A 55,682-nucleotide genomic window follows, 5' to 3' on the forward strand; every position below is an offset into this window, starting at 1 on the left:
GGACCGGGACAACCCGGTCCGTGCCGCCCGGTCGAGCAAGGCGCGGGCGCGGATCAGTGCGCCTGGGCTCCCTGGGGCGTCGCCGGAGTGATGCCGAGCGCCGTCGCGTACATCGAGAGCACGAGCTTGCCGATGGCCGGGTAGGCGCCGAGCGGCTCGGCGGTCGCGCAGCCGGCCTCCTTCGCGGCGGCTTCCAGCAGGCCGGCGTCGACCTCCGGGCCCACCAGGTACGGCGCGAGCGCGAGCTGCGCCGAACCGGAGTTCTGGAGCTGTGCGGCGATCGAGGCGACCGAACCCTCCACATCCAGCGCGGCGGCCATCACCGGAACCGCGAGGCGTGCGGCCAGCAGCATTCCGGTGATCCCGGCGGCCTGCACGGCTTCGTCGCCGCCCACCGTGGCCAGCACGATGCCGTCGGCCGCGGTCGCCACGGTGAACAGCCTGGCGCGGTCGGCGCGCGCCAGTCCGGCCTCCGAAAGGCGCACGTGGAGCGCCTCGGCGAGGAGCGGGTGCGGGCCCAGCACATCGGTCAGCTCGGTCTGGGTACCGCTCTCCATGACGGCCTGCCGTATGCGCCGGAGCAGGGCGCTGTCCGGCCCCGCGAGCAGCGGCACCACGACGGCGGACGGACCCTGCGGTTCGGAGACCTCACGACCCGCGGCGATCGCCTGCTCGTAGCGCGCGGTGCGCTCGGCGGCGGAATGCGCGAGTACGGAAACCAGCGTGGGGTACTCGGCGTCGTCACCGTCGAGATAGCCGATCTGTGCATTCAGACCGGGAAGCTCGGACCGGGCAATGCTGATCACCTCTTCGGCCAGGCTGCGCGTGGCCGAAGAAGGGGTACCGGGAACGGCAAGAACGAGCGCGGCAGCGCCCTCAGGTGCGACCACAGGCTCCGGGCGGCGGTGCCGTCCGGACTGGCGAGGTCGCGGCATTCGTACAGGCAGGCCGGAAGCGGGCCCAGTGGGGGTGCTCATGGCGCCGCATGCTACTGGTTTTGGGTGCCCCTCTGTTCGGGGAGGGGGTGGTCGGGCGTTATCTGTCCGGTTATGTCTGCGGAGTGGCATACCGGCTGACTGCCCTGTTCTGTCCGGGCGGCATGCGTGCTCGGACTGCTTACGTTACCTCCGGTACGAACAGCAGTGCCGGGTGGGCGGGCAGCCGCAGTTCGGACAGGGCGAGAGCCCGGGCGATTGTCAGCGAACCGTGCAGCGGATCACCCGCGGCGGGCACCACCCGGGCGTGCGGCACCTGTCGCGCAAGCTCCTCGCGCAACGGCCGGACGAGCGGATCGCCCAACCGGAACAGGCCGCCGGTCAGGGCGACTTCGTACCGGCCGTCCCCGACCCCCGCGGCCGGTGGACACACAGCCGCTGCCGCCTCGGCGACATGGACGGCAGCCTCCCGCAGGATGCCGGCCGCAACCTCGTCCTCAGCGGCGCAGGCCGCGACTTCGGGGGCGAAGGAAGCGAGCAGCGCCGGCCGGTCGGTTCGCGGGTAGAGGAGCCCGGGAAGATCGGGAGCAGGACCGAAAAGTGTCCGCAGCCGCGCGAGGAGGGCAGGGGAGCCACCGGCCCGGCCGTCGTGGGCACGCATCGCCGCATCGAGTCCGGCACGGCCGATCCAGGCGCCGCCGCCGCTGTCGCCGAGCAGATGGCCCCAGCCGTCCGCCCTGCGCCATGTCGTGAGATCGGTGCCCAGCGCGATCATGCCCGTGCCGCCCGCGACGACCGCACCCGCCCGCTGCCCGAGCGCTCCCGCGTACGCGGTCACCGCATCGGCGGCCAGCGCCACCCGCCGTACGGCCAGCGCCTCCGCGAGCGCTGCCGGCAGCTCGGCGCGCAGTTGCCCGCCGAGCGTCGCCATTCCGGCCGCCCCGATCGTCACCGCGGCGACCGTAGCCCGCGGCCCGGCCTGTTCCAGCAGCTTCCGGGCCGCGGGCAGAAGCTGCTCCAGCATGTGCCCGGCATCGATGCCTGCTGGTCCCGTCCGCACCGGTTCGGCACCGACGGTGGTGGAAACGGGATGTTCCGTGCCGACCGTCCCGAGCGCCACACGCAGCCCGGAACCACCGGAGTCCACGCCGATGACGAACGGGTCCGAGGCCGTCGTCACGGCAGCTGCCAGTCGACCGGCTGCGCCCCTTGGCGCTGCAGCAGCTCATTGGCCTGGCTGAACGGCCGTGAGCCGAAGAAGCCGCGGTCGGCCGACATGGGGGAGGGGTGTGAGGACTCGATCGCCGGGAAGCTGCCGAGCAGCGGCCGCAGATTGCGGGCGTCACGACCCCACAGCACCGACACGAGCGGAGTGCCGCGGGCGACCAGCGCCCGGATGGCCTGCTCGGTGACCTCCTCCCAGCCTTTGCCCCGGTGCGCCGCAGGCCGCCTGGGAGCCGTGGTCAGCGCCCTGTTGAGCAGGAGCACCCCCTGCTGCGCCCACGGCGTCAGATCGCCGTTGGAGGGCCGCGGAAGGCCCAGATCCGCGTGCAGCTCCCGGAAGATGTTCTCCAGACTCCCGGGCAGCGGACTGACCTCGGGTGCCACCGCGAAACTCAGGCCGATCGCATGCCCCGGAGTCGGGTACGGATCCTGACCGACGATCAGGACTCTCACGTCGTCGAAGGGTTGCTGAAACGCCCTCAATACGTTCGGCCCCGCGGGCAGGTAGGTGCGCCCCGCGGCGATCTCCGCGCGGAGGAAGTCGCCCATAGCGGCGATGCGTTCGGCCACGGGCTCAAGGGCCTGCGCCCACCCCGGCTCGACGATTTCTTTCAACGGTCGTGCTGCCACGGGCCGCACTCTACTGGTGCTTCACCGGTGCTACGACCACACCGGTCGGCTGCGGGTCAGCCGAGCACCACCGCCCGCACGCACAGCACGTCGGGCAGATGCGAGGCGAGCTGCTGCCAGCTGTCCCCGTCGTCCGCGCTCGCGTACACCTCGCCGTTGCGATTGCCGAAGTAGACGCCCGCCGGGTCGGCGTCGTCCGTGCAGAGCGCATCGCGCAGCACCGTGCCGTAGTGGGCGCCGTCCGGCAGGCCCTGGGTCAGCGGCTCCCAGGTCGCTCCCGCGTCCCGCGTACGGAACACCCGGCATCGGTGGCCGGCCGGGACGCGGTCGGCGTCCGCGTTGATCGGGAAGACGTACACCGTGTCCGCGCGGTGCGGATGCGCGGCAGCGGCGAAGCCGAAGTCCGAAGGCAGGCCCGCGCCGATGTCGGTCCAGCTGTCCCCGGAGTCGTCACTGCGGAAGACCCCCCAGTGGTTCTGCAGATAGAGCCGGTCGGGATCGGCCGCGTCCCGGGTGACCTTGTGCACGCACTGGCCGAACTCGGGGTCGGGGTCCGGCAGGAAGACCGCGGAGACGCCCTTGTTGGCAGGAGCCCACTGCGCGCCGCCGTCCTTGGTCCGGAACACGCCCGCGGTGGAGACTGCGACGGTCACCGCGCGGGCGTCCCTCGGGTCGGTCAGGATGGTGTGGAGTCCCTCGCCGCCTCCGCCGGGCACCCACTTCGACCTCGTCGGGTGCTCCCACAGCGGGCGGACCAGCTCGAAGGACTCGCCGCCGTCCTCGGACCGGAAGAGCGCCGCCGGCTCCGTTCCTGCGTACACCACGCCGGGTGCCTCGGGTCCGGCAGGCTGCAGCTGCCAGACCCGCTCCAGGGACGCCTCGGTGAACTGCGGGAACTTCACCGCCGGCAGCTTCGGCTCGACCCATGTCGCGCCGAGGTCGTCGGAGTGGAAGACCGAGGGGCCCCAGTGTGCGCTGTCGCCGCCGACCAGCAGCCGGGGTGTCTGTCCGCGGGTGTCGATCGCGATCGAGTAGACCGCCTGCGCGTTGAAATGGGGATCGCCGAACTCCCACACACTGCCGCGCCTACGGCCGATGAAGAGCCCTTTGCGGGTGCCCACGGTGAGCAGTACATCGGTCATGACAGAGACCTCCCGAAACGCCGTTGTTGCCGGATACGGCACAGTCTGCACCGGGCCACTGACAGTGGCCCGCACATACCGTCGCCGCCCGCCCCGGGGCGGCTGCGGGCAGGGGCCCTTGACCCCCGCCCGTACGGCAGGTTGTCTTGGTTCGGAAAGCGCTTGCCGTCGGGTGCGGTCACGGACCCGAGGACGGACGTGAGAACGGGCGTCGCGGCGGACCGGAGCGGACCCGGCAGCGGACGGCGACACCCGACCGAGGAGCACCTGTGACGACCTTCGAAGGACTGCCGGGCGCCGTCGCCGTCTCCCACCTCAGGGTCTACGACTGGCCCACGGAGGACGGCCTGCGCGGTGGCACGCCGCACCTGCACCTGACGTGTTCCGAGGGGTACGTGGTCGTCGCCGGCAGCGGTTGCGTACAGACCCTCACCTCATCGGGTTTCCAGGAGACCCCGCTCGCTCCCGGAGCCCTCGTCTGGTTCACTCCGGGCACCATCCACCGGCTGGTCAACGAGGACGGGCTGCGCATCGTCGTGCTCATGCAGAACAGTGGGCTGCCGGAAGCGGGTGATGCCGTGCTCACGTTCGCGCCCCGCTTCCTCGCCGATCCTGGGCTCTACCGCGAAGCCGCCACCCTTCCCGCCGACGGCACCGAGGACGAGCAGGCATGCGCCGCACGCACCCGCCGCGACCTTGCCGTCCAGGGTTTCCTCGCACTGCGCCGCGCCACCGAGGCGGGCGACCCCGGGCCGCTGGCCGCGTTCCACAAGGCCGCAGCAGAGCTTGTGCGCCCCCGGACCGCAGACTGGCGGGCCCGCTGGCAGCAGGGCGCGGCAGCCGCGTCCCGGGCGACCGGCCGGCACCTCGACGCACTCGCACGCGGCGAGGACACGCACCTGGCAGACGCCCGGGTGCACGCCGAACAGCCCTCCTCGCGCGCGAGGTTCGGCATGTGCGGCCGACTCGACGTGTACCCGGGCTGACCCGCCCGGGCAGGGGAAAGCTCACGGGTGCGGGTCAGCAGCCGGGTGGTGCTCCGTCGTCCTTCGCGAGGTCACGGACGTGCCGGAAGCCGATTCCGGGACACCCGCACGTCCTGGAACAGCGCCACGAAACCGTCCTCGTCCGCAGGCGTGCACGGAACCAGCAGCAGGCACCCGGTGCGCAGAGCGGGAGTCCCGGCGCGCGACAGTACGCAGGCCAACCCTGCCCCGCCGACAGGGTTTCGCTTGATCGTCAGCGGGACGGCGGAGCCGTGCTGCTGCGGACCACCAGGCTGGTCGCCAGGTCGACCCGGGTGGTGGCGGGCTGTCGGCCCCGGCCGAGGTCGAGCACCAGCCGGGCGGCGGTCTCGGCCATTTCGATCAGTGGCTGGCGCACGGTGGTGAGCGGCGGGCCGATCCACCGGGTGAGCGGCAGGTCGTCGAACCCGACCACGCTGAGATCCTCCGGAATCCGCAGCCCCAGCTCGCGCGCGGCCTCGTACACGCCGAGTGCCTGCAGGTCGTTGCCGGCGAAGATGGCGGTGGGAGGGTTCGGCAGACGCAGCAGCTCCAAGGCCGCCGTGTAGCCGTCCTCGTGGTGGAATTCGCCCTCGCGGACGAGCTCGGGGTCCATCGGCAGGCCAGAGGTCTCCAGCGCGGCCCGGTAGCCGTCGATGCGGGCGCGGCTGCACATCATGCGGGTCGGCCCCCCGATGACGCCGATCCGTCGGTGGCCCAGACCCGTCAGATGGCGTGTGGCGGCGAGGCCGCCCTGCCAGTTGGCTGCGCCGACGGAGGGGATGTCGTCGCCGGGATCGCCGGCCGGGTCGACCACGACGAAGGGGATGCTGCGGCTGGTCAGCTGGGCGCGCTGGGCGGCGTCGAGGTCCGAGAGCACCAGGATGACGCCGGCCGGGCGGCGTGCCAGGACGCCGTCCACCCAGGTCTGGCCCGGGGTCAGCCGGCCGGCGCTCTCCGAGAGCACGAGGCTGAGGCCTTCCTCCCGGGCGACGTTCTCGACTCCCCGGACGACTTCCATCGCCCAGGCGCTGTCCAGTTCGTGGAAGACCAGATCGATGAGCTGGGACTGTTGCGAGGCGCCGCGCCTCCGGCGGTAGCCGTGGCGCAGCAGCAGCTCCTCCACCCTGGTGCGCGTGCCGGGGGCGACATCGGCTCGCCCGTTCAGCACTTTCGAAACTGTCGGAGCCGAGACTCCGGCCGCTCGGGCGATTTCTGCCAGCGTGGCGGTGCTCTCCGACGACTCGTCGACGGACACCTTCTCCTGTTGGGGCTGGACCTTTGCAGGGCTCATGCACGAATCGTAGCTCCCCGAAGCCCCGAACAGTTGGCTGGGCAGGGTTCGTAAATCCTTGCTCCTACCCTCTTGACGGGCCCGAAACACGACCGTACGGTTCCGGCAACATTCGAAAGGCACGCCGAAACATTCGACAGAGGTGCGGTCATGCGGTCGGGTATCTTCACTCAGGGCACACGTACGACGAGATGGGTCGCAGTCGGTGCGGCGATGGCCATGGCCGGGCTCCTGGCCGGTTGTGGTTCGGGAGACAAGGGCAGTGACGGTGGCACCATCACCGCCTATGTCTACGGCGATGACGCGGTCAAGGTACAGCAGGCCGCGGTCGACACGTTCAACAAGACCTCCAAGGTCAAGGTGAAGCTGGTGTCGGTCCCCGGGACCGACTACGTGAACAAGCTCCGCAGCGCCATGGGCTCGCCCAGCGCCCCGGACGTCTTCTTCAACTGGGGCGGCGGTTCCATCAAGCCGTACGTCGACTCCAAGAACCTGGTCGACCTCACCTCGACCGTCAAGAACGACGCCACGCTCAAGGACGGATTCCTTCCGTCGATCATGACTGCGGGCAGCCTCGACGGGAAGATCTACGGGGTGCCGATGCGCGGCATGCAGCCCGTGATGGTCTTCTACAACAAGAGCCTCTTCGCCGAGCACAAGGTCGAGGTCCCCAAGACGTGGGAGGACCTCCAGAAGGCCATCGCCACCTTCAAGGCCGCCGGCATCACGCCCTTCGCCCTGGGCGGCTCGGACAAGTGGCCCGAGCTGATGTGGATGGAGTACCTGCTGGACCGGATCGGCGGACCCGAGGTCTTCCGGAAGATCCAGAACGGCGACACCAACGGCTGGGGCGACCCCGCGGTGCTCAAGACGGCGCAGACGGTCAAGGAACTGATCGACCAGGGCGCCTTCGGCAAGAACTTCAACTCGGTCGACTACGGCCAGGGCGGAGCCCCGACCCTGCTCAACAAGGGCAAGGCCGCCATGCACCTCATGGGCTCGTGGGAGTACTCGACCCAGCTGGGCAAGGCACCCGAATTCGCCAAGAAGGACCTCGGCTGGACCGCGTTCCCGACGGTGGCGGGCGGTGTGGGCGACCCGGCGAACGTGGTGGGCAACCCGACCAACTACTGGTCCGTCAACGCCCGTAGCAAGCACAAGGACACCGCCGTCGAGTTCCTGAAGACGATGGCGTCGAAGACCTACGCGCAGGCCCTCGTGGACAACGGTGACATTCCCACCACCTCCAACGCCGCCTCGATGCTGAGCACCTCGCCCAACCCCGAGTTCGCGAACGACCAGTACAACTTGGTCCAGAAGGCGCCCAGCTTCACCCTCTCGTGGGACCAGGCGCTGGCGGCCGAATTCGCCACCCCGCTGCTCACCGAGATCAGCAAGCTGTTCGCCGGCAAGACCACTCCTGAGCAGTTCGTCGCAGCAATGAAGGCCGCAAACTAACGATGTCCCACCACACTCCGCATGCGAAGAGGCGCGGAGACAGGAAGGCGGCCGTCGGCAACGTCGGTCGCCCCCCGGTCGCCTGGGCCCTGCCCGGCATCCTCTTCTTCGCTGTCTTCGCGATCATCCCTCTGGCGATCGCCGTCTACCTCTCCTTCTGTGAATGGGACGGGCTCAACTCACCGACCCCGACAGGCCTGGACAACTGGACCCGGTTGTTCAAGGACTCCGAGTTCGGCCAGGCAGCCTGGCTGAGCCTCCTGCTCACCACGATCAGCTGGGCCTTCCAGACCCCTGTGGCACTGCTGTTGGGCGTCTGGGCGGCGGGCCGCCAGCGCAGCCGGGCCGTGCTGTCCGCGGTGTTCTTCATTCCGCTGCTGCTCTCCACCACCGCGATCGCCATGCTCTTCCACGCCCTGCTGGACCCGAACTTCGGTGTGATCAAGGAGATCGGTCCCTGGTTCGGAATCGATCCCAACATCATGGGTTCGTCCACGGGCGCGCTGCTCATGGTGGCGTTCGTCGGCGGCTGGCAGTTCATGCCCTTCCACACGCTGATCTACCAGGGCGGTGCACGGCAGATCCCGGAGGTCCTCTACCAGGCGGCCTCCATCGACGGCGCAGGCATGCTGCGGCAGTTCTTCCACATCACCCTGCCGCAATTGCGCCACACCATGACGACCTCGTCGGTCCTGATGATCGTCGGCTCGCTGACGTACTTCGACACCGTGCTCATCATGACCAAGGGCGGTCCCGGCACGGACACGACGATCCTGCCCTATCTGATGTACCGGACCGGCTTCCAGACCTACGACCTGGGCTATGCCGCAGCCATCGCCACCGCACTGGTCGTCGTGGCCACCAGTCTCTCGCTGATCCTGGTCCGCTTCAGCGGCTTCGGATCCATGCGGTCAACCCGGGAAGGTATGTGACGAGATGTCGATCGACACCCGCCCCGTTGCCCCGCAGCAGATCTCGCCGGCACTGAAGCGCCATCAGGCCTCCGCCCGCCGCCGGAAACTGCTGGGCAACCCGCTGGCAGGCCTGGGCTCGCTGGTCTGGCTCGTGATTGTCCTGGTGCCGCTCTACACGCTGGTCTCCGCGTCGCTCATGCACCAGGACGAGGCGCTGAACGGCGACCCGCTGGCGTTCCCGACGGATCCGACGTTCGACAACTACAACACCGTGCTGAACAGCGGGTTCCTCACACTGCTCGGCAATACCGCAATCGTCGCGGTGTCCACCGTTGCCATCGTGCTGGTCCTGTCCATCCCGGTGGCGTACGTGGCGGTGCGCACCCGCAGCCGCCTGTCCTCGCTCGCGTTCCGGACCTTCCTGCTCGGTGTGGCGATTCCGGCGCAGGCGGTGATCGTGCCGCTGTACCTGCTGATCGGCAAGATGGGTCTCTACGACACCCTCTACGCGATCATCCTGCCCACCGCCGCCTTCGCGATGCCGGTTGCCGTCCTGGTGCTCAGCGGCACCATGCGAGATGTCTCGGAAGAGATGTACGAGGCGATGTCCCTCGACGGCGCCTCGCCCGTGCGCATGCTGTGGCAGCTGGCGATCCCGCTCTCCAAGGCCGGCATCAGCACGGTGGCGATCTTCTCCGCACTGCAGGCGTGGAACGGCTTCCTCTTCCCCCTGATTCTGACGCAGTCGGAGGAGAACCGGGTGCTGACGCTGGGTCTGTTCAACTTCATGACCCAGTTCGGGGTGAACATCCCGGCCGTGCTGGCAGCGATCGTGCTCTCCGTCGTGCCCATCTTCGCCGTGTACCTCGTAGCCCGGCGGGCGCTGGTCAACGGACTGATGGGGGTGGGCGGCAAGTAGCGACACCTCTGCCGCCCCGCATCACCGCACTCTTGAGAGGAACCCCTGCCGCCATGGCAATCCACCCCACCCCCCAAGCCCCTGAGGCCGACCCGATACCCGAGGTCGACGGCCCGTGGCGCGACCCTTCGCTCACCCCCGAGGTGCGGGTGGCCGACCTCATCACCCGGATGACCCTCGAGGAGAAGGCCGCACAGCTCTACGGGATCTGGGTGGGCGCCGACTCCGAGGGCGACGGGGTCGCACCCCACCAGAACGACATGATCGACCCGGTCGACTTCGAGGACCTCACCACCCGCGGACTCGGCCAGCTCACCCGGCCGTTCGGCACCGCCCCGGTGGACCCGGGTGTCGGCGCCGTCGCGCTGGCCCGGGCCCAGGCCCGGATCGCCGAAGCCGGCAGGTTCGGCATCCCGGCGCTCGCCCACGAGGAGTGCCTGGCCGGCTTCACCGCGTGGGGCGCCACGGCCTACCCCGTGCCGCTCGCCTGGGGTGCGGCCTGGGACCCCGAGCTCGTCGCGGACATGGCGCGCCGGATCGGCGACGACATGCGGTCGGTCGGTGTCCACCAGGGGCTCGCCCCCGTCCTGGACGTCGTGCGGGACCTTCGCTGGGGCCGCGTGGAGGAGACCATCGGCGAGGACCCGTATCTGGTCGCGACGATCGGTACGGCCTATGTCCGGGGTCTCGAGTCCTCCGGGATCGTCGCCACGCTCAAGCACTTCGCGGGCTACTCCGCGTCCGCAGGGGCGCGGAACCTCTCGCCGGTCCGGGCGGGCGCCCGGGAGATGGCCGATGTGATCCTGCCGCCCTTCGAGATGGCGCTCCGCGAGGGCGGTGCCCGTTCGGTGATGCACTCGTACGCCGAGATCGACGGGGTGCCGGCCGCCGCGGACCCGGCACTGCTCACCGAGCTGCTCAGAGACACCTGGGGGTTCGGCGGGACCGTCGTCGCCGACTACTTCGGCATCGGATTCCTGGAGACCCTGCACAAGGTCGCCGCCGATCGCGCCGATGCCGCCCGGCTCGCGCTCACCGCCGGGGTCGATGTGGAACTGCCCACCGTACGCAGTTACGGCGACGAGCTCATCGCCGCCGTACGCGACGGAGCCGTGGCCGAGGAACTGGTGGACCGGGCCCTGCGCCGCGTTCTGCTGCAGAAGTGCGAGCTCGGGCTGCTCGATCCGAAACGACCGGTCCTGCCCGCCGCGCTCGACGGTGCGGACCCGGACCGGGCGCGCGGCACCGTGGACCTCGACCCGCCGCAGAACCGGGCCCTGGCCCGGCTCCTTGCCGAGCGGTCCTGCGTCCTGCTCGCCAACCCCGGCGATGTGCTGCCGCTCGGCGGCACCGGACGGATCGCGGTCGTGGGGCCGCGTGCCGACGACCCGCTGGCCATGCTCGGCTGCTACTCCTTCCCCAGCCATGTGGGCGTCCTGCATCCCGAGATGCCCATGGGTATCGCCGTTCCGACGGTGCTCGAGTCGTTGCGCGAGGAGTTCCCGGGTGCGGGCATCGACTTCGCGGAGGGCTGTGACGTCGACGGAGCGGATGCTTCCGGAATCGCGCAGGCCGTGGGGCTCGCCAGTGGCGCAGATGTCTGCGTGGCTGTGCTCGGTGACCGGGCCGGGCTGTTCGGCCGTGGAACCTCGGGCGAGGGCTGCGACGCGGCCGACCTGTCCCTGCCGGGCATCCAGGCCGAACTGCTCGACGCGCTGCTGGATACGGGAACCCCGGTGGTCCTCGTGCTGCTGACGGGCCGTACGTACGCGCTCGGCGGCCGGGCGGACCGGCTGGCCGGATGCGTCCAGGCCTTCTTCCCGGGCGAGGAGGGCGGACCGGCGCTGGCGGGCGTGCTGTCGGGGCGGGTCAACCCCTCCGGACGGCTGCCCATCGGTGTCCCCAACGGTCCCGGCGGCCAGCCGTGGACGTACCTGCAGCCGCCGCTGGGGCGGGTCAACGGGGTCAGCAACCTGGACCCGACCCCGCTCTACCCGTTCGGCCACGGACTCTCGTACACCTCCTTCGACTGGGAAGCCGGAGCTCCTGTCCCGTCCGAGCTGCCTACCGACGGAGCCACCGACCTCGAGCTCACGGTCCGCAACAACGGCGACCGCGACGGCGCCGAAGTCGTGCAGCTCTACGTCCATGACCCGGTCGCCCAGACCACCCGCCCCGAGTCGCGGTTGATCGGTTACGCCCGGGTGCCGCTCGCCGCGGGGGAGGCCCGGCGCGTCCGCTTCCGCTTCCACGCGGACCTGGTGTCCTTCACCGGGACGGGCGGGCACCGGATCGTCGAGCCCGGCGACATCGAGCTGCGCTTCGCCGCATCCAGCGATTACGCCGACGTCCGGCACACGGTACGGCTGCGCCTCACCGGGCCAGAGCGCACCGTGGATCACCGCCGCCGGCTCGTCTGCACCACGTCGCACGAGCCGGTGCTCCCGGGGAACTGACGGGCAGGGGGCAGCAGTTCCCTGCCCGCCCGCTCCGCACGCCCCCGGGGGCGTGCGGAGGTGATGTCGAAACTTTCGAAGGCCGCCCCGGAGCCCTCGGCGTGAGCCGAGGGCTCCGCATCAAGGCGCCACTGTGGAAAGGCATCTGTCATGCTCAAAGCAACCCGCTCGCTCGCAGTCGGCACCGCCGCTGCCGCGCTCCTCGTCTCCTCCTTCACTCTGACCAGTGCGTCCGCCGCCACCGACAGCGCCGGTCACCACAGGCCGAAGCCCCACGCGGCTCCGCAGACGCTCGCCACCCTCGGCCAGAAGGCCGGACTGCGCATCGGTACGGCCGTCAACACGGACGCCCTGGCCGACGACGCCCCCTACCGGGCCAAGGTCGCGTCGGAGTTCTCCACCGTCACCCCCGAGAACGTCATGAAGTGGGAGGCGGTCGAGCCGCAGCGCGGCACGTACAACTGGGCGGCCGCCGATGAACTCGTGGACTTCGCCAAGAAGAACGGACAGCTCGTCCGGGGCCACACCCTCGTCTGGCACAGCCAGCTGCCGGCCTGGCTCAACAACGGTGACTTCACCCCCGAGGAACTGCGGGAGATCCTGCACCAGCACATCACCGACCAGGTCACGCACTTCAAGGGCAAGATCTGGCAGTGGGACGTCGTCAACGAGGCCTTCAACGACGACGGCACCATGCGGGACAGCATCTGGCTGCAGAAGCTCGGCCCGGGCTACATCGCCGACGCCTTCCGCTGGGCCCACGAGGCCGACCCCAAGGCCAAGCTGTTCATCAACGACTACAACGTCGAGGGCGTCAACGCGAAGAGTACGGCCCTCTACGACCTGGTCACCGATCTGCGCAAGCAGCACGTCCCGGTCCACGGCGTAGGAATCCAGGGCCACCTGGGCGTCCAGTACAGCGCACCGCACGACATCGCCGACAACATGCTGCGCTTCGACCGCCTCGGCCTCGAGACCGCGATCACCGAGGCCGACGTACGGATGCCGATGCCCGCCGACAGTACGAAGCTCGAGGCGCAGGCCGAGGGGTATGGCGTGCTGCTGCGAGGCTGCCTGCTCACCCCGCGCTGCAACGTCTTCACGGTGTGGGGCTTCAGCGACAAGTACTCCTGGGTGCCCGGCACGTTCCCCGGCCAGGGGGCGGCCAACATCCTCGACGAGAACAACATGGCCAAGCCCGCCTACGGCACGTTGCGCCAGACCCTGACGCTCGCCGCCGGCCGGCACTGAACGCGCACCATGCTCATGGGTACGGAAGAGGCGACGGAATGACGGAAAGCCTCCGGATCACCGGAGTGAGAATCACGCCTGTTGCCTTCCGGGACCCGGCTCTGCTGAACGCGGTCGGTGTGCACGAACCCTTCGCGCTGCGTGCGATTGTCGAGGTCGACACGGCCGAAGGCCTTGTCGGCCTCGGCGAGACCTACGCGGACGAGGGGCATCTGCGCCGGCTGCGGGCAGCTGCGGAGGTTGTCACCGGCATGGACGTGTACGCGCTCGGTGCCATGCACCGCAGGGTGGCCGACGTCCTGGCCGACGACAGCGGAACCGGCGGATCCGGGCTCACCGGAATGATCACCACAAGCAGTGCCGTCGACCGGGTGTTCTCCCCGTTCGAGGTGGCCTGCCTGGACATTCAGGGCAAGGCGGCCGGGCGCCCGGTGAGTGACCTTCTCGGAGGTGCGGTACGGGACTCCGTTCCGTTCAGCGCCTACCTCTTCTACAAGTGGGCCGCGCATCCGGGGGCCGAGCCGGACGGCTGGGGCGAGGCCCTGGACCCGGACGCGATCGTCGCCCAGGCCCGACGCATGATCACCGAGTACGGCTTCTCGGCGGTCAAGCTGAAGGGCGGGGTACGGCCGCCCGAGGAGGAGATCCAGGCGATCCTGGCCCTGCGCGAGGCATTTCCCGCGCTGCCGCTGCGGCTCGACCCCAACGCGGCCTGGAGCGTGGCCACTTCGATCGAGGTGGCACGCCGTCTCGAGGGCGTCCTTGAGTATCTGGAGGATCCGACACCCGACCTCGACGGTATGGCACGGGTGGCACGGGAGACATCGATACCTCTCGCCACCAACATGTGCGTCGTCGCCTTCGACCATCTGGCGCCCGCCGTCGAGCAGGGATCGGTCCAGGTGGTGCTCTCCGACCACCACTACTGGGGCGGTCTGAACCGTTCCCGCCTCCTGTCCGGGATCTGCGACACCTTCGGCCTGGGTCTGTCCATGCACTCCAACTCGCACCTCGGAATCAGCCTGGCAGCGATGACCCATCTGGCGGCCGCCACGCCGAACCTCACCTACGCCTGTGACACCCACTGGCCGTGGAAGACCGAGGAGGTCGTGGTCCCCGGCACGCTGGCCTTCGCCGACGGGGCCGTGAAGGTCCCCCAAGGGCCGGGGCTCGGTATCGAACTCGACCGTGACGCGCTCGCCCGTCTGCACGAGCAGTACATCGCGTGCGGACTGCGCAACCGGGACGACACCGGCTACATGCAGCGGATCGACCCGTACTACGAGAAGAAAACCCCCCGTTGGTGATCCGCCGCGGCCGGCAGTTCCTGGCCGGCCGCGGTGCGATCCGACGCAGATCAAGGAGTTTTCATGGCCCCGCTCGACTGGGCCGCCCTGGGCGGCTATTTCCTGGTGATGCTGCTCATCGGCCTGTGGTCGCACCGCCGTGTAGGCAGTGTGAGTGACTACTTCACCGGTGGCGGCCGGATGCCCTGGTGGCTCTCCGGCATCTCCCACCACATGTCCGGGTACAGCGCGGCCGTGTTCGTCGCCTACGCCGCCATCGCGTACAGCTACGGCATCACGGTCTACGTCTGGGCCTTCCTGCCGCTCGCGCTCGGAACCGCCGTGGGCGCCTGGCTGTTCGCCCCGCGCTGGCAGCGGCTGAGGCAGCGTTACGCGGTCGCCTCGCCGCTGGAGTACCTGGCCAAGCGGTACAACGTGCCCACCCAGCAGGCGCTCGCCTGGAGCGGTGCCCTGCTCAAGGTGTTCGACGTGGCTGCCAAGTGGGCCTCGGTGGCGGTGCTGCTCAACGTGTTCACCGGCATGTCGATGACGGTGGGCATCCTGATCACCGGCATCGTCACCCTGCTCTACTGCACCGTGGGCGGACTGTGGGCCGACGCGCTCACCGACTTCGGGCAGTTCATCATCCAGGGCGCCGCGGCGCTCGCCATGGTCTGGGTCGTGCTGGACCGGCTGGGCGACGGCATAGCGGGCCTCGGAACCATCTGGACCAAGCTGCCGGAGGGGCACGGGCAGCCGCTCGTCGGCCCGTACACGGCGACCTTCCTCGGCGCCTACGTCGTCGTGAAGCTCTTCGAGTACAACGGCGGTATGTGGAACCTGGCCCAGCGGTACATGGCCACGGACTCCCCGAAGGCCGCACGCCGTTCGGCCGGGCTCTCGGCGCTCCTGTACGTCGTGTGGCCTGCCGTGCTGCTGTTCCCGCCCGTTGCCGCGGCCGTGCTGCTGCCCGGCATCGCCGACCCGCAGAAGGTCTACGCGCTGATGGCGGAGTCGTATCTGCCCGCCGGGCTCATCGGTCTGACCCTGGCGGGAATGTTCTCCCACACCATGGCGATGGCCTCGTCGGACGCCAACGCGGTCTCCGCGGTCGTCACCCGCGACATCATTCCCGTAGTGGTCCGCCGTGCCAGGGACCTGTCCCCGGCGACCGGACTCCTCGTCGCCCGGGTGTGCACCGTCGTGTTCATCACCATCAGCATGATCGTCGCCATCGAGGCGGACCACTTCGGTGGTGTCCTGGGCATCATCGTCGGACTCGTCGCGGCCGTGATGGGGCCCATCTCCATCCCGATGCTGCTGGGGCTGCTGCCCGCCTTCCGCAGGTTCGGGCCTCGCGCGGCCCTCTCCTCCTGGGCGTTGGGGCTCCTGGGCTACGTCCTCGTGAAGTTCGTACTCGAGAGCACGGACCAGACCCTCGTGATCGTCACCCCGCTGGTCACCTCGCTGGTGGTGTACATCGCTGTCGGTCTGATCAGCCCGGAGCCCGACGACACCGCCGATTCGATCGTGGCGGCCCTGTCGCCGGCTTCCGACGGCGGCGGCGAATCGGTGACGGCCACGGCTGCCAGGCCCGCGGCGACGTCCGGCGCCATCGACTGACGACGCGTCCGGTCCCGTTCCACCCCTCCACCCGAACACACGTCAAGGACTCACACCCGTCCAATTTGTCAAGGGTGTGAACAAAACTGGGAGAGCAGTATGGACGAGAATGTCCCACAACACACCAGTCGCCGCTCGATCCTGGGGGCAGGCCTGGGGCTGACCGCGCTCACGGCCACGCCGCTCGGGTCCCTGCTGGGGCTCACCGGCGAGGCCGCAGCGACGGCGCCGATGTCCGGCGGCCCCGCCCGTCTCCGTCCCACGGACCCGGGTGCCTACATTTCCTTCACCCCGCGCTCCGGTGCCTTCCCGCTGGTGAAGGCCGGCAGGGCGGCCCCGATCGTGGTCAGCGACAGCGACTACGCGGGCGTCGTGCGGGTGGCCGGTGACCTCCAGTCCGACATCGAGCGCGTCACCGGGCTCCGCCCGGTGCTCTCGCACAACGCAGTGCCCAAGGGCAGCCGCGAGATCGTCCTCGTGGGAACCCTCGGCCGCAGCCCGCTGATCGACGGTCTGGTCGCCGCGCGCAAGCTGAAGGTCTCCGCCGTCGCGGGAAAGTGGGAGACCAGCCTGCAGGCCGTGGTGGAGAAGCCACTGCCGGGCGTGGACCGTGCCTTCGTGATCGCGGGCAGCGACCAGCGCGGCACGATCTTCGGCGCGTACGACGTCTCCCGGGGCATCGGTGTCTCGCCCTGGTACTGGTGGGACGACGTCGCACCCGTACACCGTGACGCGCTGTACGTTCTGCCGGGCCTGCACAGCCAGGGCACCCCCGCCGTGAAGTACCGCGGATTCTTCATCAACGACGAGAACCCGGCACTCGGGACCTGGGCCCCCGCCTTCTTCGGCCCCGGCAAGGCACCCGGCTTCGAGGGCGGCTTCAACGCCGGCTTCTACGCCAAGATCTTCGAAGTGATGCTGCGGCTCAAGGCCAACTACCTGTGGCCCGCCGTCTGGGGCCGCGCCTTCGCCGAGGACGACCCGCAGAACCACGCCACCGCGAAGGCCTACGGAGTCGTCATGGGCACCTCGCACGAGGCACCCATGATGCGGGGCATCGAGGAGTGGAACCGGCACGCCGTCGCCGCCGTCCGCGACAGCGCCGGAAACATCACCAAGCCCGGCCACGACCCCTTCGGCGGCACCGGCGAATGGTCCTTCCGCCGCAACGCCGAGGCCATCAAGGCCTACTGGAGGCAGGGCATCCGCCGCATGGCGGACGAGGACTTCGAGGGCGTGGTCACCCTCGGGATGCGTGGCAACGGCGATGTCAGCCTGCCGGACGGTGACGGCATCGAGCTGATGACCGAGATCATCGCCACCCAGCGCCAGATCCTCGCCGAGGAACTCGGCCCCGACGCCGGCGTTCCGCAGGTATGGACGCTCTACAAGGAGGTCCAGCGCTACTGGGACCGCGGGCTGCGGGTCCCCGACGACGTCACCGTCGTCCTCACCGACGACAACTGGGCCAACGTCCGCAAGCTGCCCGACCTGAAGAACGACGCCCGCAGCGGCGGATACGGCCTCTACTACCACTTCGACTACGTCGGGGTGGGTCGCAACTACAAGTGGGTCGACACCGCCTCGCTCCCCAACATGTGGGACCAGCTGCACCAGAGCGCGGCCTACGGCAACCACGGCCTGTGGATCACCAACGTCGGAGACCTCAAGGGCAACGAACTGCCCACGCAGTTCTTCCTGGAATACGCCTGGAACCCCGAGCGCTGGTCCCTGGACCGGATCCCGGAGTGGGAAGAGCGGTACGCCCGGCAGAACTTCGGCGAGAAGCAGGCCGAGGACGTGGCCGCCGTACTGCGTACCTACGCCCAGCTGCAGTCCCGCCGCAAGCCCGAACTGCTCAACCGGAAGATCACCCTCGACCCCGCCAAGGATCCGGTCAAGGACTCGTCCGCCATCGTCTACGACGACCGGGCCACCCCCTTCAGCCTGACCGACTACCGGGAGCTGGAACGGGTCACGGACGACTGGCAGCGCCTGGACACCGCGGCCGCGCGCATCGGGCGCAAGCTCCCCGCCTCGGCCCAGGACGCCTGGTACCAGCTGGTCGGCTACGAGGTCCGGGCGACCGCCAACCTGTACGCCCTGCGGGAGGCCGAGTTCACCAACCTCCACTACGCGCCCCAGGGCCGGGCCCTCACCAATCAGCTCGCGGCCACCGCCGAGGCCAGGCTCGCCGACGACTTCGCGCTGGCGCGCCGCTTCAACACCGAGGTGGCCGACGGGAAGTGGAAGGGCTTCCAGACCCAGCCGCATATCGGCTACGGCGATGTGGACCGCTACGGGCCCAACGCCCCCTGGCAGCAGCCCGAGCTCAACAACGTGGCTCTCGCCGACGAGATCTTCCCCGCCGTCCGGCGCATCGAACTCCCGCGCACGGCCGAGATGGGCGTGGCCATCGACGGCTCGGCCGCGTGGTGGCCGGGCGCAGGCCAGGGCGCCGCCGATCCCGTACTGCCGCTCTTCAGCCCGTACCAGAGTCAGCCGGCGCAGTACATCGAGGTGTTCAACCGCGGCTCCGAGCCCTTCGACTACCGCATCCGCACGGGCGCGCCCTGGCTGGTCGCCGACCGGACCCGGGGGCGCGTGGACGCCCAGACCCGGGTCACCTTCCGGGTCGACTGGTCGCGGGCACCCAAGGGCGTCACCCGGGTTCCGGTCACCGTTTCCGGTCCCGGGGGCAGTGAGGTGGTCGTCCAGGCCGTGATCGACCGCCCCCAGGCGGAGCGCGCACAGCTCGCCGGCTTCGTCGAGGCCAACGGCTACGTCTCCATCGAGGCCGATCACTTCCACCGGGCGCTGGGCCGAGACGAAATCTCCTGGCAGCGCATCCCCGGCATCGGCCGCACCGGTTCGGGCATGGAGCCCTTCCCCGTCACCGCCGCACGCCAGACGCCGGGCGGGAAGGGGCCGAGGCTGGAGTACAAGGTCAGCCTGTTCACCACCGGACCGGTCACGGTCTGGGCGTACCTCTCGCCCCGTAACAACGCACGGGCGGCCGATGGGCTCACGTACGCCGTCTCCTTCGACGACGACGCCCCGCAGTCCGTCAATGTCACCGCGGTCACCGGGGCCGACGACGGCACCATGAACCCGCAGTGGGCCCGCAACACCTCGGACAACGTCAACCGCACCAGTACCGCACACCACATCGGCCGGGCCGGCGTACATGTGCTGAAATTCTGGATGGTCGACCCGACGGTGGTGCTGCAGAACCTCGTGGTGGACACCGGCGGCCTCAAGCCCAGCTATCTGGGCCCGCCGGAGAGTCTCCGGCTGAGCTGAGCTGAGCTGACCGGAGCGGGACGAGGAGGCGACAGGGATGAGCATCGAGATCGAGGACACCGAAGGACGCGGTGCGGCGCTGGAGGTGATCCCCGGCCCGGCCGAGGGCACCCCCAGGGTCGGGATCCTGATCGAGAGCCCGTCGGCCGGAGCCTCCTGGTCCTGCTCCCCGGCCGCGGCCAGAAAACTGGCCGCGGCGCTCGTCAGGGCGGCCGAGGAGGTGGAGAACGCGCGTTCGGCTGATCCGGTCACCGTCAAGGCCCGCGAGCTGCTCCGCGGCGATGTACGCGACAGCGACCGGGTCATGACGGTGGAGGGCGTCAGGATGGACGGGGCGAACGTCCAGGTGACATGGACGTCGGGCGGTGGGCGCAGCTGGAGCCAGACGTACGCGGCCGAGGTCGACATCAGGCTCAGGCGGAGGCTGCGGCCGGGGAAGTGAAGGGCCGGACGGCGACATGAAGGGCGGACCGGCCGGGTCGGGCCGTTTCCGGGAAGGACCAGTTGTACGAGAGACTTCGTAATTCGATGACTGCCGTAGTACGGTAAATCTCGTAGTACGGTGAATCTCGTACGAGGTGCGGCCCGGCATGTTCGCCCGCCTGCCCTGCCCGTCGCATCAGAGGAAGCGGAGCCCCCCGTGAGTGCACTCTTCGAGCCCTACACCCTGCGGTCGCTGTCCATTCCCAACCGCATCTGGATGGCCCCGATGTGCCAGTACAGCGCGGAGACGTCCGGGCCTGACACGGGCACGGCGAACGACTGGCACTTCGCCCACTACGCCGCCCGTGCGACGGGTGGCACGGGCCTGATCCTGGTGGAGGCCACGGCCGTCGGTCCGGAGGGCCGGATCAGCCCCGCCGACCTCGGCATCTGGAACGACCGGCAGGTTGACGCCTTTCGCCGTATCACCGACTTCCTCGCCCGGCACGGAACCGTTGCCGGCATCCAGCTCGCCCACGCGGGCCGCAAGGCATCGACCGACCGGCCCTGGCGTGGTGGCGGTCCGCTCGAGGCGGGCGCCCCGGACGGCGAGGGCTGGCAGCCGGTCGCCCCGAGTCCCGTCGCGTACGACGAGGGTCACCCGGTGCCCACCGAGCTGACCACCGACGCCATTCAGCAGGTCGTAGCCCAGTTCGCTGCTGCCGCCCGCCGGGCGCTCGCGGCCGGCTTCCGTGTCGCCGAGGTCCACGGCGCACACGGATATCTGATCGGTGAGTTCCTCTCCCCGCACAGCAACCACCGGACCGACGCCTACGGCGGCTCCTTCGAGAACCGCACCCGCTTCGCACTGGAGGTCGTGGACGCGGTCCGGGCCGTGTGGCCCGAAGAACTTCCGGTGTTCTTCCGTATCTCCGCAACCGACTGGCTGACCGAGAACGCGGACGACGAGCGGGAGGGCTGGACGGCGGACGACACCGTCCGCTTCGCACGCGAGCTGCGGGCACACGGTGTCGACCTGCTGGACGTCTCCAGCGGTGGGCTCGCGCCGCGGGCGCAGATCCCCGTAGGGCCGGGCTACCAGGTGCCGTTCGCCGAACGGGTCCGCACCGAGGCGGGCCTCCCGGTGGCGGCCGTCGGCCTGATCACCGACCCCGTTCAAGCCGAGAAGATCCTCTCGGAGGAGCGCGCGGACGCCGTTCTGCTCGGCCGGGAGTTGCTGCGCGACCCCTACTTCGCCCGCAATGCCTCGCGCGCACTCGGCGGCGATGTGCCGGCACCCGAGCAGTACCACCGGGCGGTCTGACACGAGGCTGTGCCCGGGTCGGAGGTGCTCGGGACCTTCTCGGTACGCTGGTCCGCGATGTTCACTCCACAGGGCCCGACCCTTTGCGAACTGGCCGTTCAGGCGCTCTCGTCGACGATGCGCGGATACGACCTGCTCGCCCCGAAGTTCGACCGAACGCCCTACCGGACCCCGGACCGGGTGCTCGACGCCGTCGCTCGGGCGGTGCGGCCCCTCGGGCCGTTCGACAGAGGGCTCGATGTCTGCTGCGGTACCGGAGCAGGCGTGGGCGTCCTGAGCGGGCTGTGCCGGGAGCGGGTCACCGGAGTCGACTTCAGCGCCGGGATGCTCGCCGTGGCGCAGGCTGCGCAGGCCGGGGCCCACGGCGGTCCGGCCGTGGGCTGGGTGCGTGCCGACGCGCTGGCGCTGCCCTTCGCGCCGGTCTTCGATCTGGCCCTCAGCCTCGGGGCGTTCGGTCACTTCCTGCCGAAGGAGCGGCCCCGGCTGTTCGGGCAGGTGCATGCCACGCTGCGGCCGGGGGGCCGGTTCGTCTTCCCGGTCGGTGCACCGCCTCCGGTGGGTTCACGCGCCTACTGGTCGCTGCTCGGCTTCGATGTGGCCATGCGCGTGCGCAACGCACTGTGGCGCCCACCGTTCGTCATGTACTACCGCACGTTCCGGCTTCCCGATGTGCTGGAGGATCTGGTGCGCACCGGATTCTCCGTGCGCCTGCTTCCCCTCACGGACCTCGGCCAAAGGCCGGACGGCAGCCCCCGCGCCCGCCTGGTGGTCGCCACCCGTCGGTGAAACGTGGTCGCCACCCGTTGCCGGAACGTGGTCGCCACCCGCCCGTAGAACTACGACAGATCTCGTACAATGGACACCCCGGACGAAGTGGAGCCACCGTGACGTCGAATGCCGCCCGTGCGCTCGCCCACCCCTCGCGGGACGAGATCCGCCTCGAGGGCGTGCTCCATGCGCTCTCCGACCCGGTACGACTGCGCATCGTGCGCCAACTGGCAGGAGCCGCAGATGAACTGGCCTGCTCCCGCTTCGAGCTCCCGGTCTCCAAGTCCACCACCACGCATCACTTCCGGGTGCTGCGCGAGAGCGGTGTGATCCGGCAGACCTACCGTGGCACCGCCAAGCTGAGCGGCCTGCGGACAGTGGACCTGGACGTCCTTTTCCCAGGCCTTCTCGACAGTGTTCTCGGTGCGGCGGACCGGCAGGCGAAGCGCCTCGGACAGGACTGACCCCGCCGGCGGCCGGCCCTGCCTACCGGAGACCGTCGCCCCGTGCCGCGTCGAGCAGCCCTGGCCAGTCCGGGATCTTCACCTGTCCACGTCCGAGCGAGTGGCCCAGCGCGGCCTCCGCTCGCTCGATCGACAGCCAGCCGTTCCACTCCACCGGCCGCACCCCCCAGTTCCGCAGGGCGCCCAGCGGGTCGGCCGTCACCGCCCTTTCCGCGAGCAGCGGCGCATCGTCGATCAGCGAGGCGACCGTCTCCTTGGCGCACGACCTGTTCGAACCGATCACTCCCGTCGGCCCTCGCTTGATCCACCCGGCGACATACTCCCCGGGCGACGCAACCCCGTTCCGCACCACCCGGCCGGCCAGATGCGGCACTGTGCCCTGCGCCGGGTCGAACGGCAGCCCGGGCAGCGGAGTTCCCCTGTATCCCACGGCCCGCAGCACGAGCTGGGCCTCGATGTCCTCGTAGGCGCCGGTGTCCCGCACGCCGCCGGCACCGTCCGGAGCCGTCCGCGCGAACCGCACCCCGGCCACCCGCCCGCCCCTCTCGAGCAGCTCGGCCGGGCGCAGGAAGAAGCGCAGCCGGATACGGCGCTCACGGCTCCGCGCAGGCGGCGGCGGCTCCGCCGACCACCCACGCAGCACCTCCAGATTCCGCCGCACCACGGCGGGCAGCGGCGGCGTCCCGGGCGCGCCCGCGGGGGATGCGTAAGCCGGGTCGAGGGCAAGCTCCGCACCGTCCACGATCATCCGTGCGCGCGGCAGCGCACCGAGCTCGCGCAGTTCCTTCGTGGTGAACCTCGCCTGTGAGGGGCCCCGTCTGCCCGCGATGTGGACCTCGCGGACCCGGCTCGCCGCGAGGGCGTCCAGCGCCGCCGGGGGCACATCGGTGGACCGCAGCTCTGCCGCGCCGCGGGCGAGGATCCGGGCCACGTCGACCGCGACATTGCCGACCCCGATCACCACGGCCGAGCGTGCCCCGAGCGTGAAGCCGTCGGCAGCCGTGTCCGGATGGGCGCTGTACCAGGAGACGAACTCGGTCGCCGAGAAACTCCCCGGCAGATCCTCGCCGGGAACGGCGAGCGGACGGTCGGCCGCCGCTCCGACGCAGTAGACCACCGCGTGGTACAGCTCCTTCAGCCGGGCGGGTGACAGCCCGCCCGCCCCGCCCACCTCGACGTGCCCGACAAAGGTGATCCGGTCGTCCTCCAGGACCGCCCGGAGACTGTTCTGGAGCGACTTGATCTTCTCGTGGTCGGGGGCGACCCCGTAGCGGACCAAGCCGTACGGGGTGGGCAGCCGGTCCAGTACGTGCACCTGCACATCCGGCAGCTGCAGCAGGGCCTGGGCCGTGTAGACCCCACTGGGGCCCGAACCGACGACGGCGACACGGAGCACGGCGCACCTCTTCCCGCAGGATGCCTCCAGCATTGCACCGCAGTGCGCAACGGGGGAGAGGCACGCGGGGGCCGGTTTGCCCGGGGCCGTCAGGTCATCAGGTTGCGCATCCGGTCGATCTCCACTGTCTGCTGGGCGACGACATCGGTGGCCATCTCCTCGACCGTGACGTTGTTCCCGTCCGCGAGGGCCTCGGTCGCCATGGTGATCGCCCCCTGGTGATGGGTGATCATCAGATCGAGGAACAGCGCGTCGAAGGCCTTGCCCCGTGCCGCGCGCAGCTGCCGCAACTGGTCCTCGGTCGCCATGCCGGGCATACCGGAGTGGTCGTGGGACTCCTTGCGCTTGTCTCCGCCGTTGATTTTCAGCCAGCCCTCCATCGCACCGATCTCCGGCTTCTGACCTGCCGATATGCGTTCGGAGAGCCGTTGAACAGATGTGGAGGCGCCTCGTCCGGGGACCAGCGCGGTGAGGGCCAGGGCCTGCTCATGGTGCTCGATCATCATCTGGGCGTAGCGGAAGTCCGCAGAGTTGGGGGTGTCGTTCCCGGCGGCCTTCACGGCTTCCTCCGCGGACAGAGTCCTTGCCGGCTCGCCCGGTTTTCCGGGTGCCACCACCGCGGGTCCCTTGCCCGACGCGGTTTTCGTGCCCTCGTCATCGCTTCCGGAATCGCAGGCCCCCAGGGCGAGTACGGCAGCCGCGAGCGTCGCCGCGAGGGCGGCTGCGCGCACGCGCGGGGTCTGACAGCGGATCAACACGGCGACCTCCATTGCCACATGGGTGTGTTGCAGACCGTCCTAACACCTTCCAGAGGGCAATGATCAAAAACTTTTATTACGTCTCTGTTGCCATCTGTTGGTGTGTACATGCGAGGGACGATACTGCCGGGGTCCGTGAACCGTTCAACTACGAACGGAAACAAGGGAGGACGCAGTGACCTCGTTGCACACCACCAGAGTGCGGCGCAGACGTCTGGGTGTGGCAGCAGCCGCGGCCGGACTGATCGCCACGCTGCTGACGGCCGGACCCGCGGCCGCGACACCCGACCCCGGTGACACCCCTGCCACCAGCAGCGGTGTTTCCGTGAGCCAGAAGGCCGAAGCCACGGCCGCCATCAAGAGTGGCGAGATACCCGGCGTGGACGAGATCGTCCACAGCGACAACATCACGCACCTCGCCAATGTCCCGAAGGATGCTCTCAAGGGTACGAACTCGGACCTGGTGTTCCAGGGGAAGTACGCCTTCTCCGGCAACTACGACGGCTTCCGGATCTTCGACATCAGCAACCCGAAGAGGCCGAGGACCGTCGCGCAGGTCCTCTGCCCCGGTTCGCAGAACGACATCTCGGTCTCCGGGGACCTGCTCTTCCTCTCCACCGACTCCTCGCGCAGCGACAACTCGTGCGCCAGCACCACCCAGCCCGCCACGGAGAAGACCTCCTGGGAGGGTATGAAGGTCTTCGACATAAGCGACAAGCGCAACCCGAAGTACGTCGCCGCCGTCGAGACCGCGTGTGGTTCGCACACTCACACGATCATTCCCGAGCGCAAGAACATCTACGTGTACGTCTCCTCGTACTCGCCGAATGAGACGTTCCCGGACTGCCAGCCGCCGCATGACGGGATCTCCGTCATCAAGGTGCCGCGCAGCGCTCCCGAGGAGGCCCGGATCGTCAACTTCCCGGTGCTCTTCCCGGACGGCGGCAACCCGGGCGCTCCGGCCAACCCGGGCGTCTCCAAGACCACCGGCTGCCACGACATCACCGTGCTTCCGTCGAAGGACCTGGCGGCCGGGGCATGCATGGGCGACGGTCTGCTGTTTTCCATCGAGGACCCCGAGAACCCGAAGATCATCGACCGGGTCCAGGACAACGTGAACTTCGCGTTCTGGCACTCCGCGACCTTCAACCAGGGTGCCGACAAGGTCGTCTTCACCGATGAGCTCGGCGGTGGCGGTGCGGCCACCTGCAACGACGAGGTCGGTCCGAAGCGTGGAGCCGACGGCATCTACGACATCATCGGCAGGGGCGATCACCGCAAGCTGGTCTTCCGCAGCTACTTCAAGATCGACCGCCCGCAGGCCGACACCGAGGTCTGCGTCGCCCACAACGGTTCGATCATCCCGGTCAAGGGCCGCGACCTGATGGTCCAGGCCTGGTACCAAGGTGGCGTCTCCGTGTGGGACTTCACCAACTCCTCGAAGCCGAAGGAGATCGCGTTCTTCGAGCGCGGTCCCGTCTCGACCGAGGCGGTCACCACGGCCGGTCCCTGGTCGGCCTACTACTACAACGGCTACATCTACTCCAATGACATCGCCAAGGGCTTCGACGTGCTGAGGCTCGACGACCGGCGGACGGACCCGGCGAAGAAGGTGCGCATGCAGGAGCTCAACGTGCAGACGCAGCCGGACTACTTCGACCGCTGATCCGGCCGTATCTCCCGTAGGAAACGCCGTGCCCCGCCGGGTGGCTTCCGCCCGGCGGGGCACGCTTAATTCATTGACCCATGGGCCACGCGGGGACATGCTGTACCCCTGGATCCGGCGACGCGGGGGATCGCCGGAATCAGAGGACCCACCGGCATCAGCGGGAGCCGGGTGGCATCAGCCGGTCTGCGGGGGTATCGGCCCGCGCGGCCGTGTCGCGCCGGACACTCTCAGGCTGCCGACCGCACGCTCGTACCCGCCGCGGCAGCCCACTCCACCAGCAGGCTCTGGTACTCCGTCTCGTCGTCCGGGGTCAGCAATCCGCCCGAGCGCTGCCACAGGTCGCGAATCTCTTCGTTGACCACGGAGGCGGAACGCACGGAACCGGACGTGTTCGGATACGGGGACATGCGTCCAGGCTAAGGCCCGGTCCGACAATCAGCCCCATCGGCGAACAGGATATCCCTCACACCATCTCCAGGAATCCTTCACGATCCGTGCGGATCGGGCCGCCCCTCCGTGAGCGTCACCAGCCCGAGCGCACGGAGCCCGTCCGGTCGCTCGGTCACGGGCAGGTGGTCGACGAAACGCACCTCGCAGCCCACTGCCGCCGCGCCCCCGTCCGCGCGCCGGTCGTCGCCGACCATGACCACGTCCGACGGATCGCGCCCCAGCAGCGTGCAGGCGGTCCGGAACAGACGCGGGTCCGGTTTCTGGATGCCGTGCTCGAAGGACAGGACGTATGCGTCGATCAGGTCGTCCAGGCCGTGCGCCCGGAACACGGGCCGCAGATCCCAGCCGATGTTGCTGACCACACCGACCGCGACGCCGTTGGCCCGCAGCTCGCGGAGCACCTCCACGGCATCGGGGTACGGGTGCCATGCCGCCGGTGTCATCTGGCGCGCGTACAACGCGTCGTACAGGCTGGGATCCGGGAGTTCCGCCCGCCGGGCCAGGCCGATGTACGCCTGCCTGTGCAGCTCCGCGCTCCTGTCGCGTACGGCCCAGGCCGCCGCGAGGTGCGGCGGGATCCGTCGAGGGGCCGGACCGCCGGGCAGGGCGCCGACAGCTGTCAGCCGCTGTACGTACCGTCCGAAATCGGCCCGGCCCACAGCCGCGCCCCGTGCGTCGAGGACGGCGCGCAGCCAGGAGTCGACCGACTCGATACGAAAGAGCGTCCCGGAGAAGTCGAAGAGCACACCTGTGACTGACATGGTCCTGATCATCGCTGTCTCACGGGCGGCGCGACAAGGTCGCACCCCGGCCGACGGGCAGCCGGCGCGCCGTGCAGCCGGCTGCCGAGAACGCCACCGCGGCGGCGCCCAGCAGCAGACCGCCCAGGACATCGGTCATCCAGTGCACCCCCAGATAGAGGCGCGTGACGGCCACGCCCACCACCGAGACACACGCCAGCGTCAGTGCGGTACGCCACACCCACGGCCCCGCGCCGTAGAGGCGCAGCAGCCACAACAGCAGTCCGCAACTCACGATGGCGGTCATCGCGTGGCCGGACGGGAATGCCGCGTAGTTCGCCGAATCCACCGGGTCGGGCCACTTGGGACGCTCCCGGCCCACGGCGGCCTTGAGTCCCTGCTGAACCGCGGTGGCGAGCGCGCTGGTCGCGGCCACCCACACGGCGAGCAACCGCGCCCCGTGCCACCACAGGGCGATCACGGCGACGGCGATCAGGGCGCGCATCGTCCAGGGGTCCCACACCCAGTCCGTCAGCACCCGGTTGACCTGGACCAGCCCGGGCTCGGTGACCGCTCTGCGGTGCAGGGCCTCGGCAACCGTTCCGTCCAGCGACATCAGTGGTGACCAGCGCACTGCGACCAGGGTCAGCAGCACAGCGGCCAGGGCCGCGCAGATGATTCCTGCTGCCAGGAGAGTGACTGCCGTGCGCGGGGGCCGGGAAGGGGAGTGCATGGGGATGATCCTCGCGGACGATGTGCGGAACCCGTTATCCCAGGGCGCTGAGTCCCGGAACGAAGGCCACCAGCAGCGGTACGACCGGTACCAGGGCCGCGGCTGCCGTCAGGCGCAGCCGGCGGCCCGCGGTGAGCCGTTCCACCGGGGCGAGCAACCGGTTCACCCGGAGCGGCACTTGTGCGTCCGGGGTCGGGCACGGGCCGAACACCCCGCGGTCCTCGTTGAGTTCGACCAGGGCGAGGGCGATCGTGAGGCGCCCGAAGCGTCGCGACGCCACATCGTCGGCGGCCAGTTCGACGAGGCGGTGCATCTCGTCGCGGAACGCGGCGAACACCGGCACCTGCGGAAATCCGGTCGCGAGCGCGGCCGAGCAGTGCAGGAGCCAGTCGTGGCGGGCCTGCGCGTGTCCCTGCTCATGGGCCAGTACGGCATCGAGCTGACGGCCTTTCAGCCGGCCGAGAGCAGCCGTGGTGATGACCAGTTGAGGCGCCGCACCGGGCAGCCACCAGGCATCCGGACGCTCGCCCTCCAGTACCACCAGAGGGCCGCTGCCGGGCTCCTCGCCGGGCATCAGCGGGGAACGGACCAGCAATTCGGTCCGGCGTCGCCTGCGCCGCTGCTGTGCCCGGTGGATCTCCCGTACGAGCATGGCCGCGGTCCAGAGACCGCCGAGCGCCAGGAGCACCGCGATGACGGCCGACCACGGCCCGTACGCGGCCAGTGCGTAGGCCTCCACCACCGCGCGGGGGGCAGGAGCGAAGACCTGCCCGCGTACCGCCTGCCAGGCGGCGGCGGCGCTGAACGTCATGGAGAGCCCGAAGGACAGCAGGACCCCGGCCACCACGCACTGCCAGACCCACAGCGCCACGACCGGCTCGCGCTCCGGCCACTGAGCCCGGGCCATCAGGCGCGGGGTCACCACGGCGGTCAGTGCACCGAGGACCAGCAGCACGAGGGAGACCAGCATGGGCGTCACCCTATGAGGGCCACCGCACTCGCGGGTATGGCCGCGCACGCCAAGTGACGCATGACACGGCGCAGCGGGCCCGCTGTCTCACAGGGTGAGCAGCATCGCGAACATCCCTATCCCCATGGTCAGCCTGCAGGCCGATGCCAGCTCGGGGTGTGCTCCCCGGCCGAGGCCCGCCCCGCCACCCGACCCGCCCGGACCGGCAACTGCGGCGGTCACCGGGACCAGCCGTCCGGCCGAGCGCAGCACGTACAGCGCGTAATACGCCAGCAGCACCCCGGTCAGCAGGGGTATGCCTCCGGCGGAGGCCGCGGATCCGGCGGCCCCGTGATCCATGTGCCCGCCGCGCGCGCCCTCGCCGGGTGCCATCGTCACCGCCATGTAGACCATCGCCAGCGAACCGACCAGATGGTGCAGATGGTGGGCGCGATGCCGGGCGGCCAGGAGGGCGCGCAGAGCCGCACCGCCGAACAGCGCCGCGTACACCGCCCAGGTCCAGCCGGGCAGTGTGAACACGGCCGCGGGCACAGCCATCGCTGCCATCCCGAAACCCATCACCGCCTCCGCGCGTGCCGTCCTGCGCTCCTCCTCCGTTCCGCTGCGCGTACGCAGCAGGCAGTACGCGGCCGTGGCCCCGCACAGCACCATCAACAGCCAGCCGGACAGCGCCGGTCCGTGCACGGTGCATCTCCCCCTACGGTGAACGCCGATGTCGCCTAGTCGATGCCCAGCGCCGGGTCGTCCTACCGGGGCGCATTGGGGTACTGGGGGAGCGCGCCGGGTCCCACAGGGGGCGGGCCACGGCCGGGTTAGTCTCGGACCGCATCGTCGACAGCAGACAAACGGAGAACGCCACCATGGACATCGCACCGTCCCCCGACCGGACACAGCTGACCTTCCGCGACGCGACCGAGGACGACGTGCCGGTCCTCGTGCAGCTCATCCAGTCCGCCTACCGCGGCGATGCGAGCCGGACCGGATGGACCACGGAGGCGGACATCCTCCAAGGGCAGCGGACCGATGCGGACGGAGTGCGCGAGGTGGTCACGGCACCCTCGGGGCGGCTCCTGGTGGCCGAGCGGGACGGCGAGCCCGTCGCCTGCTGCCAGCTCGAGCACCGGGGCAGGGCTGCTTACTTCGGCATGTTCGCGGTCAGGCCCGGGCTCCAGGGCGCCGGCCTCGGCAAGGTCATCATCGCCGAGGCGGAGCGCATGGTCCGCGAGAGCTGGGGTGTGACCGAGATGCACATGACGGTGATCTCGGTCCGCGAGGAGCTGATCGCCTGGTACGAGCGCCGGGGCTACCGCCGTACGGGAGAGCTGACCCCCTTCCCGTACGGCGACGAGCGCTTCGGTATCCCGCAGCGTGACGATCTCGCGTTCGAGCTGCTGGTCAAGGAGCTCTAGGGGGTGACCGCAAGGTCTCGCCCGGCCCCGCAGAGGGCTCAGGCGGTGAAGCGGCCCGCACGACGGATCTCCGGATAGTCGGTCGTCGCTCCGTCCAGGCCCAGCCCGCGCACCAGACGCAGATGGTCCTGGGTGTTCACCACCCAGCCGATGACCTTCAGACCCTCCCCGTGTGCCTGCTCGACCACCTCCAGCGTGGCGCGGCGGATGTTCAGGGCCAGTGTGGACGCGCCCACCGCCCGGGCGCGTTCGACCACGTCGCCGCCCCAGCGGCTCGCGATGAGCACCGTCCGCACCCCTGGTACCAGCTGCGCGATCTCGGCGACCGCCTCGTCGTGGAACGACGACACCTCGACGCGGCCGGCGAGATCGCGCCGCAGTATCACCTCGGCGAGCGCCCGCGCAGCGGCCACGTCCTTGATCTCCGCCTGCAGGGGTGAGCCGACCGCATCGAGGACCTCCTCGAAGACGGGTACCCGCTCGCCCTGCCCGGCATCGAGCTCGCGGAGCTCTGCCAGCGTCTTCTCGGCGATCAGCCCCCTGCCGTCCGTCGTACGGTCCACGGCGGCGTCGTGCATGACGGCGAGTGCGCCGTCCTTGCTCAGATGAAGATCCAGTTCGATGGCGTCCATGCCGGCCTGCTCCGCGTGCACGAACGAGCGCAGCGTGTTCTCCGGTTCGACACCCATGACTCCACGATGACCGATGGTGAGAAAAGTCAAGGCAATCCTGCTTCCGTCGTCGGCCCCCGCCTGCTGGTCCTACCCCAGGGAACCAGGTCTCGCGCGCAGGGGGGGGTGAATGTCCTGCCTGTCCGTCTGAAGAAGTTGTCCTGCGCGTGCGTGGCAGGAAAAATAGCGGTGATGTTGAACAATCACAGGATAATTTTCTGGATCCGACTTGTTTGAAGGAACCGCGCACGGTTACGGTTGCTTGACGCGAGGTTCTCCTCTGAAGGAAGTGCTATGACGGAAATTCTTGAGCATGACGCCGCTGCCGGCGTAATAGCTGCTGCCCAGCGCGTGGTTGAGCACCCGGCCTGGCCCACACTCAAGAGTGCCGTGGAAGAGATCCGTCCCTGGCAGTCGAAGGACGGCTCCATCGACTTCGCGGCCGCGGACGCGCCCTCCACGCAGACGGCCGACGCCACGCTCGAGCGCGTGGTCACCGCCATCGAGGAGCTCTCCCCCCTGCTCCCGCACGACGCCGCGTACCACCGCGCCCTCGTCCAGGACCTGCACCGCTGGTCCGCCGACGGGTTCGGTGTTCCGGACTTCCTCGACTCGCTGCTCGCCTTCCAGCCCGCCAAGAACCGGGCCGACGGACTCCAGCACCTGGTCGTCTTCGCGATGTACACGCAGAACGGCAACCCGGACCGCAATCTCGAAGCGGTCGTGCTGCGGATGGTCTGGCCCGAGTGGCTCGCCGACCTCGAGGCCACCCGCTACGACAACCCGCTGTTCTGCGGCATCACCTTCGAGGACTTCACCTCGGGGTACGACACCAATTCCGCCGTGCTCTTCCCCGAGACCATCGCCGTGCGCGAGGCGCCCGAGCGGTTCAGCTGGGGAGGCATCTTCTGCGACCGCGAGGCGGCCCGCTTCCGCCGCGTCACCGAGGCCTCCGTCGAGCTCCTGGGCGTCGAGCTGCCCGACGACATCCGCGAGATGCTCGGCGACCAGAAGCGCTGCGAGCAGGCGTTCGTGCTCTGGGACATGGTCCACGACCGCACCCACAGCCACGGCGACCTGCCGTTCGACCCCTTCATGATCAAGCAGCGCCAGCCCTTCTGGATGTACGGGCTCGAGGAGCTGCGCTGTGACCTCACCGCCTTCAGGGAGGCCGTGCAGCTGGAGGCCGACGGCTTCGGCCAGGGCCGTGACGTGCAGTTCGCGGTGCTGTTCGACCGGATGTTCCGCTTCCCCGTCACGGGCGAGCGCGTCCGCAACTACGACGGCCTGGGCGGCCAGCTCCTCTTCGCGTATCTCCACAAGCACGACGTGGTCCGCTGGACCGACAACACTCTGAAGATCGACTGGGCCCGCGCCCCGCAGGTCACCAACCAGCTCTGCGGTGAGATCGAGAAGCTCTACCGTGACGGCATCGACCGCCCCAAACTGGTGCACTGGTTCGCCGCGTACGAGCTTGTCGCGGGCTATCTCGCCCCGCACCCCGGCTCCCGCTGGGCCAAGGGCCCGGACGCCCTGGACCTGACCCAGCCGCCGCGTAGGCTCGTCGACGACGTGCTTCCGGACGAGTTTCCCCTGAGCATGTTCTATGAGGCGCTTTCCAAGAAGCTGAAGCATGTGATCGCCTCCACCAAGGGGATCACCGCGGCGGATGCCGAGCGGGTAGCTGCGTGAGCGCGCGTTCTGAGGAGTCGGTGGCCATGAACGGAACAGGTAAGAACGAGGGAAGCGGTGCGCTCGAAGGCGCGGTGATCGCGGTGGCCGGAGCGGCGGGACCGGCCGGCCGGGCCACACTGCTCAGGCTCGCCGAGGCGGGCGCGATCGTGGTGGCGTCCGACTCCCATCCGGAGCGGCTCGCCGAGGCGGTCGACGCCGCACGGTACGCGCACGGGGGGGCGACCGTTACGGGAGACACCGTCGATCTGCTCGACGTGGGTGCCGCGCGGGAGTGGGTGGTCAAGACGGAGAAGGAGTTCGGCCGTGTCGACGGCCTCGTCCATCTCGTCGGGGGCTGGCGCGGCGGTGCCACCTTTGCCGAAACGTCGCTCGCCGACTGGGACCTTCTTGAGAAACTGCTGATCCGTACGGTCCAGTCGACCTCTCTCGCGTTCCAGGACGCCCTGCAGCGCAGCGACCGTGGTCGCTATGTGCTGGTCAGTGCGGCGGGAGCCAGCAAGCCCACGGAGGGGAACGCGGCCTACGCGGCAGCCAAGGCGGCGGCCGAGGCATGGACGCTCGCCCTGGGCGACGCCTTCCGCAAGGCGGGGGGCGACGCGGGTCCGACCTCGGCTGCTGCGATCCTGGTCATCAAGGCACTGGTGCACGACGCGATGCGCGCCGAGCGCCCGAATGCGAAGTTTGCGGGCTTCACCGATGTCAAGGAGCTGGCCGAGGCCATCGCCGGCGTCTGGGACATGCCCGCCGGAGAAGTGAATGGAAAGCGTCTGTGGCTGACCCCGCAACCGTAAGGACCGATGCGCGACGTCACCACGATCCGCAGGTACGCGGTTTCGCCAGTGACAACTACGCGGGCGCGCACCCGGAAATTCTCGCCGCCCTCGCCCTCGCCAACGGCGGCCATCAGGTCGCCTACGGCGAGGACGACTACACCGGGCATCTCCAGCGGGTGGTACACAGCCACTTCGGCGCGACCGCCGAAGCCTTCCCGGTGTTCAACGGCACCGGCGCCAACGTCGTCGCGCTGCAGGCGATGACCGATCGCTGGGGTGCGGTGATCTGCGCCGAGTCCGCCCACATCAATGTGGACGAGGGCGGAGCGCCGGAGCGGATGGGCGGACTGAAGCTGCTCACCGTCCCGACCCCGGACGGCAAGCTGACACCGGAGCTCGTCGACCGCCAGGCCTACGGCTGGGACGACGAGCACAGGGCGATGCCGCAGGTCGTGTCGATCACCCAGAACACCGAGCTCGGTACCGTCTACACCCCGGACGAGATCCGGGCCATCTGCGATCACGCCCACGAGCGGGGCATGAAGGTGCACCTCGACGGAGCCCGGATAGCCAACGCCGCCGCGTCGCTGGATGTGCCGATGCGTACGTTCACCAACACGGTCGGCGTCGACGTCCTCTCCTTCGGGGGCACGAAGAACGGCGCGCTCTTCGGCGAGGCGGTCATCGTCCTCGATCCGGACTCCGTCCGTGCGATGAAGCACCTGCGCAAGCTGTCGATGCAGCTGGCGTCCAAGATGCGCTTCGTCTCCGTCCAGCTCGAGGCGCTGCTGGCGCGCGACCTCTGGCTGCGTAACGCCCGGCACGCCAACGCCATGGCGCAGCGCCTCGCCGAGGGGGTCCGCTCGGTCGACGGCGTGGAGATCCTCTACCCCGTCCAGGCCAACGCCGTCTTCGCCCGGCTGCCGCACGAGGTGAGCGAACGCCTGCAGAAGCGTTTCCGGTTCTACTTCTGGGACGAGACGGCCGGAGACGTCCGCTGGATGTGTGCCTTCGACACCCGGGAAGAGGACGTCGACGCGTTCGTGCTGGCGCTCAAGGACGAGATGGCAAAGTAGTCGCAGACGTGTGCGGCCGACCGGAGTGCCAGGGGGCATCCGGTCGGCCGCTTCGCTGTGCTCGGGGCGCACGCGACAAGTCCATCGATCACGGTCACCGACGAAGTGCGCAGCCTTGCCCGGGCTTCACCCACCTCGCCGTGGAGGCGCACGGGCTGGTCAACGGGCCCAGCAGCGAGGACAGTTCGGCGCTGCTCGACGATGCGGCCCGCAGGCTCATCGAGCGGCTCGGCGGCCGGGCGCCGCACGAGGACCCGCACATCGCTGCCTGGCGCGAGACCTACGCGTCCTTCGGTGCCGAGCCCTCCCGTACCCGCAACTCTGCCGAGGCTCTCGCCGGACGCGCGCTCACCGAGGCCGGACCGCCCCCGATCAATCTGCTGGTCGACCTCTACAACGCGATCGGCGTCGCCCGTCTGATGCCCGTCGGCGGCGAGGACGCGGACCGCATCAGCGGTGCCGTGCGGCTCGTGCGCGCCACGGGTCAGGAGCCCTTCCCCACCGTCGCAGGCGGCGAGGACGCCGTGGAACACCCCGAGCCCGGCGAGGTGGTCCGGTGCGACGACGAGGCCGTCACCTGCCGCCGCTGGAACTGGCGGCAGGGCGTACGTACGCGTCCTGCCGAGGAATCGGTGAACGCCCTCTTCCTGCTGGAGGGCCTCGCCCCCGTGACGCCCGGCGAGCTCGGAGCCGCAGCCACCGAACTCGCCGAGTCCCTCGAGAAGCCGAGTCCCGGGGCACGGATCACCGTCCGCGAACCGGCGTGATGTTCCCGCCGGCGTCCGGCCGGTCAGCCGAGCTCGCGGACCTCGGCGGGCGTCGGAGCCGTACCGCCGAGGTGCGCCGGAACCCACCAGGTGTCGCTCGCGTCCTTGGGGCGCACCGGATAGGCGCGCTGCGCCGCCTCCAGGAGCTCCTGCACGTGCTCCCGCAGCCGGCGGGTGATCGCGCCCGCATACTGGTCGGCGGGTGCCTCCACGGGCTCGCCCACCCGGATGGTGACAGGGATGTGGCTGCGCCGGAAGTTGCGCGGGCGGCCCTTGGTCCACAGCCGCTGCGTACCCCACAGCGCCATCGGGATCAGCGGTACGCCGGCCTCCTGGGCCAGCCGCGCGGCACCCGACTTGAAGCTCTTCAGGGTGAAGGACTGGGAGATCGTCGCCTCGGGGAACACGCCGACGATCTCCCCGGACCGCAGCGAGGCGAGCGCGTGTGCGTAGGCGTCCTCACCCTGCTTGCGGTCGACGGGAATGTGCTTCATGCCGCGCATCAGCGGTCCGGAGATCTTGTGCCGGAAGACCGATTCCTTCGCCATGAAGCGGACGAGCCGCTTCTGCGGCAGTGCACCGAGTCCGGTGAAGATGAAGTCCAGATAGCTGATGTGGTTGCTGACCAGTACCGCGCCACCGGTCTTCGGGATGTGCTCCGAACCCTGTGTGTCGATCTTCAGGTCGAGCGCCTTGAACAGCGTGCGAGCGGCGCCGACGACCGGCCGATAGACGAGTTCTGCCATCTGGATGAAGACCCTTCTTCAGTGCCTGGGGTGGGTTCTCCCGGCGGAAGTTACGCAGCCGTAGGTAATCGGCATTGTGGCGATCGTGCCCCATGTGCGACGCCGTGGCCAGCCCCAAAGTGCCCGGCGCGCGAGATTCTCGTCACGTGAAACCTCCGGGAATGTAATGGGGCCATCCGGCGCTGACCCTTTGCGCAGAGCTCTGAGAAGGAGGCCACGGATGGACGGGCAGACGGCTGCCGAGACCTTGGACGCCGCCCAACTCGGCGCGGAACTGGGGGATCGGGCGACCCTCGTGCAGTTCTCCAGCGCGTTCTGTCAGCCCTGCCGGGCCACGCGGCGCACGCTTGCCGAGGTGGCGGGGATGGTCGACGGCGTGGCGCACATCGAGATCGACGCCGAGGCGCATCTCACGCTCGTACGCAGGCTCGGCATCGGTCGGACGCCCACCGTGCTGGTGCTCGACGCGGCGGGCAGGATCGTCCGCCGGGCGGCGGGGCAGCCGAGGACCGCCGACGTCGTTGCGGCGCTGGGGCGGGCGATGTGACGGGCCGTGATGCATCTCCCACATGGCGGGACGCACTTGACTGCACACGCCACGCATCGTCAGTCTGACGTTATGCCGCCAGCACTCCTTCTCTACGGCCGAGTCCACGTGGACCTCGTACGTCATGCCAGTGCGCGCTGTCCGGGTGCCTGAGAACCCACGGCCCCGTACATCCCCTCGCAGAAGGACATCCCCATGACGGCCTCGCCCGCTCTCGGCACTCCCCGCACGGCCTCGCCCGAACTTCTCCGCTCGGTCTTCCGGCAGCATGCCGCCGGTGTCGCCGTGATCACCGCGGCCGGCGAAGGCCCGGTCGGCTTCACCGCCACCTCGCTCAACTCCGTTGCCGCCGAGCCGCCGCTCATCTCCTTCGGTGTGGGTACCGGGTCCTCCAGCTGGCCCGTGGTGGCCGAGGCCGAGCACATCGGCGTGCACATACTCTGCGAGGACCAGCGGGAGCTGGCCGCCACGTTCGCGCGCAGCGGCGCCGACCGGTTCGGGCCGTCCACCGGCTGGCGCAGCGGGCCGGAAGGGGTGCCCCTGCTCGACGGTGTGGTCGCCTGGCTCGTATGCCGAGTGGTGGCCCGGATCCCGGCCGGGGATCATCGCATCGTGATAGCCCGGGCGGAAGTCGGAGATCCGTCCGGGGGCGGCCGTCCGCTGGTCTACCACCAGGGCCGTTTCACCGCTCTGCGAGACTGAGAACCCGCATGCGGCACATGAGCGGACCGCGTTGGCAACGTCACAGTTCCAAGCGCTTGCTTATGGGCAAACTACTGGGTGTACTGGCGAGTAATATTTCCATCGGAGCATCGGTCGCCCCGACCGGAAACCGCCCCATAAGGCGCCTATGCTGCGTGCAACAAGGCAGCCCAGAAAAGACGATGCAGTAGGAGAGCCGGCGTGAGCTTGAGGATCGTTGTCTGTGTGAAGTACGTGCCCGACGCCACCGGCGACCGGCACTTCGCCGATGACCTGACCCTGGACCGTGACGACGTCGACGGTCTGCTGTCGGAGCTGGACGAGTACGCGGTCGAGCAGGCACTGCAGATCGCCGACGAGGCGGACGACGCGGAGATCACCGTGCTGACGGTGGGCCCCGAGGACGCCAAGGACGCGCTGCGCAAGGCGCTGTCGATGGGCGCCGACAAGGCCGTCCACGTCGAGGACGACGACCTGCACGGCACCGACGTCATCGGCACCTCGCTGGTGCTCGCCAAGGCCATCGAGAAGACCGGCTACGACCTGGTCATCTGCGGCATGGCGTCGACGGACGGCACCATGGGCGTGCTCCCGGCGCTGCTCGCGGAGCGCCTCGGCGTCCCGCAGGTCACGCTGCTCTCCGAGGTCTCGGTCCAGGACGGCACGGTCAAGGGCCGCCGCGACGGCGACACCGCGTCCGAGCAGCTGGAGGCTTCCCTCCCGGCCGTGGTCTCGGTGACCGACCAGTCGGGTGAGGCCCGCTACCCGTCCTTCAAGGGCATCATGGCGGCGAAGAAGAAGCCGGTTCAGTCCCTGGACCTCGAGGACCTGGAGATCGAGGCGGACGAGGTCGGCCTGGAGGGCTCCTGGACCGCGGTCGACTCCGCTGCCGAGCGTCCGGCCCGCACCGCGGGCACGATCGTCAAGGACGAGGGCGAGGGCGGCAAGCAGCTGGCCGAGTTCCTTGCGGGCCAGAAGTTCATCTGAGCCCCGGCCGTTTCCTCCACCGCCCCGCCTACTTCGCACGCAGGAGATTGAAGTCCCATGGCTGAAGTTCTCGTCTATGTCGACCACGTGGACGGTGCCGTCCGCAAGCCCACCCTGGAGCTGCTGACGCTCGCCCGCCGCATCGGCGAGCCCGTAGCCGTCGCCCTCGGCAACGGTGCCGCGGACACCGCTGCCGTGCTCGCCGAGCACGGCGCGGTCAAGGTCCTCACGGCCGACGCGCCGGAGTTCGCCGACTACCTCGTCGTACCGAAGGTGGACGCGCTCCAGGCCGCCTACGACGCGGTGTCCCCGGCCGCCGTGCTGCTGCCCTCCTCCGCGGAGAACAAGGAGATCGCGGCCCGCCTCGCGGTCCGTATCGGCTCCGGCATCATCACCGACGCCGTCGACATCGAGGCCGGCGACGAGGGCCCGGTCGCGACGCAGGCCGCGTTCGCCGCCTCGTACACCACCAAGTCGCGCGTCTCCAAGGGCACTCCGGTCATCACGGTCAAGCCGAACTCGGCCCCGGTCGAGGCCGCTGCCGCCGCCGGCGCCGTCGAGGCCCTCACGGTCTCCTTCTCGGAGAAGGCCACCGGCACCAAGGTCCTCTCCCGCACGCCGCGCGAGTCGACCGGCCGCCCCGAGCTGACCGAGGCCGCGATCGTCGTCTCCGGCGGCCGTGGCGTCAACGGTGCGGAGAACTTCGCGATCATCGAGGCGCTCGCCGACTCGCTCGGTGCCGCCGTCGGCGCCTCCCGCGCCGCGGTCGACGCCGGCTGGTACCCGCACTCCAACCAGGTCGGCCAGACCGGCAAGTCGGTCTCCCCGCAGCTGTACATCGCCTCGGGCATCTCCGGCGCGATCCAGCACCGGGCCGGCATGCAGACCTCGAAGACGATCGTCGCGATCAACAAGGACGCCGAGGCTCCGATCTTCGACCTCGTCGACTACGGCGTCGTCGGCGACCTGTTCGCCGTCGTCCCGCAGCTGACCGACGAGGTCAAGTCCCGCAAGGGCTGATCCGCGAAGAGCAGTACCTGTTCGACGGCCCGGGGCCGCGTGGTGTTCTTCACCGCGCGGCCCCGGGCCGTTTCCGATCACCATTGACGCAAGGGCAGACGGACTTATAACTTCACTATGCGGATGAGTGTTTCCGGGAAGCGGAAATAACGAGAGTGTGGAGGGTACGGTCATGGGCCAGCAGGAGAAGGTGGCAACGAGCCTCGCCGGTTCGGTGGGTGAGGAGATCAGCGCCTCCCTCGCGGCGGTGGACGCCGAACTTGCCCGCCGCTACCCGGGAGACCCCGGGACGCGCCAGCCCGTCCACACCGTGTACGTCCCTGCCGACACCTTCACCGCCGGCACCATCCGTTCCTGGGGTGACCAGGCGCTGAAGGCCCTTGACGAACACGCCCCCGACGCCGCCGCACTCGCCGGGGTCCTGGGCATCCCGCAGGAGCTCGCAGGGCCCGTCCACGACCGCGTACGCGCCAAGTTGGAGCGCGAGCCCGTGGAGGACCTGCGCATCGACTTCGAGGACGGCTACGGGCCCCGCCCGGACGTGGAGGAGGACGAGGCCGCCGCCCGCGCGGCCCGGCTGGTGTCCGAGGCGTACCGGAACGGGACCGCAGCCCCGTACATGGGCATCCGCATGAAGTGCATGGAAGCCGGAGTGCGCGACCGCGGTATCCGCACCACGGATATCTTCCTCACCGGTCTGATGCGGGCAGGGGGCCTACCCGACGGCCTCGTGCTGACGCTGCCCAAGGTGACGTACCCCGAGCAGGTCACTGCCTTCGTCCGGCTGCTCGAGGCGTTCGAGCAGGCTCATGGGCTGCCCGCAGGCCGTCTCGGTTTCGAGATCCAGATCGAGACCAGTCAGTCCATCCTCGCCGCGGACGGCACCGCAGCCGTGGCCCGAATGATCGACGCCGCGCGGGGCCGTGCGACGGGCCTGCACTACGGGACGTTCGACTACAGCGCCTGTGTCGGTGTCAGCCCCGCCTACCAGGCCAGTGACCACCCCGCCGCCGACCACGCCAAGGCCGTCATGCAGGTCGCCGCCGCGGGCACCGGCGTACGCGTCTGCGACGGCTCCACCAATGTGCTGCCCGTCGGTCCCACCGAGCAGGTCCACGACGCCTGGCGTCTCCACTACGGCCTCACCCGCCGTGCCCTGGCCCGCGCCTACTACCAGGGCTGGGACATGCACCCCGGACACCTGCCCACCCGCTACGCGGCCGTCTACGCCTTCTACCGCGAAGGCCTGGGCCAGGCCGCGTCCAGGCTCGCCGCGTACGTGGCCAAGGCCGGCGGCGACGTCATGGACGAGCCGGCCACCGCGAAGGCGCTCAGCGGCTATCTGCTGCGCGGCATCGACTGCGGCGCCCTGGACACCACGGAGGTGGCCCGCCTCACCGGACTCACCCGCGCGGACCTGGACACGTTCGCCTCGCCCCGGCGGGGCGGGCTGACCGTGACGAAGCCGTAGCCGCGCAATCCCGTACGGAGGTCTCAGGCGGGCGGCAGTTCGCCCGAGCCGCGGGGGATGAGCTTCGTCGGGAGCTCCACTCTCACCGGAGGGTGGTCGGCGCCGTCGAGGCGGCGGAAGAGGTGCTCCGCGGCGGTGCGGCCGACCGCCGCGGCGTCCTGGGAGATCACCGTGATGCCGAGCAGGTCGGCCAGCTCGATGTCGTCGAAGCCGACCAGGGCGATCCGGCGGTCGCACTCCGCGAGGACGCGCACGGCAGTGACCGTCACACGGTTGTTGCCGGCGAAGAGGGCGGTGACCGGCTCGGGACCCGAGAGCATGGTCCGGGCCGCTGTCCCGACCCGCTCCGGATCGGTCGATCCGAGGGAGACCCAGGAATCCTCGACCGTGATTCCGGCATCGGACATGGCCGCGTGGTAACCGCGCAGTCGTTCTGTCGCGGTGTGGATGCGCGGCTGGTCGCCGATGAAGCCGACCCTGCGGTGGCCGTGCGCGAGCAGGTGGGCGACGCCTTCGCGTGCGCCGCCGAAGCTGTCCGAGAGGACCATGTCGGCATCGACCCGGCCCGCCGGGCGGTCCACGAACACGGTGGCGATACCCGCCTGTATCTCGGGCTCCAGATAGCGGTGGTCGTCACCTGCCGGAATCACGATGAGGCCGTCGACGCGACGGGCGCAGAGGGCGAGCACCAGCTCCTGCTCGCGCTCGGGGTCCTCGGCGCTGGAGCCGTTGATCAGCAGTGCGCCGTGGGCGCGAGCCACTTCCTCCACCGCGCGGCTCAGCGGGCCGTAGAAGGGGTCGGCGAGATCCTCCAGGACGAGGCCGATCGATGCCGTGCGGCCCTTGCGCAGCACGCGCGCACTGTCGTTGCGCCGGAAGCCCAGGGCGTCGATCGCCTCCTGGACGCGGCGCTCGGTGTCGGGGGTGACGCCGGGTTCGCTGTTCACCACCCGGGAGACCGTCTTGAGGCCCACTCCGGCACGGGCCGCCACGTCCTTCATCGTGGGCCGGTTGCCGTAGCGGGACTCGGAATGACGGGTGGTCTCGGCCACGGTGCGCTGTCCTGTCGTCGGGTGCGGGCGGTTCCGGCGGCGCCCCACAGGCGGTGCTGGAGAGAGCTCGGAGTCTGTGGCGTCGAGCATAGGCCCTGGACAACGTTGTCAACAGAATGGAGACTATGCAGACCACCTACTGAAGTCGCAGGTCCCGCCCTCTCGCCCGCTCCTCACTCATTCGGAGAGACCACGCCGATGCATACCGACCTCGTCGCAGCGCTCGACATCGGCGGCACCAAGATCGCCGGCGCGTTGGTGGACGGTGGCGGAACCCTTCTCCATCGGGCACAGCGGCCGACGCCCGCACATGAGGACGCCGAGACGGTGATGGCGGCGGTGAGCGGTGTCCTGTCCGAGCTCAAGGCGTCCACGCTGTGGAGCAGGGTGAGCGCGGTCGGCATCGGCAGCGCGGGGCCGGTCGACGCCTCGGCCGGTACGGTCAGCCCCGTCAACGTCCCGGGCTGGCGGGGCTTCCCGCTGGTGGAGCGGGTCGGTGCGGCAACGGGGGGACTCGCTGTCGCACTGGTCGGCGACGGCGTCGCGATGACAGCAGCCGAGCACTGGCTGGGCGCGGCCCGCGGTTATGACAACGCGCTCTGCATGGTCGTCTCCACGGGCGTCGGCGGCGGCCTCGTGCTCGGCGGAAAGCTGCACCCGGGTCCTTCGGGCAACGCCGGCCACATCGGCCACATCAGCGTCGACCTGGACGGCGATCTCTGCCCGTGCGGTGCTCGCGGCTGTGTCGAGCGCCTCGCCAGCGGGCCGAACATCGCGCGCCGCGCCCTGGAGAACGGCTGGCTCCCCGGTCCGGACGGCGATGCCACGGCAGCCGCGGTGGCCGCTGCCGCAAGGGCAGGCGACCCGGTCGCCGTCGCTTCGTACGAGCGGGCAGCCCAGGCTCTGGCCGCCGGGATCGCCGCCACGGCCACGCTGGCCGAGATCGACATCGCGGTGATCGGCGGGGGAGTGGCCGGCGCGGGCGATGTGCTCTTCGCGCCGCTGCGCCGGTTCCTGCGCGACTACGCCACGCTCTCCTTCGTCCAGCAACTGACGGTCGCCCCCGCGGTGATGGGCACCGACGCAGGACTGGTGGGTGCGGCAGCCGCCGCGTCGGCGGTCCGTCCCGGAAGGGCGAACGGGGTACGGGCCGTCGCCGCCCCGTAACGGCGTGCCGGAACGGGCGCCCCGCGCCCGGTTCAGCGGCCCCGGTCCGTCGCCTGCTGCGGCACGACCACGAGGAACGCGTCCTGCTCCAGATCCATCACGACCTCTGCGGCCATGCCCTCACCGCGGCGGGCGGCCGCGAACTCCTCCGCGGGCCAGCTGCCCCGCGGTCCTCCTGCGGGAAACTGCTCAAGTACCGTGCGGCGCACCGCGCACCCCCTCCTCGTTACTGTGGCTGATCGCTCCAACGATGTCCGGCCGCTGACCGTTACGGCCACGCCGGAGGCCCGGCTCGTACAGTGGGACGCCCTCCGACAGGCTCCGGTGGCCGCGTCCGTGCAACCGCGTCGCCCCGGCGGGTTTCCGCAGCGGGGTGTTGCGGGCAAGCCACAGGGGGCTACGGAAGAGGGGGACCCGTGATCGTCTGGATCAACGGTGCGTTCGGTGCGGGCAAAACGAGCGCCGCGTGCGAACTGATCGATCTGATCCCGAACAGCACCTTCTACGACCCCGAACTGATCGGCGGGGGACTGCGCCACCTGCTGCCCCAGAAGAAGCTCGCCGAAGTAGCCGACTTCCAGGACCTGGCGATCTGGCGTCGCCTGGTGGTCGACACGGCCGCCGCGCTGCTCGCCGAGCTCTCCGGCGTGCTCGTGGTGCCGATGACACTGCTGAGGCAGGAGTATCGCGACGAGATCTTCGGTGGACTTGCCGCCCGGCGTATTCCGGTGCGTCATGTACTGCTCTCACCTGAGGAAACGATCCTGCGGAGGCGGATCGCCGACCGGGAGGAGTTCGCGGACGACCCCGAACACAGCGAGCGGATCCGGCAGTGGGCCTACGAACACATCGAGCCCTACCGGGCGGCGCTCAAGTGGATCACCGCGGACGCCCACACGATCGACACCAGCGCCCTCACTCCGTACGAGACGGCCGAGCGGATAGCCGAGGCCGTACGCAGCGGGGACGCCCGGGAGTGCGAGATAGTGCAGACCCCCGAGCCGCGTGCGGAAACCGTCGCCTCCGGGGTCCTGCTCTTCGACGAACAGGACCGGTTCCTGCTCGTCGACCCGACCTACAAGCCGGGCTGGGAGTTCCCCGGCGGGGTGGTGGAGCCGGGCGAGGCTCCGGCAGAGGCCGGGATACGGGAGGTCGCCGAGGAGCTCGGGCTCTGCCTCGGCACCGTACCGAAACTCCTGTTGGTCGACTGGGAGGCGCCGAGGCCGCCCGGATACGGAGGTCTGCGCTTCCTGTTCGACGGCGGGCGCCTGAACAGCGGGGACGCCGCGCAGCTTCTGCTGCCCGGTTCGGAGCTGCGTGGCTGGCGCTTCGTCACCGAGGAGGAGGCGGCCGTCATGCTCCCGCCCACCCGCTTCGAGCGGCTGCGCTGGGCCCTGCGAGCCCGCGAACGGTCCACCGTGCTCAACCTGGAGGCCGGTGTGCCGGTGGGGTGAGAGACCGGCCGGGCAAAGCCGGTCCGGTTGGACAAAGCCGGACCGGTTGCTGTGGGCCACCCGGGCACTGCCGGCGCGCGGGAGCTCGTCGGCGTCCGTCCGTTCGCGGTCGACCCGGGTGGGCGGCGCCGGGCATACTCAGCGCGCGTTCGTACAGCGGGCGTCGACGGGATCCAGGCCGTGAACGTACGCACAGGCAGGCGCCGGTCGCCCGGAGTTCCCCTCCGGGCGACGTTCGCTCAGCGCGCAGCCGTGAGAGGCGGGGCCCCTCAGACCTTCTTGGACTCCGCGTAGTTGCGCAGGAACAGCGCCTCGGCGACGGAGAGGCGCTCGAGCTCCTGAGGGGAAACGCTCTCGTTCACCGCGTGGATCTGGGCCTCGGGCTCGCTCAGCCCGATCAGCAGGATCTCCGCCTGCGGGTACAGCCCGGCCAGGGTGTTGCAGAGCGGGATGGAGCCGCCCATGCCGGACGACTGCATCTCCTCGCCCGGGTAGGCGACCCGCATGGCCTCCGCCATGGAGGTGTACGCCGGGCTGGTGATGTCGGCGCGGAACGGCTGGCCCTGGCCGACCTTTTCGACCGAGACACGCGCACCCCACGGGGCGTGCGACTCGAGGTGAGCCGTCAGCAGCTTCGTGGCCTCCGCGGCGTCCTGGCCCGGGGGCACCCGCAGGCTGATCTGAGCCCGGGCGCTCGCCTGCAGCGACGGGGTGGCACCCACCACGGGCGGGCAGTCGATGCCGATGACCGTCACCGCGGGCCGCGCCCAGATCCGGTCGGCGACGGAGCCGGTGCCGATCAGTTCCACGCCGTCGAGCACCTTCGCGTCCTTGCGGAACTCGCCCTCCGGGTACTGCAGTCCGTCCCACTCGGCGTCCGTGGCCAGCCCGTCGACCGTCGTCGTACCGTCCTCTGCGCGCAGCGATGCCAGCAGCTGGATCATGGCGGCCAGCGCGTCCGGGGCGGCACCGCCGAACTGCCCGGAGTGCAGGTTCCCCTCGAGGGTGTTCAACTGCACCCGAAGCATGGTCATACCCCGAAGCGTCGAGGTGACGGTGGGCAGACCGACCCGGAAGTTTCCGGTGTCACCGATGACGATCGTGTCGGCGGCGAGCAGCTCCGGGTGCGCCTCGGCGTACTGTTCGAGGCCGCCCGTCCCCTGCTCCTCCGAGCCCTCCGCGATCACCTTGACGGAGACCGGCACGCCGCCGTTCGCCTTGAGGGCGCGCAGCGCGAGCAGATGCATGATGAAGCCGCCCTTGCAGTCCGCGGCGCCCCGGCCGAACCAGCGGCCGTCGCGCTCGGTCAGCTCGAACGGCGGGGAGAGCCAGGCCGCCTCGTCCAACGGAGGCTGGACGTCGTAGTGCGCGTAGAGCAGCACGGTCGGCGCGCCTGCCGGTCCGGGCAGGAAGCCGTACACCGAGCGGGTACCGTCCGGGGTGTCGAGCAGCGCAACGTCCTGGAAGTCCTCGGCCCGCAACGCGTCGGCGACCCAGTCGGCCGCCGCCTCGCACTCACTCCTCGGGAACTGCGCGGGATCCGCCACCGACCGGAAAGCCACCAGCTCGGTCAGCTCCGCCTTCGCGCGGGGCATCAGCGAGGCAACGGTCTCGGAAATCGGACGGGCGGTCATGGGCACGCTCCTGGTGGGTGCGACGTTAGGTCTATGGCGCGGTGTGTACGCCAACGGGGGCGACGCCATGGATGCGGCGTTGCGTGTACGACGAAATCATGGCTGATCCTCCCACAGCGGAGCTCGGCCGCAACGCGCCGTAGGATGCCGTGAGCAGCTGGGGCCACTGGTCGGGATCAGGAGCAGAAGCACATCGTGAGCAGCGAGAACGCAGACGCCGGACGTGAGCCGGAAGAGTCGTCGGTATGGGACGTCGTCGTGGTCGGTGCGGGTCCGGCCGGAGCTTCCGCGGCGTATGCGGCAGCCGTCGCAGGCCGTCGGGTGCTGTTGCTGGAGAAGGCGGAGATTCCCCGCTACAAGACGTGCGGCGGCGGAATCATCGGATTCTCGCGGGATTCCCTGCCCCCGGGCTTCGAACTGCCCCTGAGGGACCGTGTGCACGCGGTCACCTTCTCGCTCAACGGGAAGCTGTCCCGCACCCGCAGGTCCAAGCGCATGCTCTTCGGGCTGATCAACCGTCCGGAGTTCGATGCCGGTCTGGTGGAGGAGGCGCAGAAGGCGGGCGCCGAACTGCGTACCGGTACGGCGGTGACGCGGGTGGAGCAGCACGGTCCCGCGGTGCCCGACCGGCGCACGGTCGCCGTGGTGCTGTCCGACGGGGAGACGGTTCTCGCCCGGGCGGTCGTCGGTGCGGACGGCAGCGCGGGCCGCATAGGGGCGCATGTCGGGGTGAAGCTCGACCAGGTGGACCTCGGTCTCGAGGCGGAGATCCCGGTTCCGGAGACGGTCGCGGAGGACTGGGCGGGGCGGGTGCTCATCGACTGGGGGCCGATGCCCGGAAGTTACGGCTGGGTCTTCCCGAAGGGCGACACACTGACCGTCGGGGTGATCTCCGCGCGGGGCGACGGTGCGGGGACCAAGCGGTATCTGGAGGACTTCATCGGGCGGCTGGGGCTTGCCGGGTTCGAGCCGAAGATTTCTTCCGGGCATCTGACCCGCTGCCGCAGCGACGACTCGCCGCTCTCCCGCGGCAGGGTGGTGGTCTGCGGGGACGCGGCCGGTCTGCTCGAGCCGTGGACCAGGGAAGGCATTTCGTTCGCCCTGCGCTCCGGGCGGCTCGCCGGTGAGTGGGCGGTACGGATCGCCGAGGCGCATGACGCGGTCGATGCCAGGCGGCAGGCCCTCAACTACGCATTCGCGATCAAGGCGGGGCTGGGCGTCGAGATGGGCGTCGGCCGGAGCATGCTCAAGCTGTTCGAGCGGCGCCCGGGAGTTCTCCATGCGGTGCTGACGGGATTCCGCCCGGCCTGGACAGCGTTCGCCGGGATCACCCGGGGGACGACGTCGCTGGCCGAGCTGGTGCGCTCGCACCCGATGGCACAGCGGGCGCTGTCGTTGATGGACCGCTAGTCATTGATGGGCCGTCAGTCGGTGATGGACCGCCAGAGAGCTCCGGGAGCGGGCCGTGCCGGTCTGTGGAGGATGCCTCGGTTCGCTGAGGCCACTTCCCGTTCGCACGGGTGCCTCGGTTCGCAGAGGGCCTCAGTTCTCGACCGTGATCCGGAAGACCGGGTGGTCGGGGGCGATACGGCGCAGCTCCTCGGCGGATGAGTCCGGGCCGACGCCTCCGAAGAACACGCCGACCTCCGCCTTCCAGCGCTTGAGGTAGGCGCGCAGCAGATCGGGCTTCTCGTCGTCGGGGACCTCGGTGGCCGTGAAGGCCGTGCTCTTCTTCCCGAGGTGGAGCTCGCCACCACCAGCTGCCCGCATGTTGTGCGTCCACTGGACATGGCCGCGGGGCGCCACCAGGTACTGCTGCCCGTCCACGGTCAGGAGGTTGACCGGGGTGCGGCGCCACTCGCCGCTCTTGCGGCCACGGACCGCGAGGACGCGGGATCCCCAGACACTGATGCCGCGCCGGGTGATCCAGGCGACGGTCCGGTTGAGGACGTTGACCGTGAACCAGCCGGGCTTCTGAACATGTGCGGACATGAGATCCCCTTTACGAGTGTGAGCACTGCTCTCTCTTGAGATCAGTGTGCACGCAACGCGTGCTCAAAAGCAAGATCACTGCTCTTATTATTGGTCAGTGATCCGTTCCATGGCAGAATGAGCGTATGAGCACCATCCGAGGAGCCAGAGAACGGGCTCGCATCGAGGTCACCGCCGCCATCAAGGACGAGGCGAGGAAACAGCTCGCCGCGGACGGCGCCGCGAAGCTCTCCCTGCGCGCCGTCGCACGCGAGCTGGGCATGGTGTCCTCCGCGCTCTACCGCTACTTCCCGAGCCGTGACGATCTCCTCACCGCACTCATCGTCGACGCCTACGGCGCGGTCGGCGCGACCGCGGAGGCCGCTCGCGCGACGGCCGGCGGCTCCACCGGACCTCACCCCGCCCGCTGGGCCACCGTTGCATGTGCCGTACGGGACTGGGCCCTCGCCCATCCGCATGAGTACGCACTGATCTACGGCTCGCCCGTCCCCGGGTACACGGCCCCGCAGGACACCATCGGCCCCGCATCACGCGTGGGCCTCGTCCTCATCGGGCTCATCCGCGACGCCTTCCTCAGCGACGGTCTGGCTGTCCCGCCGCTGGCCGGCGAGCTGCGCCCGGAGGCCGAACGCATGGCGGCCGACCTCGCCCCCGACCTCCCACCTGCCGTTGTGGCCGCGCTCGTCGCGGCGTGGGCGCAACTCTTCGGCCTGATCTCCTTCGAGGTCTTCGGCCAGTTCAACCGGGTGGTCGAGGCGCGGGACCTGCTGTTCCGGCGTGCCGCGCACGAGCTCGCCCACTCGGTGGGTCTCCTGGACGGTCAGGCCGCTGTCGCCGACGGAGCGAGCAGCGCGGGGTCCTGACGCAGCACCCGCCGGTGGAGGGCCTGCAGGGCCGGACCCGGGCCGGCGCCCATTGCCTCGGCGCTATGCCGGCGTGCCTCTTCGTACACCAGCAGGGCGTCCGAGGGCCGCCCGCTCCGGTACAGCGCCAGCATCAGCAGTCAGCTGAAGCGCTCGCGCGGCGGATGGGCCGCCACCTCCCGTACGAGCTCGTGCGCGCATTCCCGGAAGCGCCCCAGTCCGATGTCGACGGCCGGCCGGGCATCGAGCACCGTGAGCCGCCTCTCCGCCCAGTGCCGCCGTTCGGCCTCCAGGTACGGCCCGGTCAGACCCTCGGCGAAGTCGCCCCGCCACAAGGTTTCGGCCCGCACGCCAGTTCGGAAGCCCTCAGCAGGTCGCCCGCCTCCTCGCGGCCGGCGCCGAACGCGGCGGTGCGTGACGCTCCGCGAGATCGTCGATGCGCCCACCTGCCAGCCGGTACCCGCTGCCCGTCCATACCAACTCCAGGGCCGGACCGCCCGAAAGGGCCCGGCGCAGCCCGGAGACGTACTTCTGTAAGAGATTCCGTACGCGCACGGGGGGGTGAATCGCCCCAGACCGCGTCCACCGGTCCGTCGTACGACAGCGACCGGCCGTCCTGGTGGAGCAGCACGGCCAGGACCGCGCGCTGCTTCGGCGGCCCCGGCTCGACCTCGGTGCCGGCATGCAACACCCTCAAGGTTCCCAGGAGTTCGCAGCACATCGAGTCGGCCATGCAATCGGGTCGGCCATGCATCGACACCAGCTCGAACCGTGCACGGTGGCCCGACCTTCTTCCGGCGAGACTTCCAGCGGGCGGTCAGCGGCGGCAGACACCGTGGCGGCAGGACGGCCGCACCCTCTCGGCCACCCGCACGCGCCAGGTGGTGGGCACCGGGTCCGCTGTGCCGGCCGCGGAGACTTCCAGGGGTTCGGCGAGGCCCCGCCGGCGCCGGGCCGACCGGACGAAGTACTCCACAGGGAGTACGTGTGATCACCACGCCCGGCTGACGCCCGGCAGGGGGCCGCCCGTCTAGCGTTGCCGCTATGGACGAACAGCGATCGTACACAAGCGCGGGCCCCCGCCGGGGGCCGGGCGGCCCCTGGGACGAGGGTCCGCCGCGGTGGCTGTCCGGGATGCGAGCACGGTACGCCGCGCGGTTGCCGTGGCCGTCGACCGTCGCACTCGGTGCCTTCGTCATGGCGGGCACGAATTTCGCGGCGCAGGGCCAGGATCGTCAGCCGGTCGACCTCGTCGCGCGGCTGCTGCTGTTCGCCGCCGTCGCCGTACTTCTCGTGCGGCACCGGAATCCCGTGGTGGCCGTCGTCGGGACGTCGGCGGCGACACTGGTCTACCTCGGGCTGGGCTATCCGTACGGCCCGGTGTTCCTGGCCGTTGCCGTGGGCTGCTTCAGTGCCATCGTGTCGGGGCACCGCAGGGCCGCCTGGTGGTCACTCGGTGCGCTGTGGGCAGGGCATGTGCTGATGTCGCACTGGCTGTACAGGTGGCTGCCGCCGGACGGGGACGGCGCGGCCCCCTGGGGCCAGGAGGCGCTCGTCACTGCCTGGGTGGCGGCGATCGTCGCCGCCGCGGAGCTGCTGCGAGTACGCCGCGAGCAATGGGCTGCGGCCAGGACGGAGCGCGAGGCGGCCGAGAAGCGGCGGGCCGACGAGGAGAGGCTGCGCATGGCCCGTGAACTCCACGACGTCCTCGCCCACAGTATTTCCGTCATCAACGTCCAGGCCGGGGTCGGACTGGCGCTGCTCGACTCGGATCCGGAACAGGCCCGCACCGCCCTCACCACCATCAAGTCCGCAAGCAAGGAGGCACTGGGCGAGGTCCGCCAGGTCCTCGCCAACCTCCGCGCACCGGGCGATGCCCCCCGCGCCCCCGCCCCGGGGCTGGAGCGGTTGCCCGAACTCGTCGACCAGGCAGCCGCTGCGGGCCTGACAGTGACGGTCGAGACGGACGGGGCAGCGGGCGCGGTCCCGCCCGGCACCGACCTCGCAGCCTTCCGCATCGTGCAGGAGGCTCTCACGAACGTGGTGCGGCACTCCGGCTCGCGTCATGCCCAGGTCCGGATCGCGTACGGGAACGAGGGCATCCGGCTCCGTATCGACGACGAGGGACCCGCGACCGGCGGCGACGCCGGGGGCAGCGGCAACGGTCTTGTCGGCATGCGGGAGCGGGCCGCTGCGCTGGGTGGCACGATCGACGCGGGGCCACGGCCCGGTGGCGGCTTCCGCGTGCGGGCGCAGCTCCCACTGCCCTCGGGTTCACGGGGTCCGGCCCGACCCACGGAGGAGACCTCGTGATCCGCGTACTGCTCGCCGACGACCAACTGCTCGTCCGGGCAGGCTTCCGCGCCCTGTTGGACGCCCAGCCCGACATCGAGGTGGCGGGAGAGGCGGCCGACGGCGCGGAAGCCGTGCGCCTCGTACGCGAACTACGGCCCGACACGGTGCTCATGGACATCCGCATGCCCCATCTGGACGGCCTCGCGGCGACGCGCGCCATCACCGGCGACCCCGCCCTGAGCGAGGTGAAGGTGATCATGCTCACCACCTTCGAGCTGGACGAGTATGTGTTCGAGGCGATCCGCTCCGGCGCCTCCGGCTTTCTGGTCAAGGACACCGAACCGGAGGAACTGCTGCGCGCGGTACGGGCGGTGGTGGGCGGCGACGCGCTGCTCTCGCCCGGTGTGACGCGCCGCCTGATCGCCGAGTTCGCCGCCCGGTCCAAGGAGCCCGCGGCGATGACGGCCCTGAACGAACTGACCGAACGGGAACGGGAGGTGATGGCCCTCGTCGGAATCGGGCTCTCCAACGAGGAGATCGCCCGCAGGCTCGTCGTCAGCCCGTTGACCGCCAAGACCCATGTGAGCCGCGCGATGGTGAAGCTGGGTGCCCGGGACCGGGCCCAGCTCGTCGTGCTCGCCTACGAGTCGGGGCTCGTACGGCCCGGCTGGCTCGGCTGAGCGGACGGCACAAGCTGCTCATGCGGTGCACGCGGAAAGCGCCACAGCACGTGCGCCACGCGGACGGCGAACGCCAGGGAGCCGAGCGTGGCCCCGATGCGGAACAGGATGCGCTCGCCCGCAGGCGTCAGATCGAGGAACAGGGCAGGGAGGAGGATCCCGGCGAACGTGGCCACGGCCACCAGGGCGCCGCTCACCACCGCGTAGCCGATTTCGACCGTCATCGCGTCCCGGTCCGCCTGAGTGCGTCGCCCCATGTCCGAAGTGTCACAGGAGGGGCGGCAGGCGGCAAGGAGCCCCGTCGGGCACCACCCCCCCTCTTTCCATGCGTGTGCATATAATTCCGATGCAACGATCCGTTCGTGCTCTGCTAGCGTGCGGACATGGCAGCGAACACGTCCGACCGGGTACTCGTCGACGAGTGGCGGGCCCTTCTCGCGCTGCACGCCAGGACCCTGTCCGAGCTCGATCGCGCGCTCCATCAGCACGGCCTGGGGGCCAGCGACTTCGAGGTGCTGGACGTCCTCGCGGAGAGCGCGGCCGAGGACGGCGGCGGTGCCTGTCGCGTACAGGAGCTCGCTTCGCGGGTTCATCTCAGCCAGAGCGCGCTGTCCCGGCTGGTTGCCCGGCTGGAGCGGGACGGGCTGGTCAGCCGCGGAATGTGCAGTGAGGACCGTCGCGGCGTCCGGGTCGAGCTGACGGAGCAGGGCCGGACCCGCCACAGGGAGGTCAGGCCGCTGCAGCGAGAGGTGCTCTCCCGGATGCTGGGCGGGCCCCGGGGCTGAGTGGGACCGTCCGGTCCGGTGCGGCCGGACCGTTCACGACCTAGTTGACTCCGGATTTCCCGGTCCACAGCGCGGCGACTTCAGGGTCCCCGCTCACCACGAGGGACGAGAGCGGCAGACGGTTCCACAGGCCCAGACAGAGCTCCGCGGCGGCCCCGCTCACCTCGCAGTCGGACGGCTCCGCGTCCGCTGCAGCGCCACGCACCGTCTGCGGCGGTTCGGCCGACAGCCGTACGGTCCACACCGCATCCGCATCCAGCGCACGCACCCGCAGTGTGCGGGGTATGTCGGAACGCACCCGGCTCCTGGGGCGGGCGTGGAATCCGGTCAGCAGCTCGTCGATGCCGTCAACGGCGTAGCGCGCTGCCACCGGTGTCATTGCTCCGCCGCGCGCCGATTCGGCGTCCACTCGGTGGATCCTGGTCTCGTGCGCCTGCCTGCGAGCCCAGAACGCCAGCGGGGACGGTGCCGGCAGGAAGGTCCAGCATTCGAGGTCGGCGGGCGCGGTCCGCAGTGCCTCGACCAGCAGCCCGTGCCCTTCTGTGAACCAGTCGAGCAGCTCGGCGCCGTCCAGATCGGGCTCGCCACCGTCCGGGTGGTACGTCCGGTGGCCCTCGGTCACGAACGCGGTCGCCCAGCGGTGCACCATGCCGGTGTGCCGCAGCAGATTGCGCACCTGCCAGCCCGGGCAGGTCGGAACCGGTGCGTCCGGGCCCGCCTCGCCGGCGGCCTCGGCCAGCAGACGGCCTTCCTCGGCGAGGGATGCGATGTGCTCCGTTGTCTCCACGGCTGAGATTGTGCCAGCTGTGTGTCAGGCGCCCTGGGGGTGGGCGGAGCGGCTCCGGCCGCCGCGGCGCACCAGTCGTGCGAACCAGCCGAGGGCGCAGGCCTGCACGAGGACGGACACGATGAGGGCAAGGTAGACGAACCAGGCCGGACCGCCCGACTCGGCTCCCGCCATGGAGCTGCCGACGAGGAAGACGAAGACGGTCGGCGCCGCAAGGAAGAACACCCAGACGCCGGCGAACGAGGCATCCTCGTGGGCCACGAACAGCGTGTCCACCGCGACGAACGCCGTGGCAGCGAGGACGAGGCCGAGGTAGATCAGCGACGCCGCGTTACCGAAGGTCAGTCGTGCCAGTGCGCGCAGTTGCCGCTTGTTCATCAGCTGGTGGCTCATGTCCCGCTCCCCGTGGTTGGTTGATGTCTCCATCGTGCGCCTGGGAAGCCGCCGGTGCCTGAGTACGCCTACTCAATCGCTCACGTGTGCGCCGCACGGCGTGCCCCGTATCCCAGCAGCGCCGCGGTCGCGGCGAGCAGGGTCACCGTCGTGAGCGCCACGGGCAGGGAGAACCAGTCGGCCAGGAAGCCGATCACCGGCGGTCCCAGCAGCATTCCGCCATAGCCGAGCGTCGACGCGGCAGCCACTCCGCCGGGACCGGCCAGCGCGCCCGCCCGGCCGACGGCGACGGGGAAGATGTTGGCCAGGCCGAGGCCGGTCACGGCGAAACCGAGCAGGGCGAGCCAGAGGGTGGGGGCGAGGGCCCCCAGGAGCATCCCGGCCGCGGCCGTAGTCCCGCCCGCCACCAGGGTGCGGGTCTGTCCGTACCGTTCGAGGAGTGTGGTGCCGGTGAGGCGGCCGATGGCCATGGTCAGGGCGAACAGGGAGTAACCGGCGGCTGCGGGCCCGGGGTTGGCGTGCAGGTCCTGCGCGAGGTGCAGTGCGCCCCACTCGGCCAGCGCGCCCTCACCGTACGCCGTGCAGAGCGCGATGACGCCGAAGAGGATCACGATCCGGCGGGCGCGGCCGTCCATGCGTTGCGGGCGCTCCGGTGCACCGGCCGTCCGCTGCTTCGGGGCGGGGTTTGCGGTGTCCGGCCGGTGGCGCAGCAGTACGGGTCCGGTGGCCGCTGTGACCAGCAGCCCGATTCCGGTGAGGGCGAACAGGTGCGTCGAGGGCGACAGGCCGCCCGCGACCAGTCCGCCGAGCCCGGCGCCGGCCATGCCGCCGAGGCTGAACGCGGCGTGGAAGCTCGGCATCACGGGGCGGCGGATGGCGGTCACCAGATCGACGGCCGCGCTGTTCATCGCCACGTTCATGCCGCCGTAGGCGGCTCCGAACAGCAGCAGGACCAGCCCGAGAGCGAGGACCGAATGCGTCTGCGCGGGAAGGGCGATGCTCAGCGACAGCAGCACACCGCAGACCACGGTGACGGCATGGCTTCCGTAGCGCCGGCAGAGCCTGCCGGTGAGCATCATGGTGATCACCGCGCCCGCGGAGACGCCGAGCAGGGCGAGTCCTAGGGTGGAGGGGGTGGCTCCGGTCTGGTGCTTGATGGCCGGGATGCGGACCACCCAGCCGGCGAACAGGAGCCCGTCAAGGGCGAAGAACACGGTCAGCGCGGTACGGAGGCGGGCCGACGGGGGTGGGGCGGTGTCTCCGCCAATTCCCCCCGGTAGGGCCGTCCGCAGTTTGTTTAGTTGCGGCACAAACTCAGCATAGAGGCGCGCGGACGCCGTACGCAACATGACGAACCCCGTGACGGTCCGGTGAACGGTGCGGGGCGCACGGGCGTCGGCAGCGGCTCCGGATCATGGGAGACTCGCCCCCATGAACGGGAAGTCGACCACCACTCGGCAGAAGTTGGAGAGAGGCCGCAGCGCCCTGGGACCCGCGCTGGAGCTGGTCCACACAGGCCGCGCGCCCACGCGTGCCGTGCTGACGTCCGAACTCGGTGTCACCCGTGCCACCGCGGGTGCGG

53 protein-coding genes and 2 pseudogenes (1 of these 55 running past the window's edge) are annotated in these 55,682 nt (G+C 70.1%); 32 read left to right on the forward strand and 23 right to left on the reverse strand.

The window, feature by feature from the left end:
• Window positions 1-53: 53 nt before the first annotated feature.
• From ACFWBQ_RS31325 to ACFWBQ_RS31340, 4 genes are all read right to left on the reverse strand, one after another.
• On the reverse strand, window positions 54-977 hold the full coding sequence (locus ACFWBQ_RS31325) for a sirohydrochlorin chelatase (protein ID WP_385504013.1): 924 nt from the start codon (window positions 975-977) through the stop codon (window positions 54-56).
• Window positions 978-1,116: 139 nt separating this feature from the next.
• Complete coding sequence (locus ACFWBQ_RS31330) at window positions 1,117-2,115, reverse strand: N-acetylglucosamine kinase (protein ID WP_385504019.1); 999 nt, start codon at window positions 2,113-2,115, stop codon at window positions 1,117-1,119.
• Window positions 2,112-2,789, reverse strand: a complete 678-nt coding sequence (locus ACFWBQ_RS31335; RefSeq protein ID WP_385504023.1) for a uracil-DNA glycosylase — start codon at window positions 2,787-2,789, stop codon at window positions 2,112-2,114. Before ACFWBQ_RS31335 ends, ACFWBQ_RS31330 begins: the two co-directional genes overlap by 4 nt.
• Window positions 2,790-2,845: 56 nt before the next feature.
• Window positions 2,846-3,931: a WD40/YVTN/BNR-like repeat-containing protein gene (locus ACFWBQ_RS31340; RefSeq protein ID WP_385504026.1), complete on the reverse strand. Its 1,086-nt coding sequence runs from the start codon at window positions 3,929-3,931 to the stop codon at window positions 2,846-2,848.
• 269 nt (window positions 3,932-4,200) lie between these two features.
• Between ACFWBQ_RS31340 and ACFWBQ_RS31345 the strand changes: the two genes are divergently transcribed.
• Window positions 4,201-4,917, forward strand: coding sequence for a cupin domain-containing protein (locus ACFWBQ_RS31345; protein WP_385504030.1), 717 nt, complete (start codon window positions 4,201-4,203; stop codon window positions 4,915-4,917).
• 253 nt (window positions 4,918-5,170) lie between these two features.
• Here the strand turns inward: ACFWBQ_RS31345 and ACFWBQ_RS31350 are convergent, their stop codons facing one another.
• Entirely contained in the window at window positions 5,171-6,229 is a 1,059-nt protein-coding gene (locus ACFWBQ_RS31350) for a LacI family DNA-binding transcriptional regulator (RefSeq protein ID WP_385504036.1), read from the reverse strand.
• 213 nt (window positions 6,230-6,442) lie between these two features.
• Here ACFWBQ_RS31350 and ACFWBQ_RS31355 point away from each other — a divergent pair, with 213 nt between their 5' ends.
• The 12 genes from ACFWBQ_RS31355 (at window position 6,443) to ACFWBQ_RS31410 (ending at window position 22,418) form a co-directional block, all read left to right on the forward strand.
• A complete protein-coding gene (locus ACFWBQ_RS31355) occupies window positions 6,443-7,687 on the forward strand; it encodes an extracellular solute-binding protein (RefSeq protein WP_385504374.1) in 1,245 nt (414 codons plus the stop codon).
• A gap of 2 nt (window positions 7,688-7,689) precedes the next feature.
• Complete coding sequence (locus ACFWBQ_RS31360) at window positions 7,690-8,619, forward strand: carbohydrate ABC transporter permease (protein WP_385504044.1); 930 nt, start codon at window positions 7,690-7,692, stop codon at window positions 8,617-8,619.
• A 4-nt stretch (window positions 8,620-8,623) separates the two neighbouring features.
• Window positions 8,624-9,520, forward strand: a complete 897-nt coding sequence (locus ACFWBQ_RS31365; RefSeq protein ID WP_385504053.1) for a carbohydrate ABC transporter permease — start codon at window positions 8,624-8,626, stop codon at window positions 9,518-9,520.
• Window positions 9,521-9,573: 53 nt separating this feature from the next.
• On the forward strand, window positions 9,574-11,976 hold the full coding sequence (locus ACFWBQ_RS31370) for a glycoside hydrolase family 3 N-terminal domain-containing protein (protein WP_385504058.1): 2,403 nt from the start codon (window positions 9,574-9,576) through the stop codon (window positions 11,974-11,976).
• A gap of 150 nt (window positions 11,977-12,126) precedes the next feature.
• Window positions 12,127-13,227, forward strand: a complete 1,101-nt coding sequence (locus ACFWBQ_RS31375) for an endo-1,4-beta-xylanase (protein WP_385504063.1) — start codon at window positions 12,127-12,129, stop codon at window positions 13,225-13,227.
• Window positions 13,228-13,265: 38 nt separating this feature from the next.
• Complete coding sequence (locus tag ACFWBQ_RS31380) at window positions 13,266-14,534, forward strand: glucarate dehydratase family protein (protein WP_385504066.1); 1,269 nt, start codon at window positions 13,266-13,268, stop codon at window positions 14,532-14,534.
• Between the two features lie 63 nt (window positions 14,535-14,597).
• Window positions 14,598-16,136 (forward strand): sodium:solute symporter family protein, encoded by a 1,539-nt coding sequence (locus tag ACFWBQ_RS31385; RefSeq protein ID WP_385504072.1) that lies wholly within the window; start codon window positions 14,598-14,600, stop codon window positions 16,134-16,136.
• Window positions 16,137-16,235: 99 nt separating this feature from the next.
• Entirely contained in the window at window positions 16,236-19,439 is a 3,204-nt protein-coding gene (locus tag ACFWBQ_RS31390; protein ID WP_385504074.1) for a glycosyl hydrolase 115 family protein, read from the forward strand.
• A gap of 37 nt (window positions 19,440-19,476) precedes the next feature.
• Window positions 19,477-19,881 (forward strand): hypothetical protein, encoded by a 405-nt coding sequence (locus ACFWBQ_RS31395; protein ID WP_385504076.1) that lies wholly within the window; start codon window positions 19,477-19,479, stop codon window positions 19,879-19,881.
• Between the two features lie 198 nt (window positions 19,882-20,079).
• Complete coding sequence (locus ACFWBQ_RS31400; RefSeq protein ID WP_385504079.1) at window positions 20,080-21,186, forward strand: NADH:flavin oxidoreductase/NADH oxidase; 1,107 nt, start codon at window positions 20,080-20,082, stop codon at window positions 21,184-21,186.
• A gap of 57 nt (window positions 21,187-21,243) precedes the next feature.
• Window positions 21,244-21,972 (forward strand): class I SAM-dependent methyltransferase, encoded by a 729-nt coding sequence (locus tag ACFWBQ_RS31405; RefSeq protein ID WP_385504085.1) that lies wholly within the window; start codon window positions 21,244-21,246, stop codon window positions 21,970-21,972.
• Between the two features lie 98 nt (window positions 21,973-22,070).
• Complete coding sequence (locus ACFWBQ_RS31410; protein ID WP_385504090.1) at window positions 22,071-22,418, forward strand: helix-turn-helix domain-containing protein; 348 nt, start codon at window positions 22,071-22,073, stop codon at window positions 22,416-22,418.
• Between the two features lie 22 nt (window positions 22,419-22,440).
• On the opposite strand, the gene ACFWBQ_RS31415 is transcribed toward ACFWBQ_RS31410, so the two are convergent.
• Together ACFWBQ_RS31415 and ACFWBQ_RS31420 are read right to left on the reverse strand one after the other, a co-directional pair.
• Window positions 22,441-23,814 (reverse strand): FAD-dependent oxidoreductase, encoded by a 1,374-nt coding sequence (locus ACFWBQ_RS31415; protein WP_385504095.1) that lies wholly within the window; start codon window positions 23,812-23,814, stop codon window positions 22,441-22,443.
• Window positions 23,815-23,903: 89 nt separating this feature from the next.
• Window positions 23,904-24,584, reverse strand: a complete 681-nt coding sequence (locus tag ACFWBQ_RS31420; protein ID WP_385504099.1) for a DUF305 domain-containing protein — start codon at window positions 24,582-24,584, stop codon at window positions 23,904-23,906.
• A 163-nt stretch (window positions 24,585-24,747) separates the two neighbouring features.
• Between ACFWBQ_RS31420 and ACFWBQ_RS31425 the strand changes: the two genes are divergently transcribed.
• Window positions 24,748-26,238 (forward strand): LVIVD repeat-containing protein, encoded by a 1,491-nt coding sequence (locus tag ACFWBQ_RS31425; protein WP_385504101.1) that lies wholly within the window; start codon window positions 24,748-24,750, stop codon window positions 26,236-26,238.
• A 230-nt stretch (window positions 26,239-26,468) separates the two neighbouring features.
• Here the strand turns inward: ACFWBQ_RS31425 and ACFWBQ_RS31430 are convergent, their stop codons facing one another.
• The 5 genes from ACFWBQ_RS31430 to ACFWBQ_RS31450 form a co-directional block, all read right to left on the reverse strand.
• Complete coding sequence (locus ACFWBQ_RS31430) at window positions 26,469-26,648, reverse strand: hypothetical protein (RefSeq protein WP_385504104.1); 180 nt, start codon at window positions 26,646-26,648, stop codon at window positions 26,469-26,471.
• 78 nt (window positions 26,649-26,726) lie between these two features.
• Window positions 26,727-27,452 (reverse strand): HAD family hydrolase, encoded by a 726-nt coding sequence (locus ACFWBQ_RS31435; RefSeq protein WP_385504107.1) that lies wholly within the window; start codon window positions 27,450-27,452, stop codon window positions 26,727-26,729.
• A gap of 19 nt (window positions 27,453-27,471) precedes the next feature.
• Window positions 27,472-28,164, reverse strand: a complete 693-nt coding sequence (locus tag ACFWBQ_RS31440; RefSeq protein ID WP_385504112.1) for a phosphatase PAP2 family protein — start codon at window positions 28,162-28,164, stop codon at window positions 27,472-27,474.
• Between the two features lie 34 nt (window positions 28,165-28,198).
• Window positions 28,199-29,134, reverse strand: coding sequence for a M56 family metallopeptidase (locus ACFWBQ_RS31445; protein ID WP_385504118.1), 936 nt, complete (start codon window positions 29,132-29,134; stop codon window positions 28,199-28,201).
• Between the two features lie 87 nt (window positions 29,135-29,221).
• Window positions 29,222-29,818, reverse strand: coding sequence for a DUF5134 domain-containing protein (locus ACFWBQ_RS31450; protein WP_385504123.1), 597 nt, complete (start codon window positions 29,816-29,818; stop codon window positions 29,222-29,224).
• Between the two features lie 176 nt (window positions 29,819-29,994).
• Between ACFWBQ_RS31450 and ACFWBQ_RS31455 the strand changes: the two genes are divergently transcribed.
• A complete protein-coding gene (locus ACFWBQ_RS31455) occupies window positions 29,995-30,543 on the forward strand; it encodes a GNAT family N-acetyltransferase (protein WP_385504129.1) in 549 nt (182 codons plus the stop codon).
• A gap of 38 nt (window positions 30,544-30,581) precedes the next feature.
• Here ACFWBQ_RS31455 and ACFWBQ_RS31460 read toward each other — a convergent pair whose 3' ends face one another.
• Window positions 30,582-31,232 carry a glycerophosphodiester phosphodiesterase gene (locus ACFWBQ_RS31460; RefSeq protein WP_385504134.1) on the reverse strand — a complete coding sequence of 217 codons (651 nt, stop codon included), beginning with the start codon at window positions 31,230-31,232 and terminating at the stop codon, window positions 30,582-30,584.
• Between the two features lie 276 nt (window positions 31,233-31,508).
• Here ACFWBQ_RS31460 and ACFWBQ_RS31465 point away from each other — a divergent pair, with 276 nt between their 5' ends.
• From ACFWBQ_RS31465 to ACFWBQ_RS31480, 4 genes and pseudogenes are all read left to right on the forward strand, one after another.
• Window positions 31,509-32,906 (forward strand): DUF6421 family protein, encoded by a 1,398-nt coding sequence (locus tag ACFWBQ_RS31465; RefSeq protein WP_385504139.1) that lies wholly within the window; start codon window positions 31,509-31,511, stop codon window positions 32,904-32,906.
• A 26-nt stretch (window positions 32,907-32,932) separates the two neighbouring features.
• Window positions 32,933-33,700 carry an SDR family NAD(P)-dependent oxidoreductase gene (locus ACFWBQ_RS31470; protein WP_385504142.1) on the forward strand — a complete coding sequence of 256 codons (768 nt, stop codon included), beginning with the start codon at window positions 32,933-32,935 and terminating at the stop codon, window positions 33,698-33,700.
• Window positions 33,679-34,758, forward strand: a complete 1,080-nt coding sequence (locus ACFWBQ_RS31475; RefSeq protein WP_385504145.1) for a threonine aldolase family protein — start codon at window positions 33,679-33,681, stop codon at window positions 34,756-34,758. Before ACFWBQ_RS31470 ends, ACFWBQ_RS31475 begins: the two co-directional genes overlap by 22 nt.
• Window positions 34,759-34,815: 57 nt before the next feature.
• Window positions 34,816-35,525, forward strand: a pseudogene (locus ACFWBQ_RS31480) (B3/4 domain-containing protein).
• 23 nt (window positions 35,526-35,548) lie between these two features.
• Here ACFWBQ_RS31480 and ACFWBQ_RS31485 read toward each other — a convergent pair.
• Window positions 35,549-36,271 (reverse strand): lysophospholipid acyltransferase family protein, encoded by a 723-nt coding sequence (locus ACFWBQ_RS31485; protein WP_385504147.1) that lies wholly within the window; start codon window positions 36,269-36,271, stop codon window positions 35,549-35,551.
• Window positions 36,272-36,491: 220 nt separating this feature from the next.
• On the opposite strand from ACFWBQ_RS31485, the gene ACFWBQ_RS31490 reads away from it, so the two are divergent.
• The 5 genes from ACFWBQ_RS31490 to ACFWBQ_RS31510 all read left to right on the forward strand — a co-directional run bounded on the left by ACFWBQ_RS31490 (window position 36,492) and on the right by ACFWBQ_RS31510 (window position 40,998).
• Window positions 36,492-36,818, forward strand: a complete 327-nt coding sequence (locus ACFWBQ_RS31490) for a TlpA family protein disulfide reductase (protein WP_385504150.1) — start codon at window positions 36,492-36,494, stop codon at window positions 36,816-36,818.
• 195 nt (window positions 36,819-37,013) lie between these two features.
• Entirely contained in the window at window positions 37,014-37,520 is a 507-nt protein-coding gene (locus ACFWBQ_RS31495; protein ID WP_385504152.1) for a flavin reductase family protein, read from the forward strand.
• A 201-nt stretch (window positions 37,521-37,721) separates the two neighbouring features.
• A complete protein-coding gene (locus ACFWBQ_RS31500; RefSeq protein ID WP_385504156.1) occupies window positions 37,722-38,507 on the forward strand; it encodes an electron transfer flavoprotein subunit beta/FixA family protein in 786 nt (261 codons plus the stop codon).
• Between the two features lie 57 nt (window positions 38,508-38,564).
• Window positions 38,565-39,527, forward strand: coding sequence for an electron transfer flavoprotein subunit alpha/FixB family protein (locus tag ACFWBQ_RS31505; protein ID WP_385504157.1), 963 nt, complete (start codon window positions 38,565-38,567; stop codon window positions 39,525-39,527).
• A 172-nt stretch (window positions 39,528-39,699) separates the two neighbouring features.
• Window positions 39,700-40,998, forward strand: coding sequence for a DUF6986 family protein (locus ACFWBQ_RS31510; protein ID WP_385504161.1), 1,299 nt, complete (start codon window positions 39,700-39,702; stop codon window positions 40,996-40,998).
• 23 nt (window positions 40,999-41,021) lie between these two features.
• On the opposite strand, the gene ACFWBQ_RS31515 is transcribed toward ACFWBQ_RS31510, so the two are convergent.
• A complete protein-coding gene (locus tag ACFWBQ_RS31515) occupies window positions 41,022-42,050 on the reverse strand; it encodes a LacI family DNA-binding transcriptional regulator (RefSeq protein WP_385504165.1) in 1,029 nt (342 codons plus the stop codon).
• A gap of 198 nt (window positions 42,051-42,248) precedes the next feature.
• Here ACFWBQ_RS31515 and ACFWBQ_RS31520 point away from each other — a divergent pair, with 198 nt between their 5' ends.
• Complete coding sequence (locus ACFWBQ_RS31520) at window positions 42,249-43,217, forward strand: ROK family protein (RefSeq protein WP_385504169.1); 969 nt, start codon at window positions 42,249-42,251, stop codon at window positions 43,215-43,217.
• Window positions 43,218-43,249: 32 nt separating this feature from the next.
• Here ACFWBQ_RS31520 and ACFWBQ_RS31525 read toward each other — a convergent pair whose 3' ends face one another.
• Window positions 43,250-43,426, reverse strand: a complete 177-nt coding sequence (locus ACFWBQ_RS31525; protein ID WP_385504174.1) for a hypothetical protein — start codon at window positions 43,424-43,426, stop codon at window positions 43,250-43,252.
• Between the two features lie 207 nt (window positions 43,427-43,633).
• On the opposite strand from ACFWBQ_RS31525, the gene ACFWBQ_RS31530 reads away from it, so the two are divergent.
• Window positions 43,634-44,671 (forward strand): NUDIX domain-containing protein, encoded by a 1,038-nt coding sequence (locus ACFWBQ_RS31530; RefSeq protein ID WP_385504181.1) that lies wholly within the window; start codon window positions 43,634-43,636, stop codon window positions 44,669-44,671.
• Between the two features lie 269 nt (window positions 44,672-44,940).
• Here the strand turns inward: ACFWBQ_RS31530 and ACFWBQ_RS31535 are convergent, their stop codons facing one another.
• On the reverse strand, window positions 44,941-46,305 hold the full coding sequence (locus ACFWBQ_RS31535; protein WP_385504185.1) for a dipeptidase: 1,365 nt from the start codon (window positions 46,303-46,305) through the stop codon (window positions 44,941-44,943).
• Window positions 46,306-46,500: 195 nt separating this feature from the next.
• Here ACFWBQ_RS31535 and ACFWBQ_RS31540 point away from each other — a divergent pair, with 195 nt between their 5' ends.
• On the forward strand, window positions 46,501-47,715 hold the full coding sequence (locus tag ACFWBQ_RS31540) for a geranylgeranyl reductase family protein (protein ID WP_385504191.1): 1,215 nt from the start codon (window positions 46,501-46,503) through the stop codon (window positions 47,713-47,715).
• 132 nt (window positions 47,716-47,847) lie between these two features.
• On the opposite strand, the gene ACFWBQ_RS31545 is transcribed toward ACFWBQ_RS31540, so the two are convergent.
• A complete protein-coding gene (locus ACFWBQ_RS31545; RefSeq protein ID WP_385504197.1) occupies window positions 47,848-48,297 on the reverse strand; it encodes a nitroreductase family deazaflavin-dependent oxidoreductase in 450 nt (149 codons plus the stop codon).
• 125 nt (window positions 48,298-48,422) lie between these two features.
• Here ACFWBQ_RS31545 and ACFWBQ_RS31550 point away from each other — a divergent pair, with 125 nt between their 5' ends.
• Entirely contained in the window at window positions 48,423-49,160 is a 738-nt protein-coding gene (locus tag ACFWBQ_RS31550; protein ID WP_385504207.1) for a TetR/AcrR family transcriptional regulator, read from the forward strand.
• Here the strand turns inward: ACFWBQ_RS31550 and ACFWBQ_RS31555 are convergent.
• Window positions 49,118-50,227 (reverse strand): annotated as a pseudogene (locus ACFWBQ_RS31555) (BTAD domain-containing putative transcriptional regulator). The gene ACFWBQ_RS31550 and the pseudogene ACFWBQ_RS31555 overlap by 43 nt on opposite strands.
• Between ACFWBQ_RS31555 and ACFWBQ_RS31560 the strand changes: the two are divergent.
• The gene (locus ACFWBQ_RS31560; protein ID WP_385504215.1) at window positions 50,205-51,473 is read left to right on the forward strand and encodes a sensor histidine kinase; all 1,269 of its coding nucleotides are present in this window, start codon (window positions 50,205-50,207) and stop codon (window positions 51,471-51,473) included. The pseudogene ACFWBQ_RS31555 and the gene ACFWBQ_RS31560 overlap by 23 nt on opposite strands.
• Window positions 51,470-52,135, forward strand: a complete 666-nt coding sequence (locus ACFWBQ_RS31565; RefSeq protein ID WP_385504219.1) for a response regulator — start codon at window positions 51,470-51,472, stop codon at window positions 52,133-52,135. Before ACFWBQ_RS31560 ends, ACFWBQ_RS31565 begins: the two co-directional genes overlap by 4 nt.
• On the opposite strand, the gene ACFWBQ_RS31570 is transcribed toward ACFWBQ_RS31565, so the two are convergent.
• Window positions 52,096-52,392 carry a DUF6332 family protein gene (locus ACFWBQ_RS31570; protein ID WP_385504223.1) on the reverse strand — a complete coding sequence of 99 codons (297 nt, stop codon included), beginning with the start codon at window positions 52,390-52,392 and terminating at the stop codon, window positions 52,096-52,098. The genes ACFWBQ_RS31565 and ACFWBQ_RS31570 overlap by 40 nt on opposite strands.
• A 126-nt stretch (window positions 52,393-52,518) precedes the next feature.
• On the opposite strand from ACFWBQ_RS31570, the gene ACFWBQ_RS31575 reads away from it, so the two are divergent.
• Window positions 52,519-52,920, forward strand: coding sequence for a MarR family winged helix-turn-helix transcriptional regulator (locus ACFWBQ_RS31575; RefSeq protein WP_385504231.1), 402 nt, complete (start codon window positions 52,519-52,521; stop codon window positions 52,918-52,920).
• 40 nt (window positions 52,921-52,960) lie between these two features.
• Here ACFWBQ_RS31575 and ACFWBQ_RS31580 read toward each other — a convergent pair whose 3' ends face one another.
• From ACFWBQ_RS31580 to ACFWBQ_RS31590, 3 genes are all read right to left on the reverse strand, one after another.
• Complete coding sequence (locus ACFWBQ_RS31580; protein ID WP_385504239.1) at window positions 52,961-53,707, reverse strand: maleylpyruvate isomerase family mycothiol-dependent enzyme; 747 nt, start codon at window positions 53,705-53,707, stop codon at window positions 52,961-52,963.
• Window positions 53,708-53,731: 24 nt separating this feature from the next.
• Complete coding sequence (locus ACFWBQ_RS31585) at window positions 53,732-54,100, reverse strand: SCO4225 family membrane protein (RefSeq protein WP_385504243.1); 369 nt, start codon at window positions 54,098-54,100, stop codon at window positions 53,732-53,734.
• A gap of 80 nt (window positions 54,101-54,180) precedes the next feature.
• Complete coding sequence (locus ACFWBQ_RS31590) at window positions 54,181-55,410, reverse strand: MFS transporter (RefSeq protein ID WP_385504250.1); 1,230 nt, start codon at window positions 55,408-55,410, stop codon at window positions 54,181-54,183.
• A gap of 121 nt (window positions 55,411-55,531) precedes the next feature.
• Between ACFWBQ_RS31590 and ACFWBQ_RS31595 the strand changes: the two genes are divergently transcribed.
• Window positions 55,532-55,682 carry the 5' portion of an ROK family protein gene (locus ACFWBQ_RS31595; protein ID WP_385504254.1) on the forward strand. The gene runs 1,064 nt beyond the window's last position, so the window shows 151 of its 1,215 coding nt (coding positions 1-151); it begins with the start codon at window positions 55,532-55,534; its stop codon lies off the right edge, out of view.

Origin of the sequence: Streptomyces sp. NPDC060035 (assembly GCF_042736635.1) — a bacterium.
GTDB lineage: Bacteria > Actinomycetota > Actinomycetes > Streptomycetales > Streptomycetaceae > Streptomyces.

What these genes read in the sequence shown, in the direction of transcription:
- ACFWBQ_RS31550 (WP_385504207.1), top strand. Translation starts at nt 48,423, where the DNA reads ATGAGCACCATCCGAGGAGCCAGAGAACGGGCTCGCATCGAGGTCACC.
- ACFWBQ_RS31445 (WP_385504118.1), bottom strand. Translation starts at nt 29,134, where the DNA reads ATGCTGGTCTCCCTCGTGCTGCTGGTCCTCGGTGCACTGACCGCCGTG.
- ACFWBQ_RS31455 (WP_385504129.1), top strand. Translation starts at nt 29,995, where the DNA reads ATGGACATCGCACCGTCCCCCGACCGGACACAGCTGACCTTCCGCGAC.
- ACFWBQ_RS31485 (WP_385504147.1), bottom strand. Translation starts at nt 36,271, where the DNA reads ATGGCAGAACTCGTCTATCGGCCGGTCGTCGGCGCCGCTCGCACGCTG.
- ACFWBQ_RS31465 (WP_385504139.1), top strand. Translation starts at nt 31,509, where the DNA reads ATGACGGAAATTCTTGAGCATGACGCCGCTGCCGGCGTAATAGCTGCT.
- ACFWBQ_RS31405 (WP_385504085.1), top strand. Translation starts at nt 21,244, where the DNA reads ATGTTCACTCCACAGGGCCCGACCCTTTGCGAACTGGCCGTTCAGGCG.
- ACFWBQ_RS31535 (WP_385504185.1), bottom strand. Translation starts at nt 46,305, where the DNA reads ATGACCGCCCGTCCGATTTCCGAGACCGTTGCCTCGCTGATGCCCCGC.
- ACFWBQ_RS31545 (WP_385504197.1), bottom strand. Translation starts at nt 48,297, where the DNA reads ATGTCCGCACATGTTCAGAAGCCCGGCTGGTTCACGGTCAACGTCCTC.
- ACFWBQ_RS31560 (WP_385504215.1), top strand. Translation starts at nt 50,205, where the DNA reads ATGGACGAACAGCGATCGTACACAAGCGCGGGCCCCCGCCGGGGGCCG.
- ACFWBQ_RS31505 (WP_385504157.1), top strand. Translation starts at nt 38,565, where the DNA reads ATGGCTGAAGTTCTCGTCTATGTCGACCACGTGGACGGTGCCGTCCGC.
- ACFWBQ_RS31520 (WP_385504169.1), top strand. Translation starts at nt 42,249, where the DNA reads ATGCATACCGACCTCGTCGCAGCGCTCGACATCGGCGGCACCAAGATC.
- ACFWBQ_RS31360 (WP_385504044.1), top strand. Translation starts at nt 7,690, where the DNA reads ATGTCCCACCACACTCCGCATGCGAAGAGGCGCGGAGACAGGAAGGCG.
- ACFWBQ_RS31435 (WP_385504107.1), bottom strand. Translation starts at nt 27,452, where the DNA reads ATGTCAGTCACAGGTGTGCTCTTCGACTTCTCCGGGACGCTCTTTCGT.
- ACFWBQ_RS31420 (WP_385504099.1), bottom strand. Translation starts at nt 24,584, where the DNA reads ATGGAGGTCGCCGTGTTGATCCGCTGTCAGACCCCGCGCGTGCGCGCA.
- ACFWBQ_RS31490 (WP_385504150.1), top strand. Translation starts at nt 36,492, where the DNA reads ATGGACGGGCAGACGGCTGCCGAGACCTTGGACGCCGCCCAACTCGGC.
- ACFWBQ_RS31440 (WP_385504112.1), bottom strand. Translation starts at nt 28,164, where the DNA reads ATGCACTCCCCTTCCCGGCCCCCGCGCACGGCAGTCACTCTCCTGGCA.
- ACFWBQ_RS31380 (WP_385504066.1), top strand. Translation starts at nt 13,266, where the DNA reads ATGACGGAAAGCCTCCGGATCACCGGAGTGAGAATCACGCCTGTTGCC.
- ACFWBQ_RS31365 (WP_385504053.1), top strand. Translation starts at nt 8,624, where the DNA reads ATGTCGATCGACACCCGCCCCGTTGCCCCGCAGCAGATCTCGCCGGCA.
- ACFWBQ_RS31355 (WP_385504374.1), top strand. Translation starts at nt 6,443, where the DNA reads ATGGCCATGGCCGGGCTCCTGGCCGGTTGTGGTTCGGGAGACAAGGGC.
- ACFWBQ_RS31510 (WP_385504161.1), top strand. Translation starts at nt 39,700, where the DNA reads ATGGGCCAGCAGGAGAAGGTGGCAACGAGCCTCGCCGGTTCGGTGGGT.
- ACFWBQ_RS31390 (WP_385504074.1), top strand. Translation starts at nt 16,236, where the DNA reads ATGGACGAGAATGTCCCACAACACACCAGTCGCCGCTCGATCCTGGGG.
- ACFWBQ_RS31570 (WP_385504223.1), bottom strand. Translation starts at nt 52,392, where the DNA reads ATGGGGCGACGCACTCAGGCGGACCGGGACGCGATGACGGTCGAAATC.
- ACFWBQ_RS31470 (WP_385504142.1), top strand. Translation starts at nt 32,933, where the DNA reads ATGAACGGAACAGGTAAGAACGAGGGAAGCGGTGCGCTCGAAGGCGCG.
- ACFWBQ_RS31375 (WP_385504063.1), top strand. Translation starts at nt 12,127, where the DNA reads ATGCTCAAAGCAACCCGCTCGCTCGCAGTCGGCACCGCCGCTGCCGCG.
- ACFWBQ_RS31430 (WP_385504104.1), bottom strand. Translation starts at nt 26,648, where the DNA reads ATGTCCCCGTATCCGAACACGTCCGGTTCCGTGCGTTCCGCCTCCGTG.
- ACFWBQ_RS31395 (WP_385504076.1), top strand. Translation starts at nt 19,477, where the DNA reads ATGAGCATCGAGATCGAGGACACCGAAGGACGCGGTGCGGCGCTGGAG.
- ACFWBQ_RS31340 (WP_385504026.1), bottom strand. Translation starts at nt 3,931, where the DNA reads ATGACCGATGTACTGCTCACCGTGGGCACCCGCAAAGGGCTCTTCATC.
- ACFWBQ_RS31325 (WP_385504013.1), bottom strand. Translation starts at nt 977, where the DNA reads ATGAGCACCCCCACTGGGCCCGCTTCCGGCCTGCCTGTACGAATGCCG.
- ACFWBQ_RS31575 (WP_385504231.1), top strand. Translation starts at nt 52,519, where the DNA reads ATGGCAGCGAACACGTCCGACCGGGTACTCGTCGACGAGTGGCGGGCC.
- ACFWBQ_RS31495 (WP_385504152.1), top strand. Translation starts at nt 37,014, where the DNA reads ATGACGGCCTCGCCCGCTCTCGGCACTCCCCGCACGGCCTCGCCCGAA.
- ACFWBQ_RS31370 (WP_385504058.1), top strand. Translation starts at nt 9,574, where the DNA reads ATGGCAATCCACCCCACCCCCCAAGCCCCTGAGGCCGACCCGATACCC.
- ACFWBQ_RS31385 (WP_385504072.1), top strand. Translation starts at nt 14,598, where the DNA reads ATGGCCCCGCTCGACTGGGCCGCCCTGGGCGGCTATTTCCTGGTGATG.
- ACFWBQ_RS31350 (WP_385504036.1), bottom strand. Translation starts at nt 6,229, where the DNA reads ATGAGCCCTGCAAAGGTCCAGCCCCAACAGGAGAAGGTGTCCGTCGAC.
- ACFWBQ_RS31460 (WP_385504134.1), bottom strand. Translation starts at nt 31,232, where the DNA reads ATGGGTGTCGAACCGGAGAACACGCTGCGCTCGTTCGTGCACGCGGAG.
- ACFWBQ_RS31585 (WP_385504243.1), bottom strand. Translation starts at nt 54,100, where the DNA reads ATGAGCCACCAGCTGATGAACAAGCGGCAACTGCGCGCACTGGCACGA.